General features: G+C 71.5%; 51 protein-coding genes and 1 tRNA gene (1 of these 52 only partly in view). 26 read left to right on the forward strand and 26 right to left on the reverse strand.

From position 1 onward, the window contains the following. The first annotated feature begins 36 nt into the window (after positions 1–36). Genes osmF through ACFHYO_RS00955 form a run of 4 tightly spaced genes read left to right on the forward strand, consistent with a single transcriptional unit; the run spans position 37 to position 3974 of the window. Positions 37–960: a glycine betaine ABC transporter substrate-binding protein OsmF gene (osmF, locus tag ACFHYO_RS00940; RefSeq protein ID WP_168783250.1), complete on the forward strand. Its 924-nt coding sequence runs from the start codon at positions 37–39 to the stop codon at positions 958–960. Positions 961–1000: 40 nt separating this feature from the next. After that, complete coding sequence (locus ACFHYO_RS00945) at positions 1001–2227, forward strand: ABC transporter permease (protein WP_244960988.1); 1227 nt, start codon at positions 1001–1003, stop codon at positions 2225–2227. Continuing rightward, the gene (locus tag ACFHYO_RS00950; protein WP_394317681.1) at positions 2224–3246 is read left to right on the forward strand and encodes an ABC transporter ATP-binding protein; all 1023 of its coding nucleotides are present in this window, start codon (positions 2224–2226) and stop codon (positions 3244–3246) included. The genes ACFHYO_RS00945 and ACFHYO_RS00950 overlap by 4 nt, the downstream gene beginning before the upstream one ends. Then, a complete protein-coding gene (locus tag ACFHYO_RS00955; RefSeq protein ID WP_394317683.1) occupies positions 3243–3974 on the forward strand; it encodes an ABC transporter permease in 732 nt (243 codons plus the stop codon). Before ACFHYO_RS00950 ends, ACFHYO_RS00955 begins: the two co-directional genes overlap by 4 nt. A gap of 31 nt (positions 3975–4005) precedes the next feature. On the opposite strand, the gene ACFHYO_RS00960 is transcribed toward ACFHYO_RS00955, so the two are convergent. The 8 genes from ACFHYO_RS00960 to ACFHYO_RS00995 form a co-directional block, all read right to left on the reverse strand. Then, a complete protein-coding gene (locus ACFHYO_RS00960; RefSeq protein WP_394317685.1) occupies positions 4006–6393 on the reverse strand; it encodes a glycosyltransferase family 4 protein in 2388 nt (795 codons plus the stop codon). Next, positions 6386–7483, reverse strand: a complete 1098-nt coding sequence (locus ACFHYO_RS00965) for a zinc-dependent alcohol dehydrogenase (RefSeq protein ID WP_394317687.1) — start codon at positions 7481–7483, stop codon at positions 6386–6388. Before ACFHYO_RS00965 ends, ACFHYO_RS00960 begins: the two co-directional genes overlap by 8 nt. A 10-nt stretch (positions 7484–7493) precedes the next feature. After that, entirely contained in the window at positions 7494–9608 is a 2115-nt protein-coding gene (locus ACFHYO_RS00970) for a glycosyltransferase (RefSeq protein WP_394317689.1), read from the reverse strand. 3 nt (positions 9609–9611) lie between these two features. After that, complete coding sequence (glf, locus tag ACFHYO_RS00975) at positions 9612–12011, reverse strand: UDP-galactopyranose mutase (protein ID WP_394317691.1); 2400 nt, start codon at positions 12009–12011, stop codon at positions 9612–9614. Then, positions 12008–13186 (reverse strand): glycosyltransferase, encoded by a 1179-nt coding sequence (locus ACFHYO_RS00980; RefSeq protein WP_394317693.1) that lies wholly within the window; start codon positions 13184–13186, stop codon positions 12008–12010. Before ACFHYO_RS00980 ends, glf begins: the two co-directional genes overlap by 4 nt. A gap of 243 nt (positions 13187–13429) precedes the next feature. Further along, entirely contained in the window at positions 13430–14050 is a 621-nt protein-coding gene (locus ACFHYO_RS00985; protein WP_052176434.1) for a TetR/AcrR family transcriptional regulator, read from the reverse strand. Between the two features lie 193 nt (positions 14051–14243). Beyond that, positions 14244–14897: a phosphoglycolate phosphatase gene (gene gph / locus ACFHYO_RS00990; protein WP_036734113.1), complete on the reverse strand. Its 654-nt coding sequence runs from the start codon at positions 14895–14897 to the stop codon at positions 14244–14246. A gap of 91 nt (positions 14898–14988) precedes the next feature. Continuing rightward, positions 14989–15903: a LysR family transcriptional regulator gene (locus ACFHYO_RS00995; RefSeq protein WP_394317696.1), complete on the reverse strand. Its 915-nt coding sequence runs from the start codon at positions 15901–15903 to the stop codon at positions 14989–14991. Between the two features lie 144 nt (positions 15904–16047). On the opposite strand from ACFHYO_RS00995, the gene ACFHYO_RS01000 reads away from it, so the two are divergent. The 11 genes from ACFHYO_RS01000 to ACFHYO_RS01050 all read left to right on the forward strand — a co-directional run bounded on the left by ACFHYO_RS01000 (position 16048) and on the right by ACFHYO_RS01050 (position 26680). Next, entirely contained in the window at positions 16048–17217 is a 1170-nt protein-coding gene (locus ACFHYO_RS01000; RefSeq protein WP_394317698.1) for a muconate/chloromuconate family cycloisomerase, read from the forward strand. Between the two features lie 4 nt (positions 17218–17221). Further along, the gene (gene catC, locus ACFHYO_RS01005) at positions 17222–17512 is read left to right on the forward strand and encodes a muconolactone Delta-isomerase (protein WP_036700720.1); all 291 of its coding nucleotides are present in this window, start codon (positions 17222–17224) and stop codon (positions 17510–17512) included. A gap of 73 nt (positions 17513–17585) precedes the next feature. After that, complete coding sequence (catA, locus tag ACFHYO_RS01010; RefSeq protein WP_036710428.1) at positions 17586–18521, forward strand: catechol 1,2-dioxygenase; 936 nt, start codon at positions 17586–17588, stop codon at positions 18519–18521. A 90-nt stretch (positions 18522–18611) separates the two neighbouring features. Then, positions 18612–19988 carry an SRPBCC family protein gene (locus ACFHYO_RS01015; protein ID WP_394317701.1) on the forward strand — a complete coding sequence of 459 codons (1377 nt, stop codon included), beginning with the start codon at positions 18612–18614 and terminating at the stop codon, positions 19986–19988. Further along, entirely contained in the window at positions 19985–20521 is a 537-nt protein-coding gene (gene benB / locus ACFHYO_RS01020; protein WP_269429238.1) for a benzoate 1,2-dioxygenase small subunit, read from the forward strand. The genes ACFHYO_RS01015 and benB overlap by 4 nt, the downstream gene beginning before the upstream one ends. 30 nt (positions 20522–20551) lie before the next feature. Then, on the forward strand, positions 20552–21598 hold the full coding sequence (gene benC / locus ACFHYO_RS01025; RefSeq protein WP_394317703.1) for a benzoate 1,2-dioxygenase electron transfer component BenC: 1047 nt from the start codon (positions 20552–20554) through the stop codon (positions 21596–21598). Then, the gene (gene benD, locus ACFHYO_RS01030) at positions 21595–22389 is read left to right on the forward strand and encodes a benzoate diol dehydrogenase BenD (RefSeq protein WP_394317705.1); all 795 of its coding nucleotides are present in this window, start codon (positions 21595–21597) and stop codon (positions 22387–22389) included. The genes benC and benD overlap by 4 nt, the downstream gene beginning before the upstream one ends. A 47-nt stretch (positions 22390–22436) precedes the next feature. After that, the gene (locus ACFHYO_RS01035; RefSeq protein WP_394317707.1) at positions 22437–23759 is read left to right on the forward strand and encodes an MFS transporter; all 1323 of its coding nucleotides are present in this window, start codon (positions 22437–22439) and stop codon (positions 23757–23759) included. A gap of 111 nt (positions 23760–23870) precedes the next feature. Then, complete coding sequence (locus tag ACFHYO_RS01040; RefSeq protein WP_394317709.1) at positions 23871–24740, forward strand: 3-oxoadipate:acetyl-CoA acetyltransferase; 870 nt, start codon at positions 23871–23873, stop codon at positions 24738–24740. A 108-nt stretch (positions 24741–24848) separates the two neighbouring features. Beyond that, the gene (locus tag ACFHYO_RS01045; RefSeq protein WP_394317710.1) at positions 24849–25907 is read left to right on the forward strand and encodes a zinc-binding dehydrogenase; all 1059 of its coding nucleotides are present in this window, start codon (positions 24849–24851) and stop codon (positions 25905–25907) included. Continuing rightward, a complete protein-coding gene (locus tag ACFHYO_RS01050; protein ID WP_394317712.1) occupies positions 25904–26680 on the forward strand; it encodes an enoyl-CoA hydratase-related protein in 777 nt (258 codons plus the stop codon). Before ACFHYO_RS01045 ends, ACFHYO_RS01050 begins: the two co-directional genes overlap by 4 nt. A 9-nt stretch (positions 26681–26689) precedes the next feature. Here the strand turns inward: ACFHYO_RS01050 and ACFHYO_RS01055 are convergent, their stop codons facing one another. From ACFHYO_RS01055 to ACFHYO_RS01075, 5 genes are all read right to left on the reverse strand, one after another. Continuing rightward, entirely contained in the window at positions 26690–27457 is a 768-nt protein-coding gene (locus tag ACFHYO_RS01055) for an SDR family NAD(P)-dependent oxidoreductase (RefSeq protein ID WP_394317714.1), read from the reverse strand. Further along, positions 27454–29106 carry a cyclohexanecarboxylate-CoA ligase gene (gene aliA, locus ACFHYO_RS01060; RefSeq protein ID WP_394317716.1) on the reverse strand — a complete coding sequence of 551 codons (1653 nt, stop codon included), beginning with the start codon at positions 29104–29106 and terminating at the stop codon, positions 27454–27456. The genes ACFHYO_RS01055 and aliA overlap by 4 nt, the downstream gene beginning before the upstream one ends. Positions 29107–29143: 37 nt before the next feature. Beyond that, the gene (aliB, locus tag ACFHYO_RS01065) at positions 29144–30304 is read right to left on the reverse strand and encodes a cyclohexanecarboxyl-CoA dehydrogenase (protein WP_394317718.1); all 1161 of its coding nucleotides are present in this window, start codon (positions 30302–30304) and stop codon (positions 29144–29146) included. A gap of 81 nt (positions 30305–30385) precedes the next feature. Further along, on the reverse strand, positions 30386–31183 hold the full coding sequence (gene badI, locus ACFHYO_RS01070; protein ID WP_394317720.1) for a 2-ketocyclohexanecarboxyl-CoA hydrolase: 798 nt from the start codon (positions 31181–31183) through the stop codon (positions 30386–30388). Positions 31184–31198: 15 nt separating this feature from the next. After that, positions 31199–31966, reverse strand: coding sequence for an SDR family NAD(P)-dependent oxidoreductase (locus ACFHYO_RS01075; protein ID WP_170835576.1), 768 nt, complete (start codon positions 31964–31966; stop codon positions 31199–31201). Positions 31967–32146: 180 nt separating this feature from the next. Here ACFHYO_RS01075 and ACFHYO_RS01080 point away from each other — a divergent pair, with 180 nt between their 5' ends. The 3 genes from ACFHYO_RS01080 to ACFHYO_RS01090 all read left to right on the forward strand — a co-directional run bounded on the left by ACFHYO_RS01080 (position 32147) and on the right by ACFHYO_RS01090 (position 35299). Next, positions 32147–32671 carry a MarR family winged helix-turn-helix transcriptional regulator gene (locus ACFHYO_RS01080; RefSeq protein WP_394317722.1) on the forward strand — a complete coding sequence of 175 codons (525 nt, stop codon included), beginning with the start codon at positions 32147–32149 and terminating at the stop codon, positions 32669–32671. Between the two features lie 161 nt (positions 32672–32832). Then, entirely contained in the window at positions 32833–34032 is a 1200-nt protein-coding gene (locus ACFHYO_RS01085) for an ABC transporter substrate-binding protein (protein ID WP_036708365.1), read from the forward strand. A gap of 283 nt (positions 34033–34315) precedes the next feature. Next, positions 34316–35299 carry a histone deacetylase family protein gene (locus ACFHYO_RS01090; RefSeq protein WP_394317724.1) on the forward strand — a complete coding sequence of 328 codons (984 nt, stop codon included), beginning with the start codon at positions 34316–34318 and terminating at the stop codon, positions 35297–35299. Between the two features lie 98 nt (positions 35300–35397). Here the strand turns inward: ACFHYO_RS01090 and ACFHYO_RS01095 are convergent, their stop codons facing one another. The 12 genes from ACFHYO_RS01095 to ACFHYO_RS01150 all read right to left on the reverse strand — a co-directional run bounded on the left by ACFHYO_RS01095 (position 35398) and on the right by ACFHYO_RS01150 (position 48601). Continuing rightward, a complete protein-coding gene (locus ACFHYO_RS01095) occupies positions 35398–36876 on the reverse strand; it encodes a PhnE/PtxC family ABC transporter permease (RefSeq protein ID WP_394317726.1) in 1479 nt (492 codons plus the stop codon). Next, positions 36866–37570 carry an ATP-binding cassette domain-containing protein gene (locus ACFHYO_RS01100; protein WP_394317728.1) on the reverse strand — a complete coding sequence of 235 codons (705 nt, stop codon included), beginning with the start codon at positions 37568–37570 and terminating at the stop codon, positions 36866–36868. Before ACFHYO_RS01100 ends, ACFHYO_RS01095 begins: the two co-directional genes overlap by 11 nt. Before the next feature lie 8 nt (positions 37571–37578). After that, on the reverse strand, positions 37579–38451 hold the full coding sequence (locus tag ACFHYO_RS01105) for a putative selenate ABC transporter substrate-binding protein (protein ID WP_394317730.1): 873 nt from the start codon (positions 38449–38451) through the stop codon (positions 37579–37581). Between the two features lie 517 nt (positions 38452–38968). Next, positions 38969–39045, reverse strand: a tRNA-Met gene (locus ACFHYO_RS01110). A gap of 224 nt (positions 39046–39269) precedes the next feature. Continuing rightward, a complete protein-coding gene (locus ACFHYO_RS01115; protein ID WP_394317732.1) occupies positions 39270–40235 on the reverse strand; it encodes an FAD:protein FMN transferase in 966 nt (321 codons plus the stop codon). Then, a complete protein-coding gene (locus tag ACFHYO_RS01120) occupies positions 40232–40804 on the reverse strand; it encodes a nitrous oxide reductase accessory protein NosL (RefSeq protein WP_394317734.1) in 573 nt (190 codons plus the stop codon). Before ACFHYO_RS01120 ends, ACFHYO_RS01115 begins: the two co-directional genes overlap by 4 nt. After that, positions 40801–41619: an ABC transporter permease gene (locus tag ACFHYO_RS01125; protein ID WP_394317736.1), complete on the reverse strand. Its 819-nt coding sequence runs from the start codon at positions 41617–41619 to the stop codon at positions 40801–40803. Before ACFHYO_RS01125 ends, ACFHYO_RS01120 begins: the two co-directional genes overlap by 4 nt. Then, complete coding sequence (locus tag ACFHYO_RS01130; RefSeq protein ID WP_394317738.1) at positions 41616–42530, reverse strand: ABC transporter ATP-binding protein; 915 nt, start codon at positions 42528–42530, stop codon at positions 41616–41618. The genes ACFHYO_RS01125 and ACFHYO_RS01130 overlap by 4 nt, the downstream gene beginning before the upstream one ends. Continuing rightward, the gene (locus tag ACFHYO_RS01135; RefSeq protein ID WP_394317740.1) at positions 42496–43881 is read right to left on the reverse strand and encodes a nitrous oxide reductase family maturation protein NosD; all 1386 of its coding nucleotides are present in this window, start codon (positions 43879–43881) and stop codon (positions 42496–42498) included. Before ACFHYO_RS01135 ends, ACFHYO_RS01130 begins: the two co-directional genes overlap by 35 nt. A 2-nt stretch (positions 43882–43883) precedes the next feature. Beyond that, positions 43884–45860 (reverse strand): TAT-dependent nitrous-oxide reductase, encoded by a 1977-nt coding sequence (nosZ, locus tag ACFHYO_RS01140; protein WP_036730695.1) that lies wholly within the window; start codon positions 45858–45860, stop codon positions 43884–43886. Next, on the reverse strand, positions 45857–48205 hold the full coding sequence (locus ACFHYO_RS01145; RefSeq protein WP_394317772.1) for a 4Fe-4S binding protein: 2349 nt from the start codon (positions 48203–48205) through the stop codon (positions 45857–45859). The genes nosZ and ACFHYO_RS01145 overlap by 4 nt, the downstream gene beginning before the upstream one ends. A 3-nt stretch (positions 48206–48208) precedes the next feature. Beyond that, the gene (locus tag ACFHYO_RS01150; protein ID WP_394317742.1) at positions 48209–48601 is read right to left on the reverse strand and encodes a hypothetical protein; all 393 of its coding nucleotides are present in this window, start codon (positions 48599–48601) and stop codon (positions 48209–48211) included. A 126-nt stretch (positions 48602–48727) separates the two neighbouring features. Here ACFHYO_RS01150 and ACFHYO_RS01155 point away from each other — a divergent pair, with 126 nt between their 5' ends. From ACFHYO_RS01155 to ACFHYO_RS01165, 3 genes are read left to right on the forward strand one after another with little or no spacing between them, the layout of a single operon-like run. Next, entirely contained in the window at positions 48728–49663 is a 936-nt protein-coding gene (locus tag ACFHYO_RS01155) for a DnaJ C-terminal domain-containing protein (protein ID WP_394317744.1), read from the forward strand. Then, positions 49660–50004, forward strand: a complete 345-nt coding sequence (locus ACFHYO_RS01160; protein ID WP_052171758.1) for a hypothetical protein — start codon at positions 49660–49662, stop codon at positions 50002–50004. Before ACFHYO_RS01155 ends, ACFHYO_RS01160 begins: the two co-directional genes overlap by 4 nt. A 50-nt stretch (positions 50005–50054) precedes the next feature. Then, on the forward strand, positions 50055–50459 hold the full coding sequence (locus ACFHYO_RS01165; RefSeq protein ID WP_394317747.1) for a GFA family protein: 405 nt from the start codon (positions 50055–50057) through the stop codon (positions 50457–50459). Here the strand turns inward: ACFHYO_RS01165 and rlmJ are convergent. Beyond that, on the reverse strand, positions 50444–51220 hold the full coding sequence (gene rlmJ, locus ACFHYO_RS01170; RefSeq protein ID WP_394317749.1) for a 23S rRNA (adenine(2030)-N(6))-methyltransferase RlmJ: 777 nt from the start codon (positions 51218–51220) through the stop codon (positions 50444–50446). The two genes, ACFHYO_RS01165 and rlmJ, sit on opposite strands and share 16 nt — an antisense overlap. 667 nt (positions 51221–51887) lie before the next feature. Between rlmJ and ACFHYO_RS01175 the strand changes: the two genes are divergently transcribed. From ACFHYO_RS01175 to ACFHYO_RS01195, 5 genes are all read left to right on the forward strand, one after another. After that, entirely contained in the window at positions 51888–52991 is a 1104-nt protein-coding gene (locus tag ACFHYO_RS01175; RefSeq protein WP_394317751.1) for an Mrp/NBP35 family ATP-binding protein, read from the forward strand. A gap of 613 nt (positions 52992–53604) precedes the next feature. Next, positions 53605–54117 (forward strand): division/cell wall cluster transcriptional repressor MraZ, encoded by a 513-nt coding sequence (gene mraZ, locus ACFHYO_RS01180; RefSeq protein WP_036701858.1) that lies wholly within the window; start codon positions 53605–53607, stop codon positions 54115–54117. Then, positions 54117–55091 carry a 16S rRNA (cytosine(1402)-N(4))-methyltransferase RsmH gene (gene rsmH / locus ACFHYO_RS01185; RefSeq protein ID WP_394317753.1) on the forward strand — a complete coding sequence of 325 codons (975 nt, stop codon included), beginning with the start codon at positions 54117–54119 and terminating at the stop codon, positions 55089–55091. Before mraZ ends, rsmH begins: the two co-directional genes overlap by 1 nt. Beyond that, on the forward strand, positions 55091–55654 hold the full coding sequence (ftsL, locus tag ACFHYO_RS01190) for a cell division protein FtsL (RefSeq protein WP_394317755.1): 564 nt from the start codon (positions 55091–55093) through the stop codon (positions 55652–55654). Before rsmH ends, ftsL begins: the two co-directional genes overlap by 1 nt. Positions 55655–55659: 5 nt before the next feature. Beyond that, a protein-coding gene (locus tag ACFHYO_RS01195; protein WP_036730722.1) for a peptidoglycan D,D-transpeptidase FtsI family protein crosses the window boundary here: on the forward strand, positions 55660–56159 show its beginning. The gene runs 1303 nt beyond the window's last position; the window shows 500 of its 1803 coding nt (coding positions 1–500); its start codon is at positions 55660–55662; the stop codon falls past the right edge of the window.

Here is a 56159-nt window from a genome sequence, read left to right on the forward strand (position 1 = left end):
GGGCCGCAGCCCCTTCGACAGCAAGAGGATTCCCCGATGAGCAAGACCCTCCGCACCGCGCTCGCCACCGCGCTGACCGCCACGCTGGCCGTGAGCGCCGCCCTGCCGGCCGCGGCGCGCGACATCGTCGTGTCCTCGAAGATCGACACCGAGGGCGGGCTGCTGGGCAACGTCATCCTGCTGGCGCTCGAGAATGCCGGGCTGCCAGTGCAGAACCGGCTGCAACTCGGCGGCACGCCCATCGTGCGCGACGCGCTGCTGTCGGCGCAGATCGACATCTACCCGGAATACACCGGCAACGCCGCCTTCTTCCACAATGAGGGCGAGAGCCCGGTCTGGAAGGACGCGGCCAAGGCCTATGCCCGGGCGGCCGAGCTGGACAAGCCGAAGGAGCTGATCTGGCTCGACGCCGCGCCCGCCAACAACACCTGGGCGATCGCCGTGCGCCGCGACGTGGCCGAGGCCAACCACCTTGGCACCATGTCCGAGTTCGGCGCCTGGGTCGCGGGCGGGGGCGAGGTCAAGCTGGCCGGCTCGACCGAGTTCGTGACCTCGCCCGCCGCGCTGCCGGCGTTCCAGACGACCTATGGCTTCAGCCTTACCCCGCAGCAGCTGGTGCAACTGTCGGGCGGCGACACCGCGGCCACCATCGCCGCCGCGGCGCGCCAAACTTCGGGCGTCAACGCCGCGATGGTCTATGGCACCGACGGCGGGATCGAGCCCGCGGGCCTCGTGGTGATGGAGGACGACAAGGGCGTGCAGCCGGTCTATCAGCCCGCCCCCGTGGTGCGCGCCGCGGTGCTGGCGGAATATCCGGCGATTGCCGAGGTGCTGAACCCGATCTTCGCGGGCTTCGACCTTGCCACGCTGCAACAGCTCAACGCCCGAATCCAGGTGAACGGAGAGCCGGCCGATGCCGTCGCCCGCGACTATCTGCAGGGCAAGGGCCTGATCAAGTGAACCGCGGCGCGCCGGCCGCCCCGCGCCGGGGCCTGACCGGGTGACGACGATTGCCGCCGAGGGCGCGCGCGGGGCAGCCCGCGCGTTGAGCCTGCCGGGCACGGTCGCCGCGGTGATCGGCCTCGTCGGGCTGGCGCTGCCCTTCGCGCAGTTCCGCCCCAACCGGATCGCCGCCGGAGAGGCGGTGGGCCTTGCCGGCGCGCTCGGTCCGGCCGGCGCCCTCGCGCTCGCGGGCTTCGCCGTCGTCCTGCTCGCCGCCGTGAGCCGGCGCCTGCCCGGGGGGTGGCGCGCGGGCTTGGGCGGGGGCGGCGTGATCCTGGCGGCGCTGGCGCTGGGCCGGGTCGCCGCCACGCTGACCGCCGAGGCGGGGGCGCTGTCGCGCGTCGGGCCCGGCGCGGGGTTCTGGATGCTGCTGCTGGCGCTCGGGCTCATCATGGCGGACGGGGTTCACCGGCTGGGGCCGGGGCCGCGCGGGCGCTGGGCGCTGCTGATCCTCGCCGTGGTGGCGGTGGGGGTGCTGGTCGGGTCGGGCGCACTCGACCAGGTGTCGGTGATGCGCGAATACGCCGTCCGCGCCGCGCAGTTCCAGCGCGAGGCGCTGCGCCACCTTCTGCTCGCCTTCGCCTCGCTGGGGGCGGCGCTGGTGGTGGGGCTGCCGCTCGGCATCCTGGCCCACGCGGTGCCGCGGCTCAGGGCCGGGGTGCTGGGCGCGCTCGACGTGGTGCAGACGATCCCGTCGCTGGCGCTCTTCGGGCTGATGATCCCGCTGTTCGGCTGGGTCGCGGCCAACGTCCCCGGCGCGGCCGCGGCGGGCATCGCCGGGATCGGCGTCTTTCCGGCGCTCGTCGCGCTGTTTCTCTATTCGCTGCTGCCGGTGGTGGCGAACATGGTCGTGGGCCTCGACGGCGTGGCCCCGGGGGTACGCGAGGCCGCCGCCGGTCTCGGGATGACCCGCGCGCAGGCGCTGTGGCAGGTGCATCTGCCGCTGACCCTGCCGGTGGTGCTGGCGGCGGTGCGGATCGTGCTGGTGCAGAACATCGGCCTTGCGGTGATCGCCGGGCTGATCGGCGGCGGCGGGTTCGGCACCTTCGTCTTTCAGGGGCTGAACCAGACGGCGATGGACCTGATCCTGCTCGGAGCGCTGCCGACCATCGCGCTGGCGCTGGTGGCCGGGATCGCGCTCGACATCGCGGTGGCGCAGCTTGACCCCGCGCGGGCCGGGGCCGGTACCGGGGACGGGGCAGGGAGCGGATCGGAGCGCGGATGATCGAGATCGAGCACCTGACCCGCCGCTACGGCCCGCGCACGGTCGTCGACGACGTGTCGATGACCGTGGAACGGGGCCGCATCTGCGCCCTCGTCGGCACCTCCGGCTCGGGCAAGACCACGCTTCTGCGGATGATCAACCGGCTGGTCGAGCCGACCGCCGGCCGGGTCCGCATCGCCGGGCAGGACACCGCGACCATCCCCGGGCCGCTGCTGCGGCGGCGGATCGGCTATGCGATCCAGGGCCACGGGCTCTTCCCGCACCGCACCGTGGCGCAGAACATCGCCACCGTGCCGCGCCTGCTCGGCTGGGATGCGGCGCGGACCCGCGCGCGGGTGGACGAGCTGCTCGAGATGTTCCAGATGCCGCCGGCCGAGTTCCGCGACCGCCTGCCGCACGCGCTGTCGGGCGGGCAGCAGCAGCGCGTGGGCGTGGCGCGGGCGCTGGCCGCGCGGCCCGAGGTGCTGCTGATGGACGAGCCCTTCGGCGCGCTCGACCCGGTGATCCGGGCCAAGGCGCGCGACGACCTGCGGCGGGTGCAGCGCGAGCTGGGGACGACGCTGGTGATCGTCACCCACGACATGGCCGAGGCGGTCGAGCTGGGCGACCGCATCGCCGTGATGGATGAGGGGCGGCTGCTGCAATACGCCACCCCGCACGAGGTCGTGACCGCCCCCGCCACCGGCTTCGTCCGCGAGCTTCTGGGCGCGGGCGAGCGGCCGTTCCACCTGCTCTCGCTCGACCAGGTCGCGGGGATCGTTGAGCCGGGGACCGCCGACGGCCCGCCGCTCGCGCCCGGCACGAGCCTGCGGGACGCGCTGTCGGCCTGTCTCTGGAGCGGCCGTGCCGCCCTGCCGGTGGCGGGGGGCGGGGTCGTGACGCTCGACGCCCTGCGCCGGGCGGCGGCAGGGGGCGAGGTGAGGGACGGGGCGGAGGCGGCCCGCGATGCGGCGTCGCCGGGGGAGGCGCCCGGCGACGCGGGCGGGGCCGGCGCCCCTGACCAGCGCGCGCCGCGATGACCCGTCGGTTGGTCCTCGCAGTGCTCGCGCTGCTGCTGGTAGGGTTTCTCGCCGCGCCGCAGGCCTTTGCGCCGCTGCTCGCGCCGCTTGCCGCCAACAACGCGCCGGCGATCTATACCCAAAGCAGCCTGCTGGGGCTGACGCTCTCGCATCTGGGGCTGGTCGCGGCGGCGGTCAGCGCCTCGGTCGCCGTGGCGCTGGGGCTGGCGATCCTCGTCACCCGTCCGGCGGGCGCGGAGCTTCTGCCGCTGGCCCGCACCATCGCCGCGGTGGGGCAGACCTTTCCCCCCGTCGCGGTGCTGGCGCTGGCGGTGCCGGCCTTCGGCTTCGGCAGCGGGCCGACGCTGCTGGCGCTGTTTCTCTATGGCCTGCTGCCGATCTTCGAGAACGCCATCGCCGGGCTGGCCGGCCTGCCCGCCCCGGTCCGCGAAAGCGCCCGCGGGGCCGGCATGACCCCGGCGCAGATGCTGTGGCAGGTTGAGCTGCCGCTGGCGCTGCCGACCATCCTCGCCGGGGTGCGGGTCTCGGCGATCATCGCGCTCTCGACCGCCACCATCGGCTCGACGGTGGCGGCGCGGACGCTGGGCGAGGTGATCATCGCCGGGCTCCTGTCCTCCAACACCGCCTATGTGGTGCAGGGGGGCGTGGTGGTCGGCGTCCTCGCCGTGCTGATCAGCAACCTCTTCCGCGAGATCGAGCTGCGGCTCGTCCCCGCCGCGACCGACTAGGTGGCCGCGCCGGGGGCGCAGAGGGGACCGCTCAGGCGGGGCCGGCCTGCCAGCGCGCGAGGGCCGCGGCGAGGCCGGGGTCGAGCGTGCGCGCCCCGCCCGCGGGGTTGTGGCCCATCAGCCCGTTGGGGCACAGCCGGTCGTCGTCCCAGCCCGGGTGGTTGGCGACGGGGTAGAGGCACAGCCCCTCGACCCGCGCCCCGCGGCGGCGGGCGCGCGCCGTCTCGGCCATGACGTAGTCCAGCCATGCGCCGCGGCGATGCCCCTCGGTCCCCGTCTCGGCGATCACCAGCGGCCGGTCATAGCGCGCCGCGACCTCGACCAGCAGGTCCGAGAGCGGACGATAGATCGGGTCGTCCACGTCGATCGGCAGGCCGCCGTGGATCCACTGGTTGTTGAAATAGTAGTTGACCCCGACCAGATCGAGCCATTCCTCGCCGCCGCCGATCTGCGGCCAGATGCGGCCCGAGATCAGGTCGAAGGCCTGGAACTGCGCGTCGTGCCAGCCGTGCGCCTCCCACAGGGGGCGGCCGGTCCAGCCGGCGTGGTGGATGGCGATCAGCGGTTCGGCCATCAGGAACCGCGCCCGCGGGTCGATGGTGCGCAACTCGGCCGCCGCGGCCAGCCACGCGCGGGCGAGCTGCACCTTGAGCTCGAACCCCCGCCCGGCGGCGAAGGGGTTGAGGTAGCGCGCATCCCCCCCGGCCCACGAGAAGAAGCTGACCTCGTTCACCGGGCACCAGAAGGGCACGGCGTCGGTCAGGCTGCGCACGTGCTGCCCGACCGCGCGGGCGAAGGCGGCGAAGCGGGTGACGAAGGCGGGCGTCCAGATGTCGAGATCGTCGGGCCAGCCGTAGTGCAGCAGGTCCCAGACGATCTGGCTGCCGCTGTCGCGGGCGGCCTCGACCATCGGGGTGAGGCTGGCAAAGTCGTAGCGGCCCGGCGCCGTCTCGATCAGGTGCCAGCGCGCCGCGTCGCGGCAGGCGCGGATGCCCAGCCCCTCGAGCTGCGCATAGTCCTGCGCGGCGTGGGTGTCGTGGCCGGTCGCGGCGAGCACGTCGAGCCGCCGCCCGTCGCGGCGGCGGTGGGTCGAGCTTTCCCAGCCGCCCAGCACGAAGCTGTCGAAGGTCGCGGGCGGCGGGGCAGGGGGCTGCTCGGCCAGAACCTCGGTGAAGAGCCGCTCCCACTGCGGGACGACGACCTCGGCGGAATAGCTGGCGACGACATGGGCCCTGAGCCCCGCGCCGAGACGCGCGCGCAGGGCCGCGTCGCCGGCCAGGCGGCGGATCGCGGCGGCGACGGCGGCGGGGTCCTCGTGCGGGACGAAGAGGCCGGTCTGCCCGTCGGTGATCTGTTGCAGCGCGCCGTTGTCGGGGGTGGCGATGACGGGCAGGCCCGCGGCCCCCGCCTCGGCGATGACATGGGGCATCCCCTCGCCGCGCGAGAGCCAGCAGAAGACGTCCATCGCGGCGAGCAGCTCGGGCACGTCCTTGCGGTCGCCGGTGAAGATGATCCGGTCGCCCAGCGGCGCGGCCAGTCGGCGCAGCTCGTCGGCATATTCGGGCATGAAGGCGTCCGGCCCGCCCACGACCCCGAACCGCGCCTGCGGCAGGTCGGACAGGCTGAGGGCGGCGGCGATGAAATCCTCGACCCGCTTCTTGCGGTCGAGCCGGCCGACCCAGCCAATTAGTAACTCGCCCTCGGCCACCCCCAGCGCGGCGCGCATCGGGGCGCGGGCGGCGGGGTCGAACTCGGCCAGGTCCACCATTGAGGGGATTTCCAGCGCGTGCTGCGGCCGGTCGGGCATCCGCCCCGCTGCCGCCGCGCGGATGCTGTCGCAGACGCCGACATAGCGGGCGGTGTGGTGCTTCGGCCCGGCCAGCGCCTCGCTGACCAGCCCGCCGTGCTCGATCAGCGGCGGGCGCAGCGCCAGCCGGTCGAGCGCGGGATAGATGTCGGCCACGTTCTGCGAGGACACCACGATGTCCGCCCCGGCGATCTTGCGGCGCAGATAGTCGATCGTGTCCTCGAAGCTGAGGCCGTAGGCGGTGGTGTCCACATGGACGCCGAGCGCGCGCAGCTGCTCGTGGCTCTGGTCGGGCATCCCCTCCTTGCGGAAGCAGGGGATGACGTCGATGCGGTAGCGCGTCCGGTCGAGCGTGCGGGCGAGCAGCCGCACCTCGGTCTCCTCGCCGCCGACGACGAGCCAGGCGAAGACCCACAGGATGCGGATCTTGCCGGCGTCGGGATGCGGCTCGGGGATGCGGCCGTCGGCCAGCGCCGCCGCGGCCGCGCGGTCGTCCAGCTCGCGCTGGCTGGGTGCGCCGGCCCCGTGGTGGGCCGGCTGCGTGTCGGCCGAGGCGGGGGCCGGGGTCAGCTGGGCCGCCTCGGCCTCGGTCAGGGGACGATGCTCATTCATGGGCGAACACGACCTGCAGGAACTCGGGCCGGTCGGCGACGAGGTGGCGCAGGAAGCCCGGGGCGTCGTCGTAGGGCACGACATGGGTCACCATGTGCCGGCGGATCGCGTCGCCCTCGGCCTGAAGCAGGCGGATGGTTTCCTGCGCCAGCCGGCGCTGGTCCCAGGCGTGGGCCACCGCGCGGGGCATCCGGTTGATCTGCGCGCAGCGCAGGTTCAGCCCGTTGTGGTGGAACTCTTCGCCCAGCCGCAGGCCGTCCATGCCGCCCTGATAGAAGGCGAGGTCGATCACCGTCCCCTGCGGGCGCAGCGCCTGCAGGCAGCGGTTGAGGCTGTCCGAGCGCGCGCGGGTCTGGAACACGAACTCGGCCCCCCGGCCCCCGACCTTGTGCCCCCACGACTTGGCGTGCTGCACGGCCTGGTCCTCGTCCATCGCCTCGAACCCCATGGCGCGGGCGATGTCCTGCCGGAAGGGCGAGGGGTCGACGACGACGATCTCGGACGCGCCCCCAATGCGGGCGAAGAGCGCACAGAACAGGCCCACCGTGCCGCCGCCCCAGACGAGCACCCGCCGCCCCTCGACGCCCGCGCCGAGGAACGGGACCGCGGCGCCGAACTGGTCGGCATCGGCGTGCAGGAGGCCGTTGGCCGCGATCGGCCCCATCTGCGCGACGAAGATGCCGAGCAGCGGGTCCATCCCCTCGGGCAGCTTCAGCAGCAGGTCATGGGCGGGGTGCGCGGTGTGGCCGGTCTTGTGGCCGAAGGTCGTGCCCACCACGTCGCCCACCCGGAACCCCGGCGCGCGGGCGTCGATGACGCGGGCGCTTTCCATGTAGCCGAGGAAGTTGACCGGGAAATGCGCCGACGCCTCGCCCGGGAAGAACCGGCCCAGCCCCTCGTCCCAGCGGGAATGGAGGTAGGGGTTCGTGCCCTTCATGAAGGTCAGCTCGGTCCCCGCCGAGAGCCCGGTGTACATGAGGTCTAGCCGCACCTGACCGTCGCCGGCCGGGCCCTCGTCATAGGCGAAGAAATACGGCTCGAGCGCGCGCTCGAACCCGAGCGAGCGGATGCGCCGGTGCTGGTGCGGCAAAGTCGGGGCCTTACGCAGAGGCTTGACGAAAGATGGGCTGCGGGTCAGCCCGCAGCCCCTCCATCTTCACAAGAGCCCCGGTTTCGGCGGACCGGCTGATCGCCAGCGCCACGCGATGCGTCTCGAGCGCCTCGGCATAGGGACAGCGGATGCGGTTGTCGCGGCCCATCACGGCCTCGACGAAATCGCGGTCCTCGCGCCAGACGGGGTCGCCGTCGGCGTGCCGGACCGGGCGGCCGCGGCCGGTGTCGATCATGATGTCGTGGTCGGTGATCTCCATCGCCAGCGCGTCCGAGAAGACGTGCAGCCCGACGCGGTGATTCCAGCGCAGCAGGCAGGTCGAGGCAAGGTTCGCCACCGCGCCCGAGGCAAAGCGCAGCGTCGCCGCCGTCGCGGTCGGCACCGTCAGGCCGGGGAAGTCGCCACGCTCGCGCTGCGCGTTCAGGCCGTAGACCTCGGTCACGTCCCCGGCGAGGAAGCGGGCGGCGTCGATGATGTGGGTGGCCTGCTCGACCACCTGTCCGCCGGACTTGTCGGCGCGCCACCACCATTCCGGGGGCGGCGTCTGGTCGATCCAGAAGCCCTGCATCAGATGGGCGGGGTTCTGCGCCAGATGTGCCCGCGCCTCGTCCATCGTGTCGAGATAGCGCCAGTGATAGCCGACGGCGGTGATCAGCCCCGCGCGCTCGACCGCGGCCGCGATATCCTCGGCGAGTTCGAGGTCCAGCGACAGCGGCTTTTCGACGAAGAACGGCAGGCCCCTGGCGATGCAGGCGCGCTCGGCGTCGCCGTGGGCGAAGGGCGGGATGCAGATGTAGACGGCGTCGAGTTCGGCCTCGGCCAGCATCGTGGCGTGGTCGGGATAGGTGGTGGCGCCCATGCGGCGCGCGGCCTCGTCGGCGCGGCCCTGGTCGGGGTCGGTGACCGCCACGACCGAGACGTCCGGCATCGTCTCGAGAACGCCGAAATGGCGGTGGGCGATGCCGCCCGCGCCGATGAAGCCCAGTCGTATCCGGTCCATAAGTCCCTCGTGCCTGCGACGCGCCGCGGCGCGCCAGATGGTGATGGTGTCGGCCGCCATGCGGTCGGCGGTGAAATGACGGTTGAGCCGGTCGCGCTGCGCCTGCGCGACGGCGGCGCGGGCGGGGGCGTCGGCCAGTGCGGCGGCCAGCGCCGCGGCGAGCGCGCGGCTGTCGCCGGGCGGGGTGAGCCAGGGGTGATCCGGTCCCAGCGCCTCGGTCGTGCCGCCGATGCGGGTGGCGACGACCGGCAGCCCGGCCGCCATCGCCTCGAGCACGACGAGCGGCAGCCCCTCGAAGGCCGAGGGCAGGACCAGCAGCGTGGCCTGCGCCATCCGCGCCGGCACGTCCTCGCACCGGCCGTGAAACCGCACCGCGGGGCCGAGCCCCAGCCGGTCGGCGAGGCGCTTGAGCCGGGGGCCGAGTGGTCCGTCGCCCACCATGTCGAGCGTCGCGTCCACCCCCGCGCGGCGCAGCCGGGCCAGCGCGAGCAGCAGCGTGATCGGGCGCTTCTGCGGGGTCAGCCGGCCGACGCAGAGGAGGCGGGGGGCGGAGCCCTCGGCCGGGTCGTCGGGCTGAGCCGCAGGCTGGGGCGGAGCGTCGACCGCGATGCCGTTCGGGATCGCCGCGACGGGCAGGGCGGGGCCGCTCATCCCGGACAGCGCCCGGCGCCAGCCCGCTGCCGCGGCACGCGACACGGCGATGACGGCATCGACGCGGCGCACCGCCTCGGCATAGTCGGCGATCTGGCCCGCGTCGGTCAGGAGCCACGGCAGATGCTCGGTGCGCACCACCGCCGCCCCGGCCTCGGCGGCGGCGTGGGTCAGGCCGTGGCCCTCCCACCCGATGCCGGCGTGGACGTGGACCAGCCGGGCCCCGGCCATGGCCGCGGGCCAGCCGTCGTCGGCCACGACCTGCGCGGCGAGACCCTGCGCCCGCGCCTCGTCGGCCAGCCTTTGGCCCGCCGCGTGGTCGGGAAAGGCCAGCGCCACGCCGACCCCCCGCGCCTGTGCGGCGGCGGCGAGCAGCAGCATGTGGCGCCCCACGCCCGAAGGCTCGGGGCTGTCGGTGGCGAGCAGCACCTCGACCTCAGACAGGGCCGGCATCGTTCAGCCCCCGGCCGCCGCCTGGGCATGGGGCACCGCGGCGGCCAGCCGGGGCGCGAGGCGGCGATGGATCGCCAGCGCCTGACCGACCACCTGGTCCATGTTGTAATAGCGGTAGCTGCCCAGCCGCCCGGCGAAGATCACCCCCGGCTCGGCATCGGCCAGCGCCTCATACCGCTTGAACAGCGCCTGGTTCTCGGGCCGCGGGATCGGGTAGTAGGGATCGCCCGTGTCCGACGGGATCTCGTAGGTGATCGAGGTCTTCGGATGCACCTGCCCGGTCAGGTGCTTGTACTCGGTGATCCGCGTCCACGGCACGTCCTCGGCCGGGTAGTTCACAACCCCCACCTCCTGGAAGCGGCGGCGGTCGTGGGTCTCGTGGCGGAAGCTGAGGCTGCGGTAGGGCAGATGCCCGAAGCGGTGCCCGAAGAAGGCGTCGATCGGGCCGGTATAGACCGTCAGCGGCCCACGGTCGGCGGCGGGCAGGTCGTGGAAATCCTGCCCGAGTGCGAGGTCGATGCGGGGATGGTCGAGCATCCGCTCGAACATCCGCGTGTAGCCGTCGCGCGGCATGGCCTGGAAGCTGTCGGTGAAATAGCGGTCGTCGTCCGAGGTGCGCGTCGGCACCCGCGCCGTCACCGACCGGTCGAGCTGGCTCGGGTCCAGCCCCCATTGCTTGCGGGTGTAGCCCTGGAAGAACGTCTCGTAGAGCGCCGTGCCCACCGCGCTCACCACCACGTCGCGCGAGGTGCGGATGTCGGCCACCGGCTCGGCCAGCGCCGCGAGGAAGGCCTTGGCGTCGGCATCGGTCCTGAGCCCCGCGCCGTAGAGCGCGTTGAGCGTGGTGCGGTTGATCGGCATCGGCACCCGCGCGTCGCCCACCTGTGCCAGCACCCGGTGCTCGTACGGGTGCCAGGCGGTGAAGCGCGAGAGATAGGCCACCACCTCGTCGCTGTTAGTGTGGAAGATGTGCGGCCCGTAGCGGTGGACGAGGATGCCCGCCGCGTCGCGGTGATCATAGGCGTTGCCGGCGATGTGGTCGCGCTTGTCCACGACCAGCACCCGCTGCCCCGAGGCCTCGGCCAGCCGCTCGGCCAGCACCGCCCCGGCAAAGCCCGCGCCGCAGATCGTCACGTCGTACTTGCGCGCCCCGCGGCGCAGGCCGGGGGCGGGAAAGCGGTCCGCGGGCGGGCAGGGCGCGGCCCGGCGCCGCACCGCGCGGTCGAGATGCGCGGCCATGCCGGCGAAGGTCGTGTCCCAGCTGAGCGAGGCGAGCGCCGCGTCGGCCTGATCGCGCCAGCCGGTCTCACCCCCCTGCGTCTGCGCCATCGCCGCGTCGCAGGCGGCGAGGAAGTTTGGCCCCGGCCCGGCGATATGGACCGCGTCGAGCGTGCCGTAGTGACGCTCAACATCCCGGACCGGGGTCGAGACGACCGGCCGCCCGGCGGCGAGATATTCGGGCGTCTTGGTGGGCGAGATGAAGCGCGTGGCCTCGTTCAGCGCAAAGGGCATCAGCGCCACGTCCCAGCCCGACAGATAGGCGGGCAGCTCGTCATAGGACTTCTGCCCCAGCCAGTGCAGGTTCGGTGCCTTCGGCAGGTCCTCGGGCGCGATCTTGGCGACCGGGCCGACCATCACGATCTGCCACGCCGGGCGCGCCACGGCGAGGCCCGCGATCAGCCCGAGGTCGAGCCGCTCGTCGATGACGCCGTAATAGCCGAGCCGCGGGCGCGGCAGGCGAGCCTGATCGGCGGGCTCGGCCAGCGGCCCGCGGGCGCGGGCGAAATGCGCCGTGTCCACCGACGAGGGGAAGGCGTGGATGTTGTCGTGGCGGGTGCGCTTCGCCTCCCAAATCGACCAGCCGCCGGTGAAGACGACGTCGGCCGCGGCCAGCAACGCGGTCTCGCGCGCGACCAGCTCGGGCGGGGCAAAGCGGAACGCCGACAGCTCGTCCATGCAGTCATAGACGACCGCCGCGGCCTCGACATGGGCGGCGACGGGCCACAGCATCGGGGTGTAGAACCACAGCACCGGCCGGCGGATGCCGGTCAGCCCGAGCATCTGGTCGAGCAGCCGCGACAGCGCCTTTTCCTGCTCGGCGGGCGTCCAGCGGTCGGGGACGCGGGGGCGGATCGACTGGACGGTGGTGCCCTCGAAGGCGTGGAACTCGAGATAGGGCAGGTGGTGGCTGGTGGGGATCGCCTCTTCCCAGAACAGTACCCGGCGGTGGGCGGCGAAGCGGCCGATCAGGTGCTGCGGGCGCTGGTGGACGAAATCCCAGCGAAGGTGGGAAAAGCAGATGATCGGCGGCTCGCCCCCATTCCGTGCCGGGTCAGAGGCCAGCGCCACGGGCCGCGCGGTGTCGAGCGTCTCGCGCTCCTCGAGGGGGCGGGCGTCGTTCATGCGGCATCCTTTCCTTCCCGCGCGCGGCGGATGGCCTCGATCTCGGCGCCGAGCCGGGCGATCGAGGCAGGCCAGCCCCAGCGGTCGAGCGCAACGGGGCGCGGGTCATAACGGTCGGCGGTGTCGATCAGCCGGCGCAGCGCGGCGGCGAAGGCGGGGCCTTCCGCGGCGGCAAGGCCAGTCTCGGGCGTGATGTACTGCAGCCCGCAGGTGAGGTCCGCGTTGGCCAGCACCGGCAGCCCGGCGAGCATGTATTCGGTCAGGATCGCCGGTGCCCCGTCGTCGCGGCCGCAGACCACGCCGACGCGGGCGCGGTTGATCTGGCGGTTGACCTCGTCATGCGGCATCGGCCCGACGATCTCGACGTCGAGCCCGCGCCGGGCGGCGTCGGCGCGCAGCTCGTCGGTCAGGTGGCCGTAGCCCACGACCAGCAGCGCCGTGGTGCCGGGGTTCGCCGCGAGCGCGTCGAACAGGACATGGTGGCGCTTGTAGGGCTGGGTGCAGGCCACATAGACCACGTCGCGGTCCTTGGGCGCCCCGGTCGGGTGGAACGTCTCGCCCGAGGCGAACTCGGGCCCGATCGGCAGCACCAGGGTGCGGGCGCCGGGGACGCGGGCGCGGATCGCCTCGGACTGCCATTCGGCGCCGGTCAGGAACAGGTCGAAGCGGGCGGCGACGTCGTCGGGGATGCGCAGCGCCGGCGCGTCGATCGAGTTGTAGATCCGCACCGCCCCCCCGCACGCGTCGAGCAGCGCGGCCTCCACCCCCAGGCCCCAGACGCAGAGAATGTCCGGCGCGCCCGCGGCGGCCAGATGCGCCCGCGCATCGGCCGAGCCGTAGGGCGCGGGGTGGCCGTCGGCGCGGAATACCCGCCGGGTCAGCCGCGGGCGGTCGGGATCGGGGGCGCCGGTCAGCCGCCCGGCGGCGCTGTCGGCGCGCTCGTCGTGGGCGGTCCAGCTCCAGATCTCGGCCTGGTCGACGAGGCCGGCGGCCACCGCGGCCAGGGGCAGGCGCTCGAGGTACCCGCCGGTCACGCGCGGCGGCCTGCGGTCGTCAGCGATGAGGGGAGAGGCGGCGGCGGACCAGTCGCGGCCGATATCGGCCGAGGGCGCGCCGGGGTGCGGATCGTCGCAGAAATCCGAGATGCAGACGATCCTGTTCGGGCCTTTCCCCATCTCGCACACGATCCCGCCAACCAGACTTCTTGTAACAGTCGGCATAGGATAATGTCGGAAGCGCCACAAGCCCCGAGCGCCCGGGCAGGGCGGAGGTTCGCCGAAGCTCGGGGCCGGGCGTCGGGCGGCGATGCGGCACCGCGCGACTCGACCGGACGTGAGGGGAACAGTGACGGGTCCCGGCGGAAAAGCAAGCGTTCTGTCGCAGGGGCGCGGCATCCGGCCCGCCCCGCGCGAACGGTGTCAGCGCTTCGCGTAGGCGGCCACGAACCCGTCGGCGACGTGGGTCGCGTGGGCCGCGGCGTCGAGCGGGTTGCACCCCGCCCCGCCCAGCTCGCGCTGGTGCAGCGCGGCCAGAAGGATCGGCGAGATGATGTCCATCGCCGCCATCCGCGTGTCCACCGGGCGCATCTCGCCGGCCGCGACGTGGACATCCAGCCGCTCGGCCAGCGCCGCGACGAAGGGATCGAGCATGGTGCCGAGGAAGCTCGGCCCCAGCACCGAGGCGCTCAGCGCCTCGATCAGCCCCATCGCCAGCATCCGGGCGATGGCCGGATCGTGCAACGCGGCCGCCGCGCGCCCGGCGGCGGCGTGGACCGAGGCCTCGAACGGCCCCTCGGGCATCCGGGTCGCGGCAAGCTGGTCCTCGGTCCCAACGGCGATGTGGTGCAGCACCGCCCGCACCACGTCCTCGCGCCGGCCGAAATAATGGCTCAGCGTCGAGACGCTGCAATTCGCCGCCGCCGCCAGCTCGCGCATGGTCGGCCACCCGGTTTCACGGTTGCACAGCCGCAGCGTCAGGCGCTCGAGCAGCTCGGCCCGGCGCTTGTCATAGCTGGCGTTGCGGCTGCCGCGCGGTCTCATGGGGCGCGCCGCGCGGGATACAGGTCAGGGGTGGCGAGGCGCATCGGTCTCGGGGACGGCAAGAGGGACAGGAAAGGGAATGCGGCGGACTATAAACTTTTGTTGCCTGATGCCAAATGACGATCCCGCGGGGTGACGCAGAATCGCCACACCCGCTGTATCGAAGCCGTTGGGCCGGCGGGTCCGTCGGCGATCAGGCTGTCGCTGCGATCGCCTTCACCGCGTCGGGAAGCGTGGCGAAATCGTCGAAGGCGCGCGCGTGGGGAAGGTCTTCGACGGGCGTGCGGCGGTAGCCGCGCGTGAACAGAAGCAGCGGTATTCCGGCGGCGGCCGCGCATTCGGCGTCGATCTCGCTGTCGCCCACCATCAGCGAGGACCCGCCGCCGCAGTCGGCCCGGGCCTGCCACAGCGGCAGGGGGTCGGGCTTGCGGCGGGGGCAGGAATCGCCGCCGATCACCGCCGTGAAGTGGTCGAGGAGCCCGAGATGGCGCAGCACCGCCCGCGCTGGCGAGACGGGCTTGTTGGTGCAGATGCCGAGCACATGACCGGCAGCCCGCAGCGTCTCGAGCGCCTCGGGGACGCCGGGGTAGGGGCGGGTCAGGCCCACCGCGTCGTCGTAGAGCGACGCGAACCGCGCCTCCATCCGCGCCTGCCGCGCGCGGTCGGTGATGTTATGCGCTGCAAGCAGGCAGCCGACGAGATGCGGCACGCCGCGCCCGACGAAGCCGCGGACGGTCTGCAGGTCAAGCGGCGCCAGCCCCTCGGACGCAAGCACGGCGTTGGCGGTGGCGTGAATGTCGGCGGCGCTGTCGATCAGCGTGCCGTCGAGGTCGAAGATGACGATCATGCCGGCCCCTTCGCCCGCGGTGCTAACGCCTGCGGTGCAGGCGGCGCAGGCATCGCCGCCCCGTGCACCGCGGTCAACCCTTGGCCCGCACTCACACGGGCGAAGGGTCAAGCCACGGGGGGGCTTCGGCGTAGATCTCGTCGATGATCTCGCGCACCATGTCGAGCGTCGCGGATTCGTCGCCGGCCCGGTGGCTGAGGATCACCGGCGAGGTCGCCTGCGGGTCGGCCACCGGGCGGAACACTACGTCCGACCGCATCTGCCGGGCCGACATCGGGATGATGCAGACCCCGGCCTCTGCGGCGACGAGGCCGAGGGCGGTCTGGATCTCGCGCACCTCCTGCACCTCGATCGGCCCGACCTCGGCCTCGCGCAGCAGCGTCAGCACGAAGTCCGCATAGCTCGGCCGCGGCTCGCTCGGGTAGATGATCAGCTTCCGTCCCCCCAGGGCCTTGAGCGGGATGGGCGCCGAGGTTTCCGACAGGGGCCAGGCGCGGGGCAGGGCGACGGTCAGCCGTTCCTCGCGCAGGGTCGTGCTGGCCACCCCGGGGTCGGCGTGGCGCAACCGGCCGAAGCCGATGTCGATCCGCCCCTCCTTCAACGCGGCGATCTGCTGGGTCGAGAGCATCTCGAGCAACTGGATGTCGAGCGTCGGCGCCCGACTGCGCAGCTTGCGGACCAGCCCCGGCAGACCGCCGTAGAGCGTCGAGGGCACGAAGCCGATCGAGAGCACCCGGTTCTGGTTGCGGCCGACGCGCCGGGTCGATTCGGCCATCTGCTCGACCCGGCCGAGGATCTGCAGCGCCTGTTCGTAGAAGAGCCGCCCGGCCTCGGTCATCCGCACGGGACGGGCGCTGCGCGACAACAGCTCCACCCCCAGCTCTTCCTCCAAGAGCTGGATCTGCCGGCTCAGTGGGGGCTGGGCGATATGCAACTGCTCGGCCGCGCGGGTGAAATTGCGCTCGCGGGCGACCGCGACGAAGTAGCGAAGCTGGCGCAGGTCCATGCGGTCATTCCTGTTGCGACGGGTATGCAGCCTCGCCGCGGCGCAGCACAGCGAGCCTCGCATCAGTCTATCATACCCTGAGGGTATCGCGGCAGATTCAAATGATGTTGGACCGACTCGCGGCCGGCCTGTCACATGGGCGACATGAACAAGCTCATCGCCCCCGCTGACACCGCACTGGCCGCCCCCGTCGTCGAACGGGTCGAGACGGTGCTGGTCGATCTGCCGACGATCCGGCCGCACAAGCTGTCGGTCGCCACCATGAACGGCCAGACGCTGATGCTGGTCCGCATCACCTGCAGCGACGGCGTCACCGGCGTCGGCGAGGGGACCACCATCGGCGGCCTCGCCTATGGTGGCGAAAGCCCGGAGAGCATGAAGCTCGCGATCGACCGCTATGTGGCGCCGCTGCTGATCGGGCAGGACGCGACGCGGGTGCAGGCGCTGATGGCCCGCGTGGGCTCGATGGTGAAGGAGAACCGCTTCTCGAAGTCGGCGGTCGAGACGGCGCTGCTCGATGCCCACGGCAAGCGGCTGGGACTGCCGGTCAGCGAGCTGCTGGGCGGGCGCCGCCGCGACCGGCTGCCGGTGGCGTGGACCCTCGCCTCGGGCGACACGGGCCGCGACATCGACGAGGCCGAGCGGATGCTCGACCTGCGCCGGCACCGCATCTTCAAGCTCAAGATCGGGGCGCGGCCGCTCGCCGACGACATCGCCCACGTGGCCGCGATCAAGCGGGCCCTGGGCGAGCGGGGCGCGGTCCGCGTCGACGTGAACATGGCGTGGAGCGAGGCGGACGCCGCGCGCGGCATGGCGGCGCTGGCCGATGCCGGCTGCGAGCTGGTCGAGCAGCCGGTCGCGCAGGCGTCGGCGCTGGGCCGGCTGGTGCGCCGCTTCCCCTTGGCGCTCATGGCCGACGAATCGCTCACCGGCCCGGATTCGGCCTTCGAGATCGCCCGCGTCCACGGCGCCGATGTCTTCGCCGTCAAGCTCGAGCAGTCGGGCGGCGCCTTTGCCGCGCTGCGGGTGGCCGCGATCGCGGATGCGGCGGGGATCGGGCTTTACGGCGGCACGATGCTCGAGGGCGCGGTCGGCACCATCGTCTCGGCGCACGCCTTCGCCACCTTCGCCAACCTGCAGTGGGGGACCGAGCTCTTCGGCCCGCTGCTGCTGACCGAAGAGATCCTGCGCGAGCCGCTGGACTACAGCGACTTCCACCTGACCGTCCCCACCGGGCCGGGCCTGGGGATCGCGCTGGACGAGGACCGCGTCGCGGCGTTCGCCCGCGACGGGTTCGACCGCAAGAGAGGATAGGCCGATGCTGTTTCACGTCCGCATGGATGTCTCGATCCCCCGCGACCTGCCGGCCGACGCGCGCGCCGACCTGCTCGCCCGCGAGAAGGCCTATTCCCAGGCGCTTCAGTCGTCGGGCAAGTGGCGCCACATCTGGCGGATCGCGGGTGAGTACGCGAACGTCAGCATCCTCGACGTCGCCGACAACGATGAGCTGCACGAGATCCTGTCGGGTCTGCCGCTCTTTCCCTTCATGAAGATCACCGTGATGCCGCTGCTGCGGCACCCGTCCGCCATCCGCGCGGACGACAGCTGACACCCCGCGCGGGGCCGGCCGAGGAACCGCCCCCCGCGTCCCCAGAAGATCACGTCATACCGGAGGAGAACCCATGAGCGTGAAGATCTACGACCGCCCCGATGTGCAGGCGTTCCTGCGCGAACTCAGCGGCCTGAACAGCGACACCGGCAACGACCGGATGAAGCAGATCACCCACCGGCTGATGTCGGATCTGTTCCGCGCCATCGACGATCTGGACATCACGCCCGACGAATACTGGACCGGCGTCGCCTGGCTGAACGATCTCGGCGCGGCGGGGCAGGCGGGGCTGATCTCGCCCGGTCTCGGCGTCGATCACTTCATCGACGAGCGGCTGGACGCCATCGACGCGGCGATGGGGATCGAGAACCCGACGCCCCGCACCATCGAGGGTCCGCTCTATGTCGCGGGCGCCCCGGAATCGACCGGCTTCGCGCGGCTGGACGATGGCACGGCCGAGGGTCAGACGCTGGTGATGCACGGGGTCGTCCACGACGCCCAGGGCCGCCCGCTGCCCGGCGCCAAGGTCGAGGTGTGGCACTGCGACACCCGCGGGTTCTACTCGCACTTCGATCCCACCGGCCAGCAGGCGCCCTTCAACATGCGGCGCACGATCTATGCCGACGAGAACGGCCGTTACAAGTTCCAGTCGATCCTGCCCTCGGGCTACGGCGTCCCGCCCGGCAGCCCGACCGAAAAGCTCCTCTCGGCGCTGGGCCGGCACGGGCAGCGTCCGGCGCACATCCACTTCTTCATCAGCGCCGACGGCCACCGCAAGCTGACCACCCAGATCAACATCGAGGGTGATCCGCTGATCGACGACGACTTCGCCTATGCCACCCGCGAGGGGCTGGTGCCGAAGATCAACGAGCGCACCGATGACGAAAGCATCAACGCCAACGGCCTGAACGGCCCGTTCGCCGAGATCGAGTTCGACATCTACCTGACCGCGCTGGTGGACGGCGTGGACAACCAGATCAACGAACAGCGGCGCCGCGCGGCCGCCTGACGGCCCGCGACCCGCACCCCGCCCCGAACATCCCCGACATTTGAGCGGGGGCCCGCGCCCGAACCGGCGCGGCCCCCGGGAGGAGACCTCATGTCCGCGATCATCGACAAGGCGCGCGATCTCGACCAGCTGCTGGCGACCGCCGTCGAAGACAATCCCGAGACCGGCGTGTTCCGCTGCCGCCGCGACATCTTCACCAACCCCGACCTGTTCGAGCTCGAGATGCGGCATCTCTTCGAGGCGAACTGGGTCTATCTGGCCCACGAAAGCCAGATCCCCGAGGTGAACGACTACTACACCACCTGGATCGGCCGGCAGCCGATCGTCATCACCCGCGACAAGACCGGCGCGCTGAACGCGGTCATCAACGCCTGCGCCCACAAGGGGGCGATGCTCTGCCGGCGCAAGCACGGCAACAAGGGCAGCTTCACCTGCCCGTTCCACGGCTGGACCTTCTCGAACACCGGCAAGCTGCTGAAGGTGAAGGACGAAAAGACCACCCAGTATCCCGAACAGTTCAACAAGAACGGCTCGCACGACCTGACCAGGGTGGCGAAGTTCGAGAACTACCGGGGCTTCCTCTTCGGCAGCCTGAACCCGGATTCGCCCTCGCTGGAGGACTATCTGGGCGAGGCCCGCGTGATCATCGACCAGATCGTCGATCAGGCGCCCGACGGGCTCGAGGTGCTGCGCGGCAACTCGTCCTACATCTACGACGGCAACTGGAAGCTGCAGATGGAGAACGGCTGCGACGGCTATCACGTCAGCTCCGTCCACTGGAACTACCAGGCCACCATGGGCCGCCGGAAGGAAGAGGGGACCAAGGCCGTCGACGCCTCGGGCTGGTCGAAATCGGTCGCCGGCGTCTACGGGTTCGAGAACGGCCACATCCTGCTGTGGACCAACACCATGAACCCCGAGGTGCGTCCGGTCTGGGCCCACCGCGACGAGATCGCCGCCCGCGTGGGCGAGGAACGGGCGAAGTTCATCGTCGGCCAGACCCGCAACCTCGGCCTCTATCCGAACGTGTTCCTGATGGACCAATTCTCGACCCAGATCCGGGTCGTGCGGCCGCTGGCCGTGGACCGGACCGAGGTCAGCATCTTCTGCTTCGCCCCCAAGGGGGAAAGCGCCCAGGACCGCGCCACCCGCATCCGCCAGTACGAGGATTTCTTCAACGTCTCGGGCATGGGCACCTCGGACGACCTCGAGGAGTTCCGCGCCTGCCAGACCGCCTATGCCGGCACCGCCGCGCTCTGGAACGACATGTCGCGCGGCGCGCCGCTGTGGGTCGAGGGCCCCGACGAGAACGCCCGCCGCATGGGGCTGAACCCGCAGCTGTCGGGCGAACGCTCCGAGGATGAGGGGCTGTTCGTGCGTCAGCACGCCTATTGGCGCGAGGCGATGCAGTCCGCGCTCGAGACCGAGCGCCGCAGCGCCGGCCAGATGCTGGAGGCCGCGGAATGACCCGGATCGACACCATGACCCCCGCCGCCAGCCAGAGCGTCCAGCCCGGCTTTTCCCACGCCGCGATCTGCGCCTTCCTCTACCGCGAGGCGCGCCATCTCGACGACCGCGAGTGGAAGGCGTGGCTCGACTGCTACGCGCCCGACGCGAGCTACTGGATGCCGGCCTGGGACGACGACGACCGCATCACCGAGGATCCGCAGTCGCAGATCTCGCTGATGTACTACCCCGACCGCGACGGGCTCGAGGACCGGGTGTTCCGCATCGAGACGGAACGCTCGGGCGCCTCGACGCCCGAGCCGCGCACCAGCCATTCGGTGACGAATGTCGAGGTGCTGGCCGACCGCGGCGACGAGGTGGACGTGCGCTACAACTTCCACACGCTCAGCCAGCGCTACAACACCACCGATCAGTTCTTCGGCACGACCTTCGTCACCCTGCGCCGTCAGGGCGACGGGATGGTGATCGCGGCCAAGAAGATCGTCCTCAAGAACGACTACATCCGGCAGGTCATCGACGTCTATCACGTCTGACCGCCGGGCACCGGACCGAGGAGGGGTTCCATGTCCAGCTATACGATCGCGCTGAACTTCGAGGACGGGGTGACCCGCTTCATCGACTGCGGGGCGGGGGAAAAGGTGCTCGACGCCGCCTACCGCGCCAAGATCAACCTGCCGATGGATTGCTCGGACGGCGTCTGCGGCACCTGCAAGTGCCGGGCCGAGCGCGGCAGCTATGACCTGGGCGACGACTACATCGAGGATGCCCTGACCGAGGACGAGGCCGCCGAGGGGCTGGTCCTCACCTGCCAGATGACCGTCAGCAGCGACTGCGTGCTGGCGGTGCCGGTGCCGTCCACCGTCTGCAAGACCGGCCAGCAGAAGTTCGCCGCCACCGTCGCGAGGGTCGCGCCGCACAAGGACGCGGCGATCGTGCTGGAACTCGACGTGGAGGGCGCGGCTCCGGTGTTCCTGCCCGGCCAGTACGTCAACATCGACGTGCCGGGCAGCGGCGATCACCGCAGCTATTCCTTCAGCACCGCGCCGGCCGAGGGGCGGGTGGGCTTCGTCATCAAGACGATCCCCGGCGGGCTGATGAGCGGCTGGCTGGCGCGCGCCGCGGTGGGCGACCGGATCGATATGACCGGCCCCCTGGGCAGCTTCTACCTGCGCGAGCCGGTGCGCCCGCTTCTGTTCCTCGCCGGCGGGACCGGGCTGGCGCCGTTCCTGTCGATGCTCGAGGTGCTGGCGCGGGCGGGCTCGACGCAGAAGATCCACCTGATCTATGGCGTCACTCGCGATCTCGACCTGGTGCTCGAGGACGAGATCGCGGCCTATGCGGCACGGCTGCCGAACTTCACCTACAGCACCGTGGTGGCCGACGAGGCGTCGGCGCATCCGCGCAAGGGTTGGGTCACCCAGCACATGCCCGACGACCTGACCGACGGGGGCTTCGACCTCTATCTCTGCGGGCCGCCCGCGATGGTCGATGCGGTGCGCCGGCATCTCGACACGACCGGCGTCGCGCCCGCGAACTTCCACTACGAGAAGTTCACCCCGAACGCCCCCGCCGGCGCCGCCGCTGCCACCGACACCGCGGACGCCGCATGAGCGGCGCCGTCTTTGCGGGCCGGTTCGCGGGCAAGGTGCTGGTCGTCACCGGCGCGGCCCAGGGCATCGGCCGTTCCGTGGCGCTGCGCGCCGCCGCCGAGGGCGGGCGCGTGCTGCTGGTCGACCGCGCCGACTTCGTCGCCGAAGTCGCGGCCGAGGCGGCCGGCAGCGCCGGCGAGGCCTCAGCCTTCACCGCCGATCTCGAGACCTACGCCGGGGCCGAGGCGGCCATGGCCCATGCGGTCGAGCGCTTCGGCGGCATCGACATCCTGATCAACAACGTCGGCGGCGCGATCCGAATGCGTCCCTTCGCGGCCTTCGAGCCGGAACAGATCGACGCCGAGATCCGCCGCTCGCTGATGCCGACGCTCTACTGCTGCCGGGCGGTGCTGCCGCATCTGTCGGCGCGCGGCGGCGGCACCATTGTCAACGTCTCGTCGAACGCCACCCGCGGCATCCACCGCGTGCCCTATTCGGCGGCCAAGGGCGGGATCAACGCCATCACCCAGTCGCTGGCGATGGAGCTGGCCGACCAGAACATCCGCGTGGTGGCCACCGCCCCCGGCGGCACCGAGGCCCCGCCCCGCCGCGTCCCCCGCAACGCCGAGGGCGACACCGACGCCGAGCGCGCGTGGATGGCCGAGGTCGTGGCGCAGGTGAAGCAGTCGGCCTTTCTGCACCGCTACGGCACCATCGACGAACAGGTGGCGCCCATCCTGTTCCTCGCCTCGGACGAGGCGGGATACATCACCGGCAGCATCCTGCCGGTGGCCGGGGGCGATCTGGGCTGAAACGGCCCGGTCCCCCAACGACCAACTGGGAGGAGGAAACCCCGAAGATGAGAACCCTGGACGTCAATGCGGCGATCGACCGAAGCCCGTTCGGCCGCTTTCAATGGATGGTGGTGGCGCTCTGCGGCATCCTGCTGATCGTGGACGGCTACGACGTGTTCGTGGCCGGCACGGTGCTGCCGACGCTGATCAAGGAATGGGGCCTGACCAAGCCGCAGGCCGGCGCGCTGCAGGCCTGGGCGCTGTTCGGGATGATGTTCGGCGCGTTGGTGCTCGGCTCGCTCGCCGACCGGATCGGGCGCAAGAAGGGCGTGGCGATCAGCTTCGCCCTGTTCACCACGGCGACGGTGCTGACCGGCTTCGCCGAGACGCCCGAGCAGTTCAAGGTGTTCCGCTTCATCGCCGGCCTCGGTTGCGGCGGGCTGATGCCCAACGCCGTCGCGCTGATGAACGAATACGCCCCCAAGCGCCTGCGCGGCACGATGGTGGCGATCATGTTCTCGGGCTACTCGGTGGGCGGGATGGTGGCCGCCGCGCTCGGCATCGGGCTCATCCCCAGTTTCGGCTGGCAGCCGATGTTCTTCGTGGCCGCGCTGCCGCTCGCGCTGCTGCCGCTGATCCTGTGGCGGCTGCCCGAGTCGCTCGGCTTCATGATCCGTCAGGGCCGGCAGGACGAGGCGCGCCGCATCCTGGCGCTTATCGACCCGACCGTGCCGGCCGACGCGCAGCTCGTCTATACCGAAAGCAAGGGCAAGTCCGCCTCGGTGGCTGAGCTCTTCCGCCATGACCGGGCGCTGCGCACGGTGATGCTGTGGGTGTCGTTCTTCTGCTGCCTGCTGCTCGTCTATCTCCTCTCGTCGTGGCTGCCGAAGCTGCTGCAAGAGGTCGGTTACGCCGAGAAGGCGAGCCTCTTGAGCCTCTTCTCGCTCAACTTCGGCGGCATGGTCGGCGCGATTGCCGGTGGCCGGCTGGGCGACCGCTTCGGACTGCCGCGGGTGGTGGTGGCGTTCTTCGCCCTGGCCGCGGTGTCGATCGGGCTGATCGGCTTTGCCCCCTCGGCCACGCTGCTTTTCGTGCTGATCTTCGTGGCTGGTGCCACGACCATCGGGACGCAGATCCTGCTCTATGCGAGCGTGGCGCAGCTTTACGACCTGTCGGTGCGCGGCTCGGGCCTCGGCTGGGCGTCGGGTGTGGGCCGGGTCGGCGCCATCGTCGGGCCGACGCTGGGCGGGGTGCTGCTCGCCCAGCAACTGCCGCTGCGCGAGAACTTCCTGATCTTCGCGGTGCCCGCGGCGATCTCGGCGCTCGCGATGGTGGTGTTCGCCCTCGCCAACGCCCGCGACCGGCCCCCGATGCTGGCCGCCGCCTGACTGCGGCGCGGCGCCGGTCAGCCCGGCGCCCGCCCTGATCCGCCGAGCGAGGGGCCGGGACCGTCCCGGCCCCTCGTCCCATCCGCCCCAACCCCGGCCCGGAGACCGCCCATGCCCACCCCCGCACCCCCCGCCGCCAACCCCCACGCGGGCAAGCCCTGCATCCTGTGCGTGGCGATCACCGGCTCGCTGCCGACGAAAGAGAACAACCCGGCGGTGCCGATCACCATCGCCGAGCAGGTGGAATCGACGCAACAAGCCTTCGAGGCTGGCGCCACCATCGCCCATTGCCACGTCCGCGACGACGCGGGGAAACCGACCTCCGACCCCGAGCGCTTCGCCCGCCTCAAGGAGGGGATCGAGACGCATTGCCCCGGCATGATCGTCCAGCTCTCGACCGGCGGCCGCTCGGGCGCCGGGCACGCGCGGGGCGGGATGCTGCCGCTTTCGCCCGACATGGCCAGCCTCTCGGTCGGGTCAAACAACTTTCCGACCCGGGTCTATGAGAACCCGCCCGACCTCGTGGACTGGCTCGCGGCCGAGATGCGGACCTACGGCGTCAAGCCCGAGATCGAGGCGTTCGACCTGTCGCATATCCTGCAGGCGAAGAAGATGGCGGACGACGGGCGGCTTGAGGGGGTGCCCTACGTCCAGTTCGTGATGGGGGTGAAGAACGCGATGCCCGCCGACCGGGACGTGTTCGACTATTACATCCGCACCGTGCAGCGGCTGTTCGGGGCCGACGCGCCGTGGTGCGCGGCGGGGATCGGGCCGGCGCAGATCGTGCTGAACGAGTGGGCGATTTCCTCGGGCGGGCACGCGCGCACGGGGCTCGAGGACAACGTGCGGCTGGACCGCGACCGCCTCGCGCCGTCGAACGCGGCGCTGGTGCGGCGGGCGGCGGAGCTGTGCGCGCAGTATGAGCGCCCGGTGGCGAGCTGGCAGCAGGCCCGGGCGATCCTGGGGCTGCGGGCCGCATGAGCGAGGGCGCATTTCAGTAAACAGGTTGACATAGTTTCTGGTGCGGCGGCATCCTTTGCGCGACGAGGACCGGCACGGACCGGCAGTTTTCAGCGGACGGAACAGCCCATGCGCGCCATTGTCCTGCACGAACGGGGAACCCATGGGCCGCGCCTGACCGAGCGGGCCGTGCCTGAGCGTCCCGCCGACGGCGTGCTGGTGCGGATGCTCTCCGCCTCGGTGAACCGGGTCGACCTGTACATGCGCGACTCGGGCCAGGGGATCACGCACGACCTGCCGCTGGTGATGGGCGTCGACGGGGTGGGCGAGGTGCTAGAGACTGGTCCCGGCTCGGCCTTCCGGCCGGGCGACCGGGTGATCCTCTACCCCTACGACTTCTGCGGTCGCTGCCGGCATTGTCTGGCCGGCGACCAGCCGCTCTGCCTTCGGGCGCGGATCATCGGCGAGCATATCGACGGCACCTTCACCGAGGTGATGGCGGTGCCGGAACGCGCGCTGCTGCCGCTGTCGCCCGCGGCCGACCTGCACGCGGCGGCGACGCTGGGGGTCGCCTATCTCACCGCGTGGCGCATGGTGCTGGGCCGCGTGCCGGCCGGGCCGGGGCAGGTGGTGTTCATCCAGGGCGCCGGGGGCGGTGTCGCCCACGCGGCGCTTCAGCTTGCGCGGATGGCCGGGGCGCGGGTGATCGTCTCGACCACCGGGGCCGGGAAGCTCGCGCATTTCCAGGCCGAGGGCGTCGCCGCGGTCGACTATCGGGACCCCGAGATGGTCGCGCAGGTGCTGGCGCTGACCGGCGGCGCGGGGGCCGATATGGTGATCGACAACGTCGGCGCGGCAAGCTGGGCGCAGTCGCTGCGGGTGCTGGCCCGTGGCGGGCGGCTGATGACCTGCGGCGCGACCACCGGGGCGCATCCCTCGGCCGACATCCAGCGTCTGTTCGTGCGCCAGCTTTCGGTGCACGGCTCGACCATGGGCAGCCTCGAGGAGTTCCGCCGCCTGCTCGCCGCCTTCGAAAGTGGCGCCTTCCGCCCGCCCATCGACAGCGTCTTTCCGCTGGCCGAGGTGCCTGCGGCCTTCGCGCGGCTTGAGGCGGCCGAGCGGCTGGGCAAGATCGTCATCGACATTGCCGATTTGAGGGGCGCCGAACCGGAGGCCACCACGCCATGAGCTACCGCAACATCCTCGTACGCCGCGAGGGCGGGGTCGGCATCGTCACGCTGAACCGCCCCGAGGCGCTGAACGCGTTGAACCTCGAGATGACGACCGAACTGGGCGATGCGCTCGCTGCGTTCGAGCGCGACGGGGGGATCGACGCGATCGTGCTGACCGGCTCGGACCGCGCCTTCGCCGCCGGGGCCGACATCAAGGAGATCGCGGAGAAGAGTTTCGCCGAGGTCTTCGACGAAGAGTTCATCACCGCCACGTGGGAGAACGTGGCCCGCTGCCGCAAGCCCACCCTCGCGGCGGTGTCGGGCCATGCCGTCGGCGGCGGGTTCGAACTGGCGCTGATGTGCGACATCATCATCGCCGCGGAATGCGCCCGCTTTTCCCTGCCCGAGGCGCGGATCGGAATCATTCCCGGCGCCGGCGGGACCCAGCGGCTGACCCGCGCGGGCGGCAAGGCGCTGGCCATGGACATGATCCTGACCGGCCGGCGGCTGACCGCGGCCGAGGCGCTGGCCGCGGGGCTGGTCAGCCGCGTGGTGCCGGACGGCGAGCATCTGGCCACCGCCATCGCCTTGGCGGCCGGGATGGGCGAGGCCTCTCGGCCGGTGCTGATGATCGCCAAGGAGGCCGTGAACAAGGCCCATGAGACGCATCTGGCCGAGGGCATCCACCTCGAACGGCGGCTGCTCTATTCGACCTTCGCGCTCGAGGATCGGCGCGAGGGGATGACGGCGTTTGCCGAAAAGCGGCCGCCGCGCTTCCAGAATCGCTGAGCTGCGGCGCTAGAGGTGCGGGCGGATTCCGCCCGACACCGCCAGCATCTCGCCGGTCAGGAACCCAGCGTCCTCGCGCAGGAACGAGGCGATGGCGGCCGCGGTCTCGGACGGCTCGGCCATGCGCGGGTTCATCGCCGCGTTGACCAGCCGTGCGGCCTCGGCCGCGGGAATGTTGCGCGTGACCGAGGTGCGGGTCAGCCCGGGCGCCACGCAGTTCACCGTGACGGCGGGCGCGAACTCGGCCGCGAGGCTGCGGGTGAGCGAGGCGACGGCGGCCTTGGCGGCGGCGTAGTCGGCCTGCCCGGCCTCGCCCCCCAGCACGATGCTGGCGACGTTGACGATCCGCCCCCAGCCGCGGGCGAGCATCCCTGGAGCGAAGGCGCGGATGAAGTGGAACCCGCCCATCAGGTTCAGGTCGAAGGTGGCTCGGAACTGCGCCTCGGTCATCTCGAGGAACGGCGTGTAGAGCCGGTCCGAGCGCAGCCCGCCGACAAGGTTCACGAGGATGTCGACCCGCCCCAGTTCCGCGAGCGCTGCTTCGGCAAAGGCCGCGGCCTCGTCGCTGCGGGTCACGTCGGCGCGCGGGCAGGCGACCTGCAGGGCAGGTGAGGCGTCGGCCAGCCATGCCTGCGCCTCGGCCAGACGGCCGCCCGAGATGTCGGTGAGGGCCAGCCCCGCCACCCCGTCCTCGACCAGCCGCGCGACCACCGCCCGGCCCATCGGGCCGCCGGCCCCGGTGACCGCCGCGATCCGCCCGGCGAGCGGCGCAGTCACGCCAGCCCCATCTCGTCCCGCAACATCTTCCTGAGCGCGAACTTCTGGATCTTGCCCGAGGCCGTGGCCGGCAGCGCCTCGCGGATCTCGAGCCGTTCGGGCCAGTACTGCACCGCAAGCTTGTGCGCGCCGAGGTGGCGTTTCATCTCGTCCATGTCGAAGCTGGCGCCGGGTTTCAGCGTGACGAAGGCGCAGGCGCGTTCGCCCAGCCGCTCGTCGGGATAGGCGACGATGGCGACCTGATGGACGGCCGGGTGCTTGAAGAGGATCGATTCGACCTCGAACACCGGGATGTTCTCGGCCCCGCGAATGATGATGTCCTTGGACCGCCCGGCGATGCGGATATAGCCGCGCTCGTCCATCCGCGCGACGTCGCCGGTGTCGAACCACCCGTCGGCGTCGGTGCCGTTCCACTCGGGCCGTTTCAGATAGCCGCCGAAGTTCGAGCAGGCGCGCACGAACAGCTCTCCCGCCGTGCCCGTCGGGCAGACGTTGCCCGCGTCGTCGCGGATCTGCAGCTCGACGCCGGGCAGGGGGCGGCCGTCGGTGTTGACCGAGCGCTCGTCGTCGTCGGCCGGATCGACCAGCGTCACCGCGCCGTTCTCGGTCATCCCCCAGGCCGAGATGACCTTGGTGCCGGTCATCACCTTGCGCGCCCGCTCGACCACCGGGCCGGGGATCGCGGCGCCGGCGCAAAGGAAGGTGCGCAGCGACGAGCTGTCGAAGCGGTGGTCCTCGACCGCCTGCGTCAGGTCCATCAGGAACGGCGTCGAGGCCATGGTGAAGGTGATCCGGTCGCCCTCGACCATCTGCGCCTTGAGCCGCCGGTCCCAGGTGTCGAACAGGATCGACCGCGCCTTGAGGTAGATCGGCATCAGAAGCCCGTACATGAAGCCGGTCTGGTGGGCCATCGGCGAGGCCATGGCGATCACGTCGTCGGACCCGAGCCCCAGCCTGTCGGCATAGGCGATGATGTTGGAATACATCGTGTTCGAGGTGTGCATCACCCCCTTCGGCTCGCCCGTCGTGCCGCTGGTGTAGATCAGCTGGTTCACATCGTTGGGACCGGGGCGGTTGGCCGTCACGATCCGGTCCAGATCGGGATCGGAGTCGAAGGCGGGGTTGGCCAGCAGCGCATCGAATCCGTTGTCGCCTGCCGCACCGTTCACGACGATATGCTCGAGTTGCGGCAGCTGTCCGCGCATCCCTTCGGCCATGGCCGCGTGATCGAAGCCGCGGAAGACCGAAGGGACGATGAAGACGCGGGATTCGCCGTGGCGCAGCATGAACAGCAGCTCGTGCTCGCGGAAGATCGGCATGACCGGGTTGAAGACCGCCCCGATCCGCGCGCAGCCGAGATAGGTCGCCACGAACTGCCAGCTGTTGGGAAGCTGGCACGTCACCACGTCGTTCCGGCCGATCCCCAGCCGGGTCAGCCCGACCGCGGCGCGGTTGGCAGCGCGGTCCAGCTCGGCCCAGGTCAGGTCGTGGCGCAGCCCCTCGGCCCCGGTGATCGAGCTGACCGCCAGCCGGTCCGGCCCCGCCGCGAGCGCCGCGGCGAAATAGCCGTTCACCGTCTTGTCGGGCCAGAAGCCGGCGCGGGTCATCGCCTCGCGCCGCGGCTCGATCAGGATCGCGTCGAAGTCCATCGGTCTCTCTCCTCCCCCAAGGTTGGGCCGCGGGTCCTCAGCCCGTGACCGCGTCCCGCCCGGCACGCTCGCGGGCGATGATGTTCTTCATGATGTGCGCGGTCCCGTCCCCGATCTGCAGGCCCAGCACGTCCTTGAGCCGCTGCGCGAAGGGCAGGTCGCCCGCATAGCCGGCGTGGCCGTGGATCAGGATGCAGGCGTGGATCGCCTCATAGGCCAGCAGGGGCGGCCACCACTTCGTCATCGCCGCCTCGGCGGTGTGGGGCAGGCCGTTGTCCTTGAGCCACAGCGCGTTCATCGACAAGAGCCGCGCCGCCGCCAGCCGCGTCTCGAAATCGGCCAGCTGGTGGCTGACCCCCTGAAAGGCGCCGAGCGGCTTTCCGAAGGCCCGCCGCTCGCCGATGTAGGCCCAGGTCTCGTCCAGCGACTGCTGCGCCGTCCCGAGGCATTGCAGGCCGATCAGCGAGCGCGAGAAGTCGAAGCCCTGCATCACCTGGGCAAAGCCGCGCCCCTCGTCGCCGATCAGGTTCTCGGCCGGGACGCGCACGTTGTCGAACCAGATCGAGCCGTGGCCGACCTGGTTCTGGCCCATGTTGTCGAACTTCGAGGTGGTGATCCCCGGCAGGTCCATCGGCACGAGGATGGCCGAGACGCCGCGCGCGCCGTCCTCGGGCCGCCCGGTGCGGGCGAAGACCACGGTGCCCGCGGCGATCTGGTTGGCCGAGATCGAGGTCTTTTCGCCGTTCAGGATGTAATGGGCGCCGTCACGCTCCATCCGCAGGCCGAGGTTCGCCGCATCCGATCCGCCCTTGGGCTCCGTCAGGGCGATCGCCAGCATGATCTCGCCCGCGGTCAGGCGGGTCAGCCAGTCGCGGGCGATCTCGGGGCGCGCGAAGGCCGCAAGGATCTGCCCGTTCAGCGATGCGAGCAGCGGCACATAGGCAAAGGTGAAATCGGCGCGGGCGATCTCCTCGACGATGGCGCCGGCGTAGAGCGTGCCGGCGCCCATGCCGCCGAACGCCTCGGGCAGCTCGGGCGCGATCAGGCCGAGCTGGCCCATCTCGCGCACCAGCGCCATGTCCATCCGCCCCGCCTTCTCGCGCGCGAGATAGCCCGGCGCCACGCGGTCCTGCGCGAAGCGCCGCGCAAGGTCGCGGATCTGGTCGAGTTCCTCGGTGTCGAAAACCGTTCGTGCCATCGCTGCGCGTCCTCCCCCGACGTGCCGTGCCCTTGCCGCTCTCGGTCCGGGACCACCCCTCCCGGCGGTCCCGTTCGCCGCTCAGCGCTTGCGCGCGTATCTGCGGAAATCGGGCTTGCGCTTTTCCTTGAAGGCGATCCCGCCCTCCTTGGATTCGTCGGTGTCGTAATAGAGCGACAGCGCATACATCCCCATGCCCGCGATGCCGCGCTGATGCTCGGTGTCCATGTTGAACGAGCGCTTCGCGATGGCGATGGCGGTGGGCGATTTCTCCATGATCTCGGCGCACCAGCGGTCAACCTCGGCATCGAGCTGGTCGTCGGGCACCACCGCGTTCACCAGCCCCATGTCGAGCGCCTCGCGCGCCTTGTAGCGGCGGTTGAGATACCAGATCTCGCGCGCCTTCTTCTCGCCCACGACCCGGGCGAGAAAGGCGGTGCCGAAGCCCGGATCGACCGAGCCGACCTTGGGCCCGACCTGCCCGAACTGGGCGCTTTCGGCCGCCAGCGTCAGGTCGCAGATGGTGCAGAGGACGTTGCCGCCGCCGATCGCATAGCCGCGGACCTTGGCGATGACCGGCTTCGGCACGTCGCGGATGACCGAGTGCAGCTCCTCCATCGGCAGGCCGATGGTGCCGCGGCCGTCGTACTGCCCGTCGTGGGCCGACTGGTCGCCGCCGGTGCAGAAGGCCCGGTCACCCGCGCCGGTCAGGACGATCACGCCGATGTCGCGGTCCCAGCCGGCGCGGTTGAAGGCGTGGATCAGCTCTTCGACGGTCTGGCCGCGAAAGGCGTTCATCTTGTCGGGACGGTTCAGCGTGATGGTGGCGACGCCGTCCCGGGTCTCGAACAGGATGTCCTCATAGGTCATGTCGGTCATGGCTCGCGGCCCTCCTCAGCCGTGCATGGTCAGGCCGCCGGACACCGAGATCACCTGTCCGGTGATGAAGGCGGCGTCGTCCGAGGCCAGGAACAGGATCGCGCCGGGCAGGTCGTCGGGCTGGCCCAGACGGCCCAGCGGGACGGCGCGGGTGAAGGCATCGCGCAGCTTCTCCTTGTTGCCGGCGGCCTCCATGAAGCTGTCGAGCATCGGCGTATCGGTCACGCCGGGGCAGACGCAGTTGAAGGTGATCCCCTGGCGCGCGTGTTCGCGCGCGAGCGTCTTGGAAAAGGCGATGACGCCGGCCTTGCAGGCGGCATAGACCGATTCCCCCGACGAGCCGACCCGCGCCGCGTCCGAGGCGACGCTGACCACGCGGCCCGACTTGCGTTCCGCCATGCCGGAGAGGACGGCGTGGGTGATGTTGAGGACCGAGCGCAGGTTGATGTCGATCAGCTTCGCCCAGTAGTCGGGTTCGGACTTGAGGAAGGGCACGAACAGGTCCCAGCCCGCGTTGTTCACGAGGATGTCGATCGGCCCGTGCGCGGTCTCGGCGGCGGCGACCGCGGCCTTGACGGCGGCGTAGTCGGTCAGATCGACGATCATCGGCATCGCCGTGCCGCCGGCGGCCGCGATCCGGTCCACCGCTGCCTGCGCGGCGCCTTCGTTGATGTCGGCGACCAGCACCCGGGCGCCTTCCTCGGCAAAGCGCGCCGCGGTCGCGGCGCCGATCCCGCCGCCGCCGCCGGTTACGACAACCAGTTTCCCACCCAGTCCGCGCATCTCATCCTCCCCTGCGGCGACCCGGCCGCGAGCGGCCGCTGACCTTCGGCGTTGCCAAGAATTTCTGGACAGCGCCTGCATCCGGCCCTTAGGGACGGTGATGACAAATCAGGAAAGTTGTGTCAACATGTTTACGGATAAACCGGCGTGTCGCGTCGGCCGGCGGCGGCGGGGCCGGCCATGAGCAGGGGCTCCGAGGCGCACGGCGCCGAGGCCGCGGCCGCGCCGGTGGACGAGCTGACCGCCGGGCTGCGGAACCGGCTGTTCTTTCGCCTCTACCAGGCCGCGAATCTGCTGCACAAAACCGGCACCCGGGCGCTCGAGGCGCATGGCGTGACCACCCAGCAATGGGCGGTGCTGGGCGCGCTGGCCGATCCGCGCAGCCAGGGCGGGATCGCTGTCGGCGACCTTGCCGCGCTGCTGATGGTCAGCCGGCAGAACCTCAATGGCGTGCTGTCCCGGCTCGAGGCGCGGGGCCTGACCGAGCGGGTGGTGGATGCGCGCGACAAGCGCTCGCGCTTCATCCACCTGACCGAGGAGGGGAGCGCCCTCTGGATCGCCATCCAGCCCGAGATCGGCGCCTATTACGGGGACTCGGTCACCGGGTTCTCGAACAGCGACCTCATCGCGATGCTGCACTACCTCGAGAGCCTGCGGCGGAACTTCGTCCGCATTCAGGCCGAGCAGGGCGACCCGGAGGAATGATGGAAAGCGGCATCAGGATGTCGTTAAAACGCGCAGAGCGGTGCGTCTTGCGCGGATAATGTAGAAATAGATTGCAATAAAATCTTCCCCGGCTAGCCTCCCTGCCCACGACGCAGCGCCACAAGGGGTGGGAAGCCCCGGCGCCAACCTGGGGAGGAACGATGAAGAACATCTGCATCACCGCCGCGCTCGCGGTGCTTGCCGCCGGGACGGCCTCGGCCGAGATCTCGGATGGCCGCGTCAAGATCGGGATCATGAACGACCAGTCGGGGCCCTACTCGGCGCTGGCCGGTCTCGGCTCGGTCGAGGCCGCACGCATGGCGGTCGAGGATTTCGGCGGCACCGTGCTCGACGCGCCAATCGAGATCGTCTCGGCCGACCACCAGAACAAGGCCGACGTCGGCTCGACCATCGCCCGGCGGTGGTATGACACCGAGCAGGTGGACAGCATCATGGACCTGACCACCTCGTCGGTGGCGCTGGCGGTGCAGGCGCTGTCGGCGGATGCGAAGAAGATCACCATCGCCACCGGCGTGGGCTCCACCGACCTGTCGGGCAAGGCCTGCACGCCCTACGGCTTTCACTGGACCTTCGACAACCGCTCGATGTCGGTGGGCACCGCGAACGCGGTCGTCGATGCGGGCGGGGACAGCTGGTATTTCCTGACCGCCGACTACGCCTTCGGCCACTCGCTCGAGGCGACCGCCACGAAGGTGATCGAGGCCAAGGGGGGCAAGGTGCTTGGCTCGGCGCGCCACCCGCTGAACACGTCGGACTACTCGGCGTTCCTGCTGCAGGCGCAGTCCTCGGGGGCCAAGGTGATCGGCCTTGCTTCGGCCGGCATGGATTCGCAGAACGCCATCAAGCAGGCAGCCGAGTTCGGCCTGACCAAGGGGGGGCAGAAGCTCGCCGGGCTCTTGATGATGATCACCGACGTGCACGGGCTGGGGCTCGAGGCGGCGCAGGGCCTCTATATGACCGAGGCGTTCTATTGGGACCGCGACGACGCCTCGCGGGCGTTCAGCGAGCGCTACAAGGCGCGGACCGGGGCGATGCCGACGATGATCCAGGCGGGCACCTATTCGGCGGTGCTGGCCTATCTCAAGGCGGTCGCGGCCGCGGGGACGGATGAAAGCGACGCGGTGGCGGCCAAGCTGCACGAACAGCCGCTGGACGATTTCTTCGCCCCCGGCGCTCGGGTGGCGGCGAACGGGCAGCTGATCAACGACGTCTACCTGATGCAGGTCAAGACGCCGGAAGAGAGCAAGGGCGACTGGGACTATTACAAGATCATCGCCACGATCCCAGGCGCGCAGGCCTATCTGCCGGCGGCCGAGTCGGGCTGTCCTCTGGTCAAATAAGCACACGGGCCGACCGGGGCGCGGTTGCGCCCCGGTCGATCTGCCGCGGAGCGCACGACCGCCCCCGGGCGCCGAGGCTCGCGCGCACACCCCGCCGCCGCTGGACCCATCGCCCGTCGGCTGTTGACCCCCGGGGCGCCCGCCTGTCTTCTGCACCGCGTGCGGCGCGGGGGCGGCCCGACCGTCGGATGCGGCACATCAGCGAGGGAGCCTCAGGACGCGCGCGTTCTATCACCCCGACCAGGCGCTGCATGATCCGCAGCAGTATCTGCGCTTCGGCCGCGTGGTCGCCGCCAAGGACCTGCCCGAGCGCACGACCCGCCTGCTCGACGCCTTGGATCGCCACGGCATCCGCCCCGAACACCCGGTCGAATGCGGGCTCGACCCGGTGCTGGCGGTCCACGCCGAGGGTTTCGTCGATTTCCTTCGAACCGCCTGGGACGAATGGCAGACCCTGCCGCCCGAGCGAGGGCCCGAGGTCTGGCCCGCGACCTTCCCCTATTGGAGCGGCCGCCCCGACGCGGGCACCCGGCCGCCCAGCCGGGCGACGGGCATCCTGGGGCGGCTGGGGTGGTATCTCGGCGACATGTCGGTGCCGATGGGGCCCGATGCGTGGCGCTCGGTCCTGCGCTCAGCCGAGACCGCCGTCGCCGGCGCCGACGCGCTTTGTGGGGGAGAGGCGGCGGTCTTCGCCCTCTGTCGCCCCTCGGGGCATCACGCCCGCACCGACCGCGCCTCGGGGTTCTGCTACCTGAACAACGCGGCCATCGCCGCGCAGCGGCTGCGCGAGCGCTTTGCGCGGGTCGCAGTGCTGGATGTCGATGTCCACCACGGCGATGGCACGCAGCAAGTGTTCTATGGCCGCGACGACGTGCTGACGGTTTCGATCCACGGCGACCCCGCGGATTTCTATCCCTTCTACACCGGCTTCGCCGATGAGCGTGGGCACGGCGCGGGCGAGGGGGCCAACCTCAACCTGCCCCTGCCGCCCGGCGCGGCATGGCCGCAGTTCGAGGCCGCGCTCGCCACCGCGAGCACCGCGATCCGCGACTTCGGCGCCGACGCTCTGGTGGTGGCGCTGGGGTATGACGCGCATGAGGCCGACCCGATCGGCATCCTCAAGCTGACCTCTGCGGACTTCCGTCGGATCGGCGCGGCCGTCCGCGCCCTCGGGCGGCCCACGCTGATCGTGCAGGAGGGGGGCTACGCCGTCGAGGTCATCGGCGACTGCCTGGATGCGTTCCTGACCGGGCTGCGGGACGGGTGACGCGAGGCATCGCGGCTCAAGATGGCGCAGGCGGCCGGCGCGGTGGGGTGGCCGGATATCGCCCCCGACCACCGGGTCCGCGTGCACCCGGCCTTAGCCTACCCCATCCGCACCGAGGCCGTGGCCGTCCGCGCCCGCAGGCGGCGCGAGAGGGCCTCGACCGTGCCGCTCATCAGCCCGGTCGCCACGAGGATCACCATCGCCCGGTCCATCCGCAGCTCGCCGATGGCGTCGTCGAGGTAGAAGCCGAGCGTGGCGATCCCCAGCACCCCCATGATCGCCGTCTCGCGCAGGATGATCTCCCACCGATAGAGCAGCAGGGCGAGGAAGGGGCCGAAGAGGCGCGGCAGATACTCCCACGCCCAGAGCGTCGCCCCGCGCGGCGCGTCGGGCCGCAGCGGGCGGCCCACCGCCTGCCGGGCGAGCAGGTGGCCGATGATCGCCCCGTTGTGCAGCCCGAGCGCGAGGATCGCGGGCAGCATCGACGGGCCGAAGGCCTGCATCAGCAGATAGGCGAGCATGTATTCGGGGAACGACCGCAGCACCACCAGCACCAGATGCCCGAAGAGCGCGCCCACCCGCCCGGTGACGCGCGGCGCGGGCAGTGCCATGCCGGCGAGCGCGACCAGCCCCGCCACGACGAGCGCGATCTGCCCCACCAGGATCGTGTTGGCGAGGCCGGGCAGCACCATCGTGCGCATGATCATCCCGAGCCACGGCACGAGCCCGGCCCAGTCGCCCTGCCGGATCGGGGCCGGCACGATGTCCTCGGTCAGGAACCGCAGCAGCGCGCCCTCGCCCATCGGCGGGTGCGCGACCTGCGCCAGCACCACCAGCGCGGCCGCAAGCCACAGCGGCGCCAGCCGCGGCCGCATCCAGAGCCGGACGCTGGCGATCAGCGCGACATACAGGATCATGATGGCGCTTGCCGCACCATAGTCGCCCTGCCGGAACACGGTGTCGAGTTGGAAGCCCAGCGTCGGCAGCCCGACGAAGCCCAGCACGGCCGAGGACCGCAGCCCGCACTCGACGCGGTAGAGCGCGTAGCCCGCCATGTCGCGGGCCACCAGCGGCGCCCGCGCCCAGACGAAGCGGCTGAGCGCGTCGGTGCCGGGGCCGAGCACCCGGGCCGGGCGCGGGTCGGCCTCGTCCAGCATCTCGGACAGCACCTTGGCGAAGATCCCGGCGTAGGGCAGGGCCAGCGCCAGCACCCCGGCGGCCGGGCTGATGCCCAGCACCTGGATCAGGATCAGCGCCCAGAAGAGCTCATGCACCGAGCGCAGCGCGATGGCGAGCGTGCGCACCGCGCGACGGTGGTAGAAGGGCGCCATGACCAGCCCGGCGAGGCCCCCCAGCGCCACGCCGGCGACGGCGAAGGCGACGGTCAGGGCGAGGGCGCGGCCGATCGCCTCGATGCCGGTGAAGTCGGGGCGCAGGAACCCCAGCGCCATGCGCCCCAGCGTGTCCCACGGGTCGTGACCGGCCAGCGTCAGGTCGGCCAGCGGCAGGCACAGCGCCGCCAGCACCACGAAGCCGAGCGCGAGGTGCAGCCGCGAGAGCGTCCGGTCAGGGCGCATAGAGCGCCTGCACCCCGGCGTCATCGACGGCCTCGACGGGGCGGTCGAAGAGGATGCGCCCCTGCCGCAGCCCGACGAGCCGGGTGGCCCAGCGGCGGGCGAGGCCCACGTCATGCAGGGCCACGATGGCGGTGGGGAAGCGGTCCCTGAGCAGGTCCGCCAGCGCCCCGGCCTGCCGCGGATCGACGGCCGACAGCGGCTCGTCGGCGACCAGCACGTCGCCGCCGCGGTAGAGCGCGCGGGCCAGCGCGGTGCGCTGCCGCTGCCCGCCCGAGAGGCGTCCCACGGGCCGGTCGATTTCGGGCGCCAGCCCGACCTCGGTCAGGATCGCGGCGACCGCGTCGCGCTCGGCCCGGCGCGGGTGGACGAAGGTCGCGAGGTTGCGCAGCGCGCCGTGGTCGTCGAGCCGCCCCATGAGCGCATTCCGCAGCACCGAAAGCTGCGGTACCAGCCCGCGGTCCTGCGGCACCAGCGCCACCCGCTGCCCCTGCGCGACCAGCGCCGCCCAGACCGCATCGAGCAGCGTCGATTTCCCCGCCCCGCTGCGCCCGAGCAGCGCCACCCGCTCGCCCGGCGCGAGGTCGAGCGTGACCTCGCGCAGCACCGGCGCCCCGCCGTAGCCGAGGTCGGCCGCCGCGATCAGCGGCGTGGCGGTGCGCAGGGCGGCGTGGCCCGGGGCGGTGGTGGCGGCCATCGCCGGGGTCACTCGATCAGGTCGAGCTGCCGGGCGATGGTCTCGATCGGGGCATAGTCGGCGTTCGCGGCGGGGATGAAGCCCTCGCGCGGGAAGCTGGCCAGCAGATCGGGATCGGTCATGCCCACCAGCGCGGCCTGGACCTTGTCGGCGAAGCCCGCGCCCCAGCGCGCATCCACGTCGCCGCGGATGGTCCAGTTGTAGTCGGGATAGGAGGGCGTGCGCCAGATGATCCGGGTGGTGGCGATCTCGGGGGCGTTCTCGGCCACGGCCTTGTCATAGACGGCGAAGTTCAGCGCCCCCACCTGCCACGCGCCCGAGGCGACCTGCCGCAGCGTCTGGCTGTGGTCGCCCGAAAAGCCCACGCGGCTGAAGAAGGCCTCGGGGGCTTCGCCCGTCGCCTCGCGGATGTGATACTCGGGCATGAGCCGGCCCGAGGTCGAGGTCTTGGCGCCGAAGGTGAAGCTCATCCCCCGCGCGGCCTGCGGGAAGGCGTCGCTTTCGGTCAGGCCGGTCGATTCGTGGGCGATGAAATAGGTGACGAAGGCGCGGTCCTCGGTGCCCTGCGCGATGGCGCGGGCGCCCGGCACGGCGAGGCGCGCCTGCACGCCGGACAGCCCGCCGAACCACGCCAGCTGCACCTGATCGTTGCGGAAGGCGGTGACGGCGGCGGGGTAGGATTTCACCGGGACGAAGCGGACCGGCACCCCGAGCTGGGCCTCGAGATATTCCGCGACCTTGGTGAAGCGGGTAACGAGCGCAGTCTCGTCCTCGTCGGGGATGGCCGAGAAATACAGCGTGTCGGTGGCGGCGGCGGGCAGCAGCCCGGCCAGCAGGACGAAGACGGCGGCCGTGAGGCGGCGCATGAGGTTCATGGACATGACCCTTGGCGTGAGGATGGACCGAAGATGCAGGGCCGACGACAGGTCCGGGACGCCGTGGCGTCCCCCCGCGTGCCGATGGCACACGAGTGCCCCGAAGGGCCATCTGAGGGAGCGCGCACGGCGCATCGGCTCGTCAGCCCGTCCGGTTTAGCATCCGCGCCGGGGAACGCAATCGGCGACGCGGGGGCATGGGGTGGGCGCGCGGGTGTCTGCGAGGGTCAGGGGCTTACGTGTTCAGGATCAACTTGCCTGACGTGCGCGCGGCATCTTGGGCCACGGCGGTTCAGAAGCTGGGATTCGAACGGCAGGATGAGTGCGCGAGACGTTATCCCTCGGCCCGAACAGCGATGATGGCACGGTGCAGAGGGCCGTGCCTGGGCCAATAAGATATGAAGAACGACGCGCGCCGCGCGGTCCGTCCGGCAATCGCTCAGGACGTGATGCAAGGATTGGTCGGTGCGTCAGGACTGCAGGGGCGCGGCGTGGCGCGCGATCTCAGGCGTCCTGGAAGGGATGGTAGCGGAGGAGGGATTTGAACCCCCGACACAAGGATTATGATTCCTCTGCTCTAACCAGCTGAGCTACTCCGCCCCAACGTGCCCGTTCGGGTGCCGGGGATTTAGGCGAGGGGGCGCGGGTCGTCAAGCGCAAATCGCGGGGGTGAATGGCCGTTGATGGGGCGGCGGGCAAGGCGGTCGGGACGCGCCGCCGTTGCCCCGGCGCGGCACCCGTGAGCGCCTCCGGGCCGGGGTATTTCGGCCAGAAAAAGCCTTCTCTCCCCGCGACGCGCGGTCACCCGTGCGGCGTCAAAAGAGTCACGCCGGCAGCGGGTCGCACGCCTCGATCCGCACCCCGTCAAAGCCGGCCACAGCCCGCGCCAGCCCCTCCGGCCCGAGCAGGCAGCCCGCGGTCGAGAGCGAGTCGGCCAGCGCGGCGGAAGGCGCCGAGACCGAGACCAGCGACAGGGCTTGGCCCGAGGGCAGGCCGCTCCGCGGATCGATGATGTGGCCCAGCCGCCCCTCGGGGTCGAAGACCGTGGCGCGCGGGGCAGAGCTGGCCACCGCGCGGCCGCTGAGGGGCAGGGCGCGGCCGTTGCTGAGCTGCACCGGCCACGGCCCGCCTTCGGGCGCCGCGCCGCGGGCGGTGATCTCGCCCATCTCGCAAAGCACGTCGGTCAGCCCCAGCGCCCCCAGTCGCGCCGCCACCCGGTCGGTGATGAACCCCTGCGCGATGCCGTTGAGCGTCAGGGCCATGCCGGGGCGGGCCAGCGCCACGCGGGCTGGGGTGACCTCCACCCCCTCCCACCCGGTCAGGGCCAGCGCCGCGCGGCGCTCGGCGTCGGTGACGGCGCGCCCGGCGGCGGCGGCGGTCGCGTGGGCCGCCCAGACCGGCTGCACGGTCGGATCGAAGGCGCCCTCTGTCGCCCCGTGGACCACCCCGGCCAGCGTCAGCAGCTCGACCATCTCGGTCGAGGGCGCCGACAGCGCCCCCTCGCGGTTGAGCCGCGCGAGTTCGGAATCCGTCCGGTAGAGGCTGAAGATGCGCTCGAGCCGCGCCAGTTCGTCCAGCGCCGCCGCCACCAGCCGGTCGGCGTCGGGATGGGCGAGGATCAGCCGCGCCTCGGCGCCCAGCGCGATGCCGCGCCAGTCGGTGACCCGCAGCGCGCCTTGCCCGATCGCGCCCTGCGCGCCCGCACCCCCCGCGCCCAGCGCGTGCCCCGCAGCGGGGGCGAGCGCGCCCAGCGCGGCGATGGTGATGAAGCGGCGGCGGCTGAGGGTCATGGCTGTTTCTCCTGCTCGGCCGACAGCGCCTTGAGGCGCGCGGCGAAATCGCTGTCGTCCTGGGTCTCGCTGGTGCCGGCGGGGCCGTCGGGGGCCAGCACCACCTCGGCCGGGATGGCGCCGAGCCGCGCCACGCTTCCGCCGTGGCGGCCGGCAAAGTCGCGCGCGGCGGCCTCGGTCCCGAAGGGGATCAGCTCGGGCGTGCCCATGCCCCCCGCCTGGTCCGAGCCCGTGACGTAGAAGGCCGCCTCCGCGTCGATCCAGTTCATCGCGCCCGGCGCCTCCCACGGGGCGGCGGCCATGTCGCTGACGTAGACCGCGGTGATCTCGCCCTCCTGCTCGGGCAGCAGGCGGAAGGCGGCGGCGTCGCGCACCTGGCTGAAGAACAGCGGATGGGTCATGCCCTTGAGATGCACCTGCGCCTTGGGGCCCGGATGCTCGAGCAGGTTCATCTGGCAGAAATGCCCCACCGCCTCGGCGGTCATCGGGACCGGATCGGGGCGGGCCACGGTCTCCTCGCGGCAGGCGGCGAGCACGAGGATCAGCGCGAGGGTGCGCGCGGCCCTCACGGCGTCACCCGGCGGAAGGCGGCGGTGGCGAGGCCCAGCGTGACCAGCGGCCAGAGCACCAGCGAGGCCAGCGCCTGCCACAGCGGGATGGTCGCCGCCGCCCCGCCAAGGCCCGCGGCGGCGGCAGTCGCCTCGCTGGCGCCGAGGTTGTAGAGGCGGAAGGCGTCGGCGGGGTTGGCCAGCAGCAGCGCCGGCAGCGCGCGCCCCAGCGCCTCGCCGCCCTGCGACACGATGAGGCCCAGCAGCGCGAGGTCGTAAAGGACCACCGCGACCAGCCAGATCCCGATCGCCATCCCCGCCGCGCCCGACGGCCGGCGCGAGAGCGCCGAGGCGAGGTAGCCCGCGCCGAGGAACGAGGCCCCGAGCAGCACCGAGGTCCAGCCGAGCCGGATCAGCGCCGGCACCCCCCGCGCGGCGCCGGCGTCACCCAGTCGCGCAGCGGCGGCGGCGAGGCCGTAGCCCACGGCGATCGCCAGCGTCAGGATCGCCAGATGGGCGAGGAACTTGCCCGCCAGCACCTGAGCGCGGGTGACCGGATAGGTCAGCAAGAGCGGCAGGGTGCCGCGCTCGACCTCGCCTGCCACGGCGTCGAAGGACATGAGCAGCGCGACCAGCGGCACGAGATAGACGGCGAGGCTGGTGAGGGACGCTACCACCACCGACAGCCGGTCGGCGCCGAGCGCGCCCGAGGGGGCCGAGCCCGCGGCCGCCAGCGCCAGCGAGAACAGGCCCATGAGCGCCACGGCGATCAGCACCCAGCGGTTGCGGGCGGCGATGCGCAGCTCGACGCGGGCGAGGGCGAGGATGCGGGTCATGCGGCGACCTCCTGCGCGGGCAGATCGCGGCGGCTGATGCGGGCGTAGATGTCCTCGAGGCTCGGCGGCTGGATGTCCACGTCGGCGAGCCTCGCCTGCGCCGCGCCCACCCGGGCCAGCGCGGCGAGCTTGCCGGCCCGCGGCACCGCCAGCCGCAGCGCGCCGGGGCTGCGCTCGGCCTCGGGGAAGGCGCGGGCCAGCGCGTCCTCGTGCCCCGGGGCGGGGGTGAGCAGGAAGACCACCGGCAGGTCGGCCTCGGCCCGCAGCGCCTCCATCGCGCCCAGCGCCACCAGGCGCCCGTGCGCGAGGATCGCCATGCGGTCGGTGCGCGCCTCGACCTCGGTCAGCGCGTGAGAGGACAGCAGCACGGCCGTGCCGCCCGCCGCCAGCTCGTCGAGGAGGGCGTAGAACTCGCGCCGCGAGACCGGGTCGAGGCCCGAGGTCGGCTCGTCCAGCACCAGCAGCCGCGGGTGCCCGATCAGCGCCTGGGCCAGGCCCACGCGCTGCCGCATCCCCTTGGAATAGGTGCCGATCCGGCGGTCGGCGGCGTCGGCCAGCCCCACCCGGGCGAGCAGGTCGCCCGCCAGCCGCGCCGGCTCGCGCCGCAGCGCCAGATAGGCGCTGATCTGCTCGCGCCCGGTCAGCGCCGGGTGGAAGGCCACGTTCTCGGGCAGGTAGGCCGTGCCCTCGCGGGCCGCGGCGCTGCCCGGCGCGGCGCCCAGCACCCGCACCTCGCCCGAGGTCGCGGGGATCAGCCCCAGCACGATCTTCATCAGCGTGGACTTGCCCGCGCCGTTGTGGCCCAGAAGCGCCACCCGCTCGCCGGGCGCGACCTCAAGCGTCACGTTATTGAGGGCGGTCACCGCGCCGAAGCGCCTAGTGAGCCGTGAGAGGGTCAAGCTGCTCATCATCTTGTCCTTGGGCCGCGCGGGCGGCCTTGGCCGCGGCGGCGGCGGTCTCGATCTCGGGCGAAAGCGCGATTGCGGGCGGCGCCATCAGGGGGAAGCTGTCCACCACCCCGCCGGGCAGGGTCGCGGGAAAGCTCGACTGGCTGTAGCGCACGAGCTGCACCACCGGCGAGCCGGTCAGCAGCGCCGCCGCGGGCTGGGACCACAGCACGTGGTCCATCAGGTCGTTGGGCCGGAACCGGCTGTCGGCGATCCCGTCGCCGTTCAGGTCGAAGTTCGCATGGTCCGACCAGTAGTTGCCGCGACCCTCGAGGCTCCACTCCACATCCCGGGTGCCCACGTATTTCACCTGCGTCCGGTTGCCCAGGAAGCCGTTGCCGGTGATGGCGTTCTTCTCGGACCCGGCGGTGAAGTGGATGCCGATCTCGCAGCCCTCGAAGCGGTTGCCGGCGATGATGTTGCGGTGCGAGTTGTAGACGAAGACGCCCTTTTCCGCCCCGCGGATCAGGTTGCCGGTCACGTCCGAGTTGTTGGTGTAGTTGAACATCAGCCCCTGCGCGCGGTCGTTCAGGCTGACGTTGCCCTGCACCTTGAGCCGCTCGGAATACATCAGCGCATAGCCGAGGTGGTTCGAGAGCGAGACATTGCCCGCGATGGTGCTGTCGTGGGCGTACATGTAGTGGACCGCGAAGCGCAGGTTGGTGAAGCGGTTGCGGGTGAAGGTCAGCTTGCGGCCGATGGTGACGTAGATGCCGTCGCGGCCCCAGTCGATCACGTTGCCGTCCACCACGAGCCCGGGCGAGGTCCAGACATAGACCCCGTTGCCGCGGTCGTTCATGCGCCGGTCGCGGCGGCCCTCGATCAGGTTGCCGCGCACGGTGACGTCCTGGCCGCCGTGGACGTCGACGCCGTAGAGGTTGCCGACGATCCGGTTGCCCTCGACCACCGCCCGGTCGCCGCCCTTCTTCACCTGCACGCCGCTGTCGATGTCCTGGTGCGACGACCCGGACCCGGTGAGCGTCAGCCCGCGCACCACCGCGTCGGGCGCGGTGATGGTGATGACAGAGCCGGTGCCGTGCGCGTCGATCACCGCCTCGGTGGCGGGGTCGGGGGCGCGCGTCTCAAGCGGCGCGGCGCCGGCGGGGCCGGTCACCGGCGCGGTGCCGGGGCCCTGCAGCCTCAGCGGCTTGTCGAGCGTCACCGGGCCGTCATGGCGGCCCGGCGACAGGGCGGCCGCGATGGCCGCCGCGAGCGCCCCCGCGCCCAGCGCCACCGCGCGCTCGGCCGCGCGGCCGGGGCCGGGCAGCACGAGCGCGAGGGCGAGCGCGAGCAGGGGGGCGAGGGCGTGGCGCATGGTCAGGCGGTCTTCGGCTCGACCAGCATCCGGCCGCGCATCTCCATGTGCAGGGCGTGGCAGAACCACTGGCAATAGTACCAGTAGACCCCCGGCATCGCCGCCGTGAAGGTGACCGACGCGGTGGCCTGCGGCGCGATCTCCATCGCCACGCCGTGGTTGCCCAAGGTGAAGCCGTGGGTCAGGTCGTCCAGATCGTCGAGGTTGGTGACGATGACCGTCACCTCGTCGCCTTCCTTGACGGTGAACTTCTCGAGGCTGAAGTTCGGCGCCTGGCTGGACATGTAGACCCGCACCTTCTTGGGGTCGTCCTTGTCGCGGATCACCTGGTCGGTCCATTCGTCGAGGTTGATGCCGTCCGCCTCGGCCTGCTTGCGGGTGTCGGCCCAGAACGGGTCGTTGCGGTCCCACACCGACTTGATGTTCGACATGATGTCGGCGCGGACGGCGATGGCGTCATGGGGCTCGGCAAAGTTCGGGCCGTCATGGACCAGCTTCATCTCGTCGCCCGAGATGTCGATCAGCTGGTCGTTTTCCGGCTTCAGCGGGCCGACGTTGATGAAGCGGTCCTTGGAGAACTTGGACAGACAGACCATCCAGCGGCCGTCCGCGTCCAGCGTCTCGCCCATCGAGGTCTTCAGGTGGCCCGGCTGGTAGTGCACGTCCAGCTTCTGCCGGATCGGGTCCACCTGTTCGCCGTTGTGGGCCTTGATGGCGTCCTCGATGTTCCACTTGACCACCTGGCTGTCGAGGAACAGCGTCGTGAAGGCGTTGCCCTTGCCGTCAAAGGCGGTGTGCAGCGGACCAAGCCCGACCTCGGGCTGGGCGACGATGACCGACGCGGGCTCGGCCTTGTCCTCGAACACGTCGGCCAGTTTCGTCACGTCGATCACGCTGACCGTGGGCGACAGCTTGCCGCCGATGCACAGGTGCTTCTTGTCGGGCGCCATGTTGCAGCCATGCGGGTTCGACGGGATCGGGATGTAGCGGGTCAGCTTCTTGGCCGCGTTTTCCTTGCGTCCGTCCAGAACCTTGACGCCCTGCACCTCTTCATAGTCGCCGGCGGCGATGGCGGCCTCGATGGCCTCAAGGTTGAAGACCACGACGTGGTCCAGCTCGCTCTCCATCATCTCGGCCGAGTTCACGCCCATTTCCGAGTTGTACGAGGTCGAGAAGGCGTACTTGCCCTCATAGTCGGCGTCGCAGTTGTCGAGGTTGCCCGACACGATCACCTGCCAGGCCACCGTCATCGTTTCGGTGTCCACGGCGCTGAAGAAGTTGATGTATTTCGACGGATCGTCCAGCACCGAGCCGTCGTTGACCATCGGCGCCTCGTCCTCGCCGTTGCAGAAGAGGTATTTGGACGAGGGGACCTTCTGCGGACGCATCCCGTGGATCCCCTTGGCGTTCGGGATTTCAAGGATCTTGTCGCACTTCATCACGTCGCAGCGGACCCGCGCCACGCGGGTGTTCGCCTTGTCGTTCATGAACAGGTATTTGCCGTCGTAGGTGCCGTCCGTATAGCTCATGTGGACGTGGTGCAGGTCGCCGTTGTCGTGGACCTTCTTGCCCTGCGCGGCCAGGTAGGCGCGGGTCTTGTCGGTCATCGTCTCGGTCAGCACCTTGAGCGATTCGTTGGTCTGCCCCCAGCCGGTGGCCGAGCAGCGGTTGAACACCGGGATCCGCATCAGCTCGCGCATCGAGGGGATGCCGAGGATGCGCACCTCGCCGGTCTGCCCGGACGACCAGAACCCGTAATAGCTGTCCAGCTCGCCCGGATGCAGGATCCACGGCGTCGCGCCCTCGGCCGGGGCCTGCGCCGCGGCCGGGGTCGCCGAGGCGGTGGCCAGCGCCGCGGCGCCCGCGCCGCCCATCAGTCCCAGCCGCGCCGCGCCGGCCCCGCCGAGGGCCGCCAGCCCCCCCACGCCGGCCGTGGCGCCCAGAAGGCCGCGGCGGCTGATGCCGTTGGTCTCGCTCATGTCAGTTCCCCTTTTGCCTTGATGTTGGGATGGTTCAGGATCCGGTCCAGCGATGCCGCGCTGGCCGAAGCGGTTTCCCGGCGTTTCAGCGTGCGCTGGACGACCGGGCATTTCTCTTTCGAGTGGTAGAGCACCTGGCAATGCATGCAGTTCAGGCACTCGTTCGGGTTGATCTGCCCGGTCGGATGGATGGCCTGGACCATGCATTCGACCCCGCAGGTCTGGCAGGGGTTGCCGCATTCCCGATAGCGTTTCAGCCAGTCGAACATGCGGATCCGCGCCGGGATCGCCAGCCCCGCCCCCAGCGGGCAGAGATAGCGGCAGTAGAAGCGTTCGACGAACAGCCCCATGACCAGCAGCCAAGCGGCGTAAAGGACGAAGGGCCACTCGCGCACGAACTTGAGGATGATCGCGGTCTTGAACGGCTCGACCTCGGCCAGATGTTCGGCGCGGTCGAGGCTCATCAGCGAGACCGCGAAGAGACCGAGGAAGATCATGTACTTGACCGGCCACAGCCGCTCGTGCAGCCCCCACGGCAGGCGCCATTGCGGCACACCCAGGCGGCGGGCTGCGTGGTTCGTCAGCTCCTGCAGCGCGCCGAAGGGGCAGAGCCAGCCGCAATAGGCGCCGCGGCCCCAGAAGATCAGCGCCGCCGCCACCGCGAACCACAGGATGAAGGTCAGCGGATCGAGCAGGAACGCCTGCCACGAGAAGCCGTTGGTGAGCGAGTTGAACAGCGCGAGGATGTTCACCACCGAAAGCTGGGCGTTCATCATCCAGCCGAGCCAGACCAGCGTGACGGTCAGGAACGCATAGCGGAACACCGCCACCGCGCGGGCCGAGCGCGACAGGTAGTCCTGGAAGAAGAAGGCGAGCGTCAGCACCCCCAGCATCACCAGCAGCGCGGCGATCTGCGGGGTCTTCGCCTCCCAGATGCGCTTCCAGAGCTGGGCCTGGGCGTCGGCCTCGGCATTCGCCGCCTGGGCCATGACCTCGGCCGGCGGCGCGGCGGCGAGCGGCGTGGTGGCCTGGCCCTGCGCGGCGGGCGCGGGGGCGGCGTCGGGTGCCGTCGCGGCAGGGGCCGGGGCAGGGGCGGCGGCGGCGGGCTGCGGGGCCGCGCGCAGATAGGCGGCGGGCAGTTGGTAATCCATCTCGAAGGTGGTGAAGGCCTTGTCGATCGCCGCCACCTGCCGGAACACGAGCAGTTGCAGTCGGAACGGCTTCGCGGGGTCGAAGCCCGCGTCGGCGGGGATCTTGAACAGGTCCATCTCGGTGAACTTCGGCGCGCCCTCGGCGGCCAGCGCGTTCATCCGCCGGTGCTGGCGGTCGCGGAAGCGCACCGAGCTGTCGCCCTGCATCAGCTGGATGCGGTCGAAGATGCCGCCGCGGACATAGCCCGAGCCCTTGAAGGAATAGAGCCCGTTGCCGAGCACCATGATCGCGTGCTCGCCGGGCTTGAGCCATTCAGCGAGGTTCTTGGCGCCCTGTTCGCCCAGAAGCGCGCGGGCGATGGAAGGCTCGCTGACCAGCGCCAGCCGCAGGTCGATGAAGCTCGTCTCGGGCGGCTCGGTCAGCGGGCGCTCGCGTGCGCGGGGGTCGGCGTGGTTGGCGAAGGTCTGGTTGACCGTCGCCACGTCGATGGCCAGCCGGCGCACGGTGCCGTCCCCCTCGAGCGTCGCCCAGTCGGTGGCGGCCTTCGCGTCGGGGTTCAGCTCCATCACCGGGCCCGCGGCAGCGGCGGTCTGCGCGGGCGCGGTTCCCAGACCGCCCAGCCCCAGCGCGCGGGCGACGTGCAGGCCCGAGCGGACGATCGAATCGTCGATCACCATGACCGTGACCGTCGCGCCCGAGATGATGTTGAGCTTGTGGGCCGAGCCCCCGGCCTGCGCCTCGGCCCGCAGGTCGAGGCCGACGTAGCCCGCCGCCATCTCCTGGATCTTCTCGTTCGGGATGCCGATCAGGACGATGGGCTCGGAATGCTTCACCAGACGCACGCCCAGCACCTTGGCGTCCGCGTCCACCGCCACGGCGGTGTGGATCGGCTTGCCGGAATAGCCGGTGGTGCCGACGAAATCCGAGGTGATGTAGACCCAGCCGAGCTGCTCGGCGCCGCGCATCACCGGCGCCACCGCGAGGTCGGGCCGGATCGGCCCGAAACCGTCGGCGCCCGGCACGATGTCGCCGGGGGCGAGGTCGGGCAGAAGCTGCACCAGATGCGAGGCGGCGGTGTTGACCGCCGCAGCCGCCGGGGCCGGCGCGCCCGGGGTCGTCTGGGCGCGGCCCGGCTGCGGCATCAGCAGGACCAGCGCGAGGCAGAGAAGCGAAAGGGTACGGACAAGACGCATCATTCAGATCACCCTCGGGGGGCCTCGCGCGGGGAAGGGTTGTGCTTCGCGGCCCGGCACGGGCTGGGCGCGCGTCAGGGACCGGCCAAGCCGGACGAACTCCGCGCCGCGTTCGGGCGCGGGCGGGGGGAAGTGACCCGCCACCGGTTGCGGCTGCGGCAGGCAGTCGGGGCAATGCCGGCAGGCGGGGGCGCGGGCGGGCTCGGGCTGTCCGTCCGGCCCGATCACCACCGTGACCGCGCCAGCCTCGGCGCACAGCACGACCGCGACGCCCTCGCCGCGCATCGGCTGGGCGAGCGTCGCCACGGGGGCGAGGCTCAGCGCGCAGACGGCAAGAAATGTCAGGATGGCCCGGAACATGGCCCGGGTGATACGCCCCGCACCCGTCGCTGCCATGACATCAGTCAAGCGCCCCGGCGCGACGCCGCGCTGCACCCCGCGCTTGCCTTGCGGCGCGTCACGGGGCAGGGAAACGACAGGGGCCCGGCTGCGTTCGGGCCATGACGGGAAAGAGGACAACGGATGGCCGACGACCCCTATGCCGCGCTGGGCGTTTCGCGGACGGCGACCGAGGCCGAGCTGAAGAAGGCCTATCGCAAGATCGCCAAGTCCGACCACCCGGACCTGAACGACGACCCGGCCGCGCAGGAGCGCTTCAAGGCCGCCTTGGCCGCCTATGACCTGCTCAAGGACCCCGAGCAGCGCGCCCGCTTCGACCGGGGCGAGATCGACGCCCAGGGGCAGGAGCGGCCGCAGCGCCGCTACTACCGCGACTTCGCCGAGGCGCAGGGCAACCCCTACCGCGAGCAGGCGCATTACGGCGATTTCTCGGACGTGTTCGCCGACCTCTTCGGCGATGGCGTCGGCGGCGCGCGGGCCGGGCGCCGGGGCGGCGGGGGCGCGCGCAGCTTCGACATGCGCGGGCAGGACCACCGCTATACGCTCGAGGTCGATTTCCTGACCGCCGCGCGCGGCGGCACGACGCGGATCACGCTGCCCGACGGCAACATGCTGGACGTGGCGATCCCGGCCGGGACACGCGACGGCCAGACCATCCGGCTGCGCGGCAAGGGCGGCGCGGGGATGGGCGGCGGCGCCGCGGGCGACGCGCTGCTGCAGGTCACGGTGGCCGACCACCCGGACTGGCGGCGCGACGGCGACGACGTGATCACCATCCTGCCGATCTCGCTCGACGAGGCGGTGCTGGGCGCCAAGGTCGAGGCCGAGACGTTGGACGGGCCGGTGAAGCTGACGGTGCCCGCGGGCGCCTCGTCCGGGCGCAAGCTCAGGCTGCGCGGCCGCGGGCTGAAGGGCGAGGGCGGCAAGCGCGGCGACCAGTATGTCGAGCTGCGGATCATGCTCCCGCCGGTGATCGACGACGAGCTCGAGAGCTTCATCCGGCGCTGGCACGAGGCCCATCCCTACGACCCGCGCGCCGACAAGGGGAGGGGACGATGAGCCGCTCGATGTCGCGCGAGGAACTGCTCGCGCTGATACCCGAACTCTCCGCCGACCGCCTCGCGGCGCTGACCGAGGCCGGCGTGGTGCGCCCGCTCAAGGCCGACGCCGAGCCGCGCTTTGCCGACATCGACGCGGCGCGGCTGCGGCTGGCGCTCGACCTCGACGAGGCGTTCGAGCTGCACGACGAGGCGCTGCGGCTTGTGCTGTCGCTGATCGACCAGCTGAACGGGATGCGCGGCGACATGCGCGCGGTGCTGGGCGCGCTCGCCGAAGAGCCGCCCGAGACCCGGGCCCGCCTGCGCGAGGTGATCGCCCGCGTGGTCGTGATCGAACGCTGAGCGCCGCACGGTGAACGTCACGCTGCGCGACCGGGGGCCCCGACCCGGCGATGACCGAGGCCGAGGGCGGATGCCACTGCGGCGCGGTGCGGTTCCGGGTGCGGCTCGCGGACGGGCTGCGGCCCGCGCGGCGCTGCACCTGCTCCTTCTGCCGGATGAAGGAAACCGTCGCGGTCACCGTCGCCGACGGCGGCTTCACGCTGATCTCGGGCGAGAGCCTGCGCGACTACCGCTTCAACACCGGCACGGCGCGGCACTGGTTCTTCGGGGTCTGCGGCATTGCCACCCACCACGCGCGCCGCTCGGTCCCCGGTCAGTTGGCGGTGAACGCGGCCTGCCTCGACGGGGTGTCGCCGTTCGATTTCCTCGACCTGCCGGTGATGGACGGCGAGGCGCACCCGGCCGACAGCGGCGTGTCGCGCGAGGCCGGCCGGCTGCGCTACAGCCCGGCGTAAAGCGCCGCGAGCCGCGCCGCCTCGACCTCGAGCCCGAACGGCGGGTTCAGCACCACCATCCCCGACCCGATCATCCCGTGCCCCGGCTGCGCAGGCGGAAACCGCACCTCGGAGCGCAGCGCCTCGGGGTGGGCGGCGGCCAGCGCCTCGGCCATCCGCCGGTGGCGGGCGTCCGCGAGGATCGGATACCAGAGCGCGATCACGCCGACGTTCCACTTGCCCGCCATGCGCCCGATCCAGCCCGGCAGGCGGTCATAGTCGGCCTTGACCTCATAGCTCGGGTCGATGAGCAGCAGCCCCCGCCGCGGGGTCGGCGGCAGAGCCGCGTTGGCCATGGCGAAGCCGTCCTCATGGCGCAGGTCGGCGAACCCCGCCACCGCCTGAAGCGCCGCGAACTCGGCCGGGTGCAGCTCGGCCAGATGCGCGCGGTCGCCCGGCCGCAGCAGCGCCCCGGCCACCAACGGCGAACCGGGATAGGCGTCGGGCCCGTGCGCCGCCCGGACCGCCTGCAGCGCCGTGCGCAGCGGGTGGCCCTCGGGCAGCCAGCCCTCGGCTAGCGCGCGGGTGATCCCGGCCGCGGCCTCGCCCGTCCGTCGCGCCTCGGGGGCGCCGAGGTCATAGAGGCCGCGGCCGGCGTGGGTCTCGAGGTAGCTCAGGGGCTTCGGCTTCTCGACCATCCGCGCCAGCGCCACGGCCAGCAGCGCGTGCTTGTGCACGTCGGCCAGGTTCCCGGCGTGATAGGCGTGCTGATAGGACAACATGGGATCGGGGGTAATCCGCACGGCCGTCGAAGGAAAGGGTTGGAAATGAAAAGCGGCGGCGCCCAGGGAGGAGGGCGCCGCCGCACAACGCTGGCCCGGGGAGGAGGAGGGCCGCGTATCCGTTGCGATGGAACCGGGGAGGAGGTCGGTCGCCATCGCCACGTCCGGCCCGGGGAGGAGGAAGGGCCGCCGTATCTCGTTCCCGCGCTGACCCGACGGGAAGGGAAGCGGCGACCCCGGGGAGGAGGAGAGGGGTCGCCGCCGACAACGCGAACCCAGGGAGGAGGAGGGGTCCGGCTGCATTCGGAACATCTGCCGGGGAGGAGGTCGGCTCGTGTTCCTTGCAGACAATCTGGCCCGTATGCTGCGAACGCACAATGGCCATCTGGCGCTAACAGATATGCACTATATGCATGACTGCGAACGGAACCGGCGAAGAATCGCTCATATTTAGCGCAAAAAATGCGCCCAAAGATTAATAAATGGGACTTGTCATCCAAATATCATGTGTTTGACGCAACGTCCGTGCCCGCGCGGGGCATCTAATGCTGCGCAGCGGCATCGGGCGGGGGTCGCGTCCTCTCTTAGGCCGCCCCGGCGCTCGGCACTGGTCGTCGAATCGGTGCCCGCCTATATCGGGTCTGACAAGCGACAGAGGAAACCGGACATGGCGACGCGCGACGAGGTGATGCGGGAACTGGCGCAGGTGCCGATTCCCGGCGGCCGGACCCTGGCCGAGGCCGACATGATCCGGGCGCTGACGATCTCGGACGACGAGGTCCGCTTCGTGATCGAAGCGCCCGACGCCGAGTTCGCTCGCGCCCTCGACCCCGCCCGCGCCGACGCCGAGCGGCGGCTGACCGCGCTCGGGGTGCCGCGGGTGAGCATCGTCACCACCGCCCCGGCCGGGGCGCGGCCGCAGGTCGCGGCGCGCTCGGGCCCGGCGGGGGCCGCAGGGGCGGGTGCCCCGCCCAGCCTGACCATCGGCCGCCACCCGACCCCGCAGGCCGGGCCGCAGGCGATCCCCGGCGTGGCCCGGATCGTCGCCATCGGCTCGGGCAAGGGCGGGGTCGGCAAGTCCACGCTGACGACCAACCTCGCCGTGGCGCTGGCCCGCGCCGGGCGGCGGGTCGGCGTGCTCGATGCCGACATCTACGGCCCCAGCCAGCCGCGGATGCTCGGTGTCTCGGAACGGCCCCGCAGCGAGGGCGACCGGATCATTCCCGTCCGTGCCCACGGCGTCACCATGATGTCGCTGGGGCTGATGATGAAGGACGGCGAGGCGGTCGTCTGGCGCGGCCCGATGCTGATGGGCGCGCTGCAGCAGATGCTGAACCAGGTCGAGTGGGGCGATCTCGACGTGCTGCTGGTGGACCTGCCGCCGGGGACCGGCGATGTGCAGCTGAGCCTGTGCCAGAAGGCGCCGGTGACGGGCGCGATCATCGTTTCGACCCCGCAGGACGTGGCGCTGATCGACGCCCGCCGGGCCATCGACATGTTCGCCAAGCTCAAGACCCCGGTGCTGGGGCTGGTCGAGAACATGAGCGCCTATGTCTGCCCGAACTGCGGGCATGAGGCGCATCTGTTCGGCCACGGCGGCGTCGCGGCCGAGGCGCAGGCCCGCGGGCTGCCGTTCCTGGGTGAGATTCCGCTCGACCTGTCGGTGCGGCTGGGCGGCGATTCGGGCCAGCCCGCGGCGCTGGCGGCCGGGCCGGTGGCCGACGCCTATGCGCGGCTGGCCGACCGGCTGGTGCAGGGCGGGATGGCCTGAGGCCGGGAAAACACGGGAAAGACCGCTGGGAAAGCCTGGGACGGCGCGGCCACCGCGCCGCCCGGCCGGCGAATCGCGGCCGCGTGAGAGGCCGTGATCCGGGCGTGGGCTGGGTCGCTAGTTGGCGGGCAGGGCGCCTTGGGCGGGCCGATTTCTGTCGGTCTGGGAAAACCTGCCACTATTCTGCCACACCAAAACCGCCACAACATCTAGTTGAACGCTGCGCTTGCAGCTTCAATATCTGTTGCGCTCCACCCCCGACCACCCGAATGTTCCCGGCGTGTTCCGGCTGACGCGCGCGTGATCGCCCGCGACGGGGGCGAACAAAACCGTTGCTTCCCATGCTTTCCCATGCCATCCCTCTGCCTACGGACGACGGGCTGACAAGGGGCAGCAAGACCCCAGCCAAGGCAGGCTTCATACAGGCACCCCGCCATCCGTGAACCGACCTGGCCGCGCGCGAGCAGCACCTCCCCCAGGTGGCGCGAAAAAGCCGGGCGATCCCCGAAACTTCGGGGCCCAGAGATGGGACGAGGGCGGCGGATCGGGCAGTGGCAGCGGCCCGATCCGCCCTTTCTCAATCTGGGGCAGGGACAGTGGAAGGACGCGGGCCGTGGCACGCAGGTTCAGAGGCTCGGAGGAGGTCAAGGTCGACGCCAAGGGGCGCATCTCGATCCCCGCCCGGTTTCGCCGCGTCTTCGAATCCGCCGACCCCGATTTCGAGGCCCGCAAGCGCGCCCAGCTCATCGTCGTCTATGGCTTCACCGACTGGACCAGCCTGCGGCTGTACACCGTCGAGGCGATCGACGAGATCGACGCCGCGATCAGCCGCATGGCCCGCGGCTCGGCCGAGCGCAGCTTTCTCGAGACGCTGATGAACGGCCTGTCGGAAGAGGCCGAGATCGACGCCGACGGCCGCCTCGTCCTGCCGCAGCGGCTGCGCGAGAAGATCGGGCTCGACGACCGCTGCTTCTTCCTCGCCCAGGGCGACTATCTGAAACTCTCGACGCCCGAGACCCACGAGGCCGACCTCGCCGCCATCGCCGCGGCGATGCCTGCGCTCGAACCCGGCGCCGATCCCCTGTCGCTGCTGCCCCCGCCCCCGGGCGCCGAGGCGGCCGTCTGATGGCGGGGCCGGCCGAGGGGCCGCACGTCCCGGTGCTGCTGCGCCCGTTGCTGGCCGCGGTCGCGCCCGTGTCGGGCGTCTGGGTGGACGGCACCTTCGGCGCCGGCGGCTATGCGCGCGGCCTTCTTGACGCGGGCGCGGCGCAGGTGATCGGTATCGACCGCGATCCGGCGGTGTTCGACATGGCGCGGGCCTGGGCTGGCGACTATGGCGACCGGCTGCGGCTGGTGCAGGGGACGTTCTCGGACCTCGACGCCCTCGCCGGCGGGCCGGTGGACGGGGTGGTGCTGGACCTCGGCGTGAGCTCGATGCAGCTCGACCAGCCCGAGCGCGGGTTCTCGTTCCTGCGCGACGGGCCGCTCGACATGCGGATGGCGCAGGACGGCGACAGCGCGGCCGACCTGCTCAATACCGCCGACGAGGCGCTGATCGCCGACGTCCTCTATCATTACGGGGAAGAGCGCGCCGCCCGCCGCATCGCCCGCGCCATCGTCGCCGCGCGGCCGCTGACCACCACCGGGCAACTCGCCGAGGTGGTGCAGTCCTGCCTGCCGCGCCCGAAGCCCGGGCAGAGCCACCCCGCCACCCGCAGCTTCCAGGCGATCCGCATCTGGGTGAACGACGAGTTCGGCCAGCTCGTCGCGGGCCTCGCTGCCGCCGAGCGTGCCCTGGCCCACGGCGGGCGGCTGGCGGTGGTCAGCTTCCACTCGCTCGAGGACCGGATCGTCAAGCGCTTCATGCAGTCCCGCGCCAACGCCGCCGGCGGTGGCAGCCGCTACGCGCCCGAGGTGGTCCACGGCGCCGCCGCCTTTACCCTGCCGTTCCGCCGCGCCATCGGCGCCGACGAGGCCGAGCTGGCCGAGAACCCCCGCGCCCGCTCGGCCTTCCTGCGCGTGGCCGTGCGCACCGACGCGCCCGCGGGCCGCGCCGATCCGGCCGCGCTGGGGCTGCCGGCCCTGCCGGGGGCGGGCTGATGCGGGCGCTGGTCTATCTGATGACGGTGCTGGCGGTGATGGGGCTGGCGTTCTGGGCCTACCGCGAGAACTACCGCACCCAGGCCCAGATCGACGAGATGCAGGCGGTCCAGAACGAGATCGCCCGGCTGCGCGACGATCTGGGGGTGCTCAGGGCCGAGTGGGCCTATCTGAACCGCCCCGACCGGCTGCGGGCGCTGGTGGACATGAACTTCGACCGGCTGCGGCTCGGTCCGGTGCAGGCGACGCAGTTCGGCAACGCCCGCAACGTGGATTACCCCGACCCGAACGCCGTGGCGGCGGGCGCGGCCGACGCGGTGGCGGGCGAGGATCTGCTTGATCCGGTGCCCTCGCAAAACCGCGGCGCCCCGCCGCCCCGCCCGCGCCGCCCGGCGGTGGACGGGGCCGCGGCCGCGCCGACCGCTGACGCCGAAGCTGCCGAACCCGAACCCCCTGACGCCGAGCCGATGGACGAGGCCGAGCCGCCGGCCGACGCCGCCGTGACCACCGCCGACGACCCCGCCACCGACCCTGCCGCCGACCCCGCCGAGACCGAGGAGTGACGCCGATGATCCGCACCCCCCTTCGCCCGCTCGCCCGCATCCTCTCGGCCCGCCAGAAGGGCCAGGACCCCGACGAGATCGAGGCCGAGCTGCGCGCCCGTCGCCACGCCGAGATCCAGGACCGCGCGCGGCGCCGGGCCGAGGGGCGGCTGCGCTGGATGGTGCTGGGCTTCGTGCTCGCCTTCGGCACCGTGGGGGTCAAGATGGGCACCCTCGCCTCGAGCCAGCCGGTCGAGCCGCGCGCCCAGACCTCGGGCGCGCAGATCATGTCGCAACGCGCCGACATCGTGGACCGCCGCGGCCGGGTGCTGGCCACGAACCTCTCGACCCACGCGCTCTATGCCCACCCGCGCGACCTCGTGGACCCCGAGACGGCGGCGGCGAAGCTGGCGAAGATCTTCCCCGACCTCGACGCCAAGCGCCTCAGGGCCGACCTGACGGGTGAGCGCAAGTTCGTCTGGATCAAGAAGAAGATCAGCCCCGAGCAGATGCAGGCCGTCCACGA

The sequence above is a fragment of the Paracoccus panacisoli genome, from assembly GCF_042435015.1.
In the GTDB taxonomy this organism is placed as follows: Bacteria; Pseudomonadota; Alphaproteobacteria; order Rhodobacterales; family Rhodobacteraceae; genus Paracoccus; species Paracoccus panacisoli.

Coding starts and splice junctions, on each gene's coding strand:
- catA (WP_036710428.1), top strand. CDS start 17,586: ATGAGCGTGAAGATCTACGACCGCCCCGATGTGCAGGCGTTCCTGCGC.
- ACFHYO_RS00980 (WP_394317693.1), bottom strand. CDS start 13,186: ATGGGGAAAGGCCCGAACAGGATCGTCTGCATCTCGGATTTCTGCGAC.
- ACFHYO_RS00960 (WP_394317685.1), bottom strand. CDS start 6,393: ATGAATGAGCATCGTCCCCTGACCGAGGCCGAGGCGGCCCAGCTGACC.
- ACFHYO_RS01160 (WP_052171758.1), top strand. CDS start 49,660: ATGAGCCGCTCGATGTCGCGCGAGGAACTGCTCGCGCTGATACCCGAA.
- ACFHYO_RS01040 (WP_394317709.1), top strand. CDS start 23,871: ATGCCCACCCCCGCACCCCCCGCCGCCAACCCCCACGCGGGCAAGCCC.
- rsmH (WP_394317753.1), top strand. CDS start 54,117: ATGGCGGGGCCGGCCGAGGGGCCGCACGTCCCGGTGCTGCTGCGCCCG.
- benB (WP_269429238.1), top strand. CDS start 19,985: ATGACCCGGATCGACACCATGACCCCCGCCGCCAGCCAGAGCGTCCAG.
- ACFHYO_RS01050 (WP_394317712.1), top strand. CDS start 25,904: ATGAGCTACCGCAACATCCTCGTACGCCGCGAGGGCGGGGTCGGCATC.
- ACFHYO_RS01080 (WP_394317722.1), top strand. CDS start 32,147: ATGAGCAGGGGCTCCGAGGCGCACGGCGCCGAGGCCGCGGCCGCGCCG.
- ACFHYO_RS01015 (WP_394317701.1), top strand. CDS start 18,612: ATGTCCGCGATCATCGACAAGGCGCGCGATCTCGACCAGCTGCTGGCG.
- gph (WP_036734113.1), bottom strand. CDS start 14,897: ATGATCGTCATCTTCGACCTCGACGGCACGCTGATCGACAGCGCCGCC.
- ACFHYO_RS01175 (WP_394317751.1), top strand. CDS start 51,888: ATGGCGACGCGCGACGAGGTGATGCGGGAACTGGCGCAGGTGCCGATT.
- aliA (WP_394317716.1), bottom strand. CDS start 29,106: ATGGACTTCGACGCGATCCTGATCGAGCCGCGGCGCGAGGCGATGACC.
- ACFHYO_RS01145 (WP_394317772.1), bottom strand. CDS start 48,205: ATGCGTCTTGTCCGTACCCTTTCGCTTCTCTGCCTCGCGCTGGTCCTG.
- ACFHYO_RS01155 (WP_394317744.1), top strand. CDS start 48,728: ATGGCCGACGACCCCTATGCCGCGCTGGGCGTTTCGCGGACGGCGACC.
- ACFHYO_RS00955 (WP_394317683.1), top strand. CDS start 3,243: ATGACCCGTCGGTTGGTCCTCGCAGTGCTCGCGCTGCTGCTGGTAGGG.
- badI (WP_394317720.1), bottom strand. CDS start 31,183: ATGACCGACATGACCTATGAGGACATCCTGTTCGAGACCCGGGACGGC.
- rlmJ (WP_394317749.1), bottom strand. CDS start 51,220: ATGTTGTCCTATCAGCACGCCTATCACGCCGGGAACCTGGCCGACGTG.
- ACFHYO_RS01130 (WP_394317738.1), bottom strand. CDS start 42,530: ATGATGAGCAGCTTGACCCTCTCACGGCTCACTAGGCGCTTCGGCGCG.
- ACFHYO_RS00995 (WP_394317696.1), bottom strand. CDS start 15,903: ATGGACCTGCGCCAGCTTCGCTACTTCGTCGCGGTCGCCCGCGAGCGC.
- ACFHYO_RS01075 (WP_170835576.1), bottom strand. CDS start 31,966: ATGCGCGGACTGGGTGGGAAACTGGTTGTCGTAACCGGCGGCGGCGGC.
- ACFHYO_RS01085 (WP_036708365.1), top strand. CDS start 32,833: ATGAAGAACATCTGCATCACCGCCGCGCTCGCGGTGCTTGCCGCCGGG.
- osmF (WP_168783250.1), top strand. CDS start 37: ATGAGCAAGACCCTCCGCACCGCGCTCGCCACCGCGCTGACCGCCACG.
- ftsL (WP_394317755.1), top strand. CDS start 55,091: ATGCGGGCGCTGGTCTATCTGATGACGGTGCTGGCGGTGATGGGGCTG.
- ACFHYO_RS00985 (WP_052176434.1), bottom strand. CDS start 14,050: ATGAGACCGCGCGGCAGCCGCAACGCCAGCTATGACAAGCGCCGGGCC.
- ACFHYO_RS01045 (WP_394317710.1), top strand. CDS start 24,849: ATGCGCGCCATTGTCCTGCACGAACGGGGAACCCATGGGCCGCGCCTG.
- aliB (WP_394317718.1), bottom strand. CDS start 30,304: ATGGCACGAACGGTTTTCGACACCGAGGAACTCGACCAGATCCGCGAC.
- ACFHYO_RS01115 (WP_394317732.1), bottom strand. CDS start 40,235: ATGACCCTCAGCCGCCGCCGCTTCATCACCATCGCCGCGCTGGGCGCG.
- ACFHYO_RS00970 (WP_394317689.1), bottom strand. CDS start 9,608: ATGCCGGCCCTGTCTGAGGTCGAGGTGCTGCTCGCCACCGACAGCCCC.
- ACFHYO_RS00950 (WP_394317681.1), top strand. CDS start 2,224: ATGATCGAGATCGAGCACCTGACCCGCCGCTACGGCCCGCGCACGGTC.
- ACFHYO_RS01135 (WP_394317740.1), bottom strand. CDS start 43,881: ATGCGCCACGCCCTCGCCCCCCTGCTCGCGCTCGCCCTCGCGCTCGTG.
- ACFHYO_RS01150 (WP_394317742.1), bottom strand. CDS start 48,601: ATGGCAGCGACGGGTGCGGGGCGTATCACCCGGGCCATGTTCCGGGCC.
- glf (WP_394317691.1), bottom strand. CDS start 12,011: ATGAACGACGCCCGCCCCCTCGAGGAGCGCGAGACGCTCGACACCGCG.
- ACFHYO_RS01165 (WP_394317747.1), top strand. CDS start 50,055: ATGACCGAGGCCGAGGGCGGATGCCACTGCGGCGCGGTGCGGTTCCGG.
- benD (WP_394317705.1), top strand. CDS start 21,595: ATGAGCGGCGCCGTCTTTGCGGGCCGGTTCGCGGGCAAGGTGCTGGTC.
- ACFHYO_RS01035 (WP_394317707.1), top strand. CDS start 22,437: ATGAGAACCCTGGACGTCAATGCGGCGATCGACCGAAGCCCGTTCGGC.
- ACFHYO_RS01000 (WP_394317698.1), top strand. CDS start 16,048: ATGAACAAGCTCATCGCCCCCGCTGACACCGCACTGGCCGCCCCCGTC.
- catC (WP_036700720.1), top strand. CDS start 17,222: ATGCTGTTTCACGTCCGCATGGATGTCTCGATCCCCCGCGACCTGCCG.
- ACFHYO_RS01105 (WP_394317730.1), bottom strand. CDS start 38,451: ATGTCCATGAACCTCATGCGCCGCCTCACGGCCGCCGTCTTCGTCCTG.
- nosZ (WP_036730695.1), bottom strand. CDS start 45,860: ATGAGCGAGACCAACGGCATCAGCCGCCGCGGCCTTCTGGGCGCCACG.
- ACFHYO_RS01095 (WP_394317726.1), bottom strand. CDS start 36,876: ATGCGCCCTGACCGGACGCTCTCGCGGCTGCACCTCGCGCTCGGCTTC.
- benC (WP_394317703.1), top strand. CDS start 20,552: ATGTCCAGCTATACGATCGCGCTGAACTTCGAGGACGGGGTGACCCGC.
- ACFHYO_RS01125 (WP_394317736.1), bottom strand. CDS start 41,619: ATGACCCGCATCCTCGCCCTCGCCCGCGTCGAGCTGCGCATCGCCGCC.
- ACFHYO_RS01100 (WP_394317728.1), bottom strand. CDS start 37,570: ATGGCCGCCACCACCGCCCCGGGCCACGCCGCCCTGCGCACCGCCACG.